Origin of the sequence: Kitasatospora sp. NPDC059722, assembly GCF_042733235.1 — a bacterium.
Taxonomy (GTDB): Bacteria; Actinomycetota; Actinomycetes; order Streptomycetales; family Streptomycetaceae; genus Kitasatospora.
On the sequence record NZ_JBHWGD010000003.1, the window covers coordinates 1 to 46,866 of the forward strand.

Below are 46,866 nucleotides of genomic sequence, written 5' to 3' on the forward strand. Positions count from 1 at the left end.
TGTGGGGGTGGGGGGGCGCGGCCGGGGGTGTGGGGGGGGGCTGGGGGGGGGGCGGGGGCGCGGCCCGGCGGGGGCCCCCGCGCGCCCCCCCGCCAGCAGCCCACGGGCCAGGGACCTAGGAGCCAAGGGCCAGAGGGCCAAGGCGAAGAGCAGGCCCTCTGAGGCATGGGCGTGGGCAGGCGGTGGGAGGGCGGGAGGGGTGGGGGTGGGGGGAGGGGCCCAGGAAGAACGCGATCCCCGAAGCCTCAAAACAGCTCAGCCCAGCCCAGCACAGTGCCCCGGCGCCGGGAGTCGGCGCCGGGGCACTGAGGGGAGCCGGGTGGCTCAGTTGTGGGCGTGGAGGTCGGCGTTGAGGCCGCCCCAGGAGCCGGAACGGGCGATGACCTCGACGGCGCCGCTCTGGGAGTTGCGGCGGAACAGGAGGTTGTCCTGGCCGGACAGCTCGACGGCCTTGGCGATCTTGCCGTCGGGCGTGGTGACCCGGGTCCCCGCGGTGACGTAGAGGCCGGCCTCGACGACGCAGTCGCTGCCGAGCGAGATGCCGATGCCGGCGTTGGCGCCGAGCAGGCAGCGCTCGCCGACCGAGACGACCTGCTTGCCGCCGCCGGACAGGGTGCCCATGATCGAGGCGCCGCCGCCGATGTCGCTGTGGTCGCCGACGACGACGCCCGCGCTGATCCGGCCCTCGACCATGGAGGTGCCGAGGGTGCCGGCGTTGAAGTTGACGAAGCCCTCGTGCATCACGGTGGTGCCCGCGGCGAGGTGCGCGCCGAGGCGCACGCGGTCGGCGTGGGCGATGCGCACGCCGGACGGGGCGACGTAGTCGGTCATCCGCGGGAACTTGTCGATCCCGTACACGGCGAGCTGGCCGCCCTGCGCGCGGACGGCGAGGCGGGCCGACTCGACCCGGTCGACCGGGACGGGGCCGATGCTGGTCCAGGCGACGTTGGCGAGCAGGCCGAAGATGCCGTCCAGGTTCTGGCCGTGCGGCTGGACGAGGCGGTGGCTGAGCAGGTGCAGGCGCAGGTACACGTCGTGCGTGTCGAGCGGCTTCTCGTCCAGAGAGGCGATGGTGGTGCGCACGGCGACCACCTCGACGCCGCGCCGGGTGTCGGCGCGCAGCGCCTCGGCGGCGCCGGTGCCGAGCTCGGCCTCGGCCTGCTCGGCGGTGAGCCGGACGGTCCCGGCGGGGCCGGGCTCGGTGGTCAGGACGGGGGCGGGGAACCAGGTGTCGAGGACGGTTCCGTCGGCGGCGATGGTGGCCAGACCGGCGGCGACGGCGCCGTTCGGGAGCGTGGTGGATTCAGCAGTCACACCGTGCACGTTAACCAATGCGGGGGCCGTGCGCCGAAAACGCCCACCGTCCGGACACGCCAGGAGCGGGGCGTCGCCGACCGGCCGTGGGCTGGGAAAACCCGGTGCCGAGGGGATCACCGCTCGGCAATACTCGGGCAGGTGTTCATGTCGATTTCCACCACCGGCAGCGCCGAGAGCCCGGCAACGGATCTCGGGTTCCTGCTGCACAAGCATCCCGGCAAGGTCCAGCGGTTCACGACGTCGCACGGCGAGGCCCACGTCTTCTACCCGGAGGCGGGGGACGAGCTCTGCACGGCGGTGCTGCTGCTGGACGTCGATCCGATCGCGCTGGTCCGCAAGGGCCGTGGCAAGGGCCGCGGCGGCTCGCCCGACTTCGCGCTCGCCCAGTACGTCAACGACCGGCCGTACGCCGCGTCCTCGCTGCTCGCGGTGGCGCTGCGGACGGTGTTCCGGTCGGCGATGAAGGGCGTGTGCCAGGCCCGTCCCGAGCTGCCCGAGCTGGCGCGTCCGCTGCGCATCGCGCTGCCCGCGGTGCCCGCGAACGGCGTGGGCGAGGGCGGCGGCCCGGAGATGGTGGCCCGGCTGTTCGAGCCGATGGGCTGGCGGGTCGAGGCGGAGGCGGTCCCGCTGGACGAGGCGTTCCCGGAGTGGGGCGAGTCGCGGTACGTGCGGATCGAACTGGCCGCGGAGTCCGTGCGCCTGTCCGACGCGCTCCATCAGCTGTACGTGCTGCTGCCGGTGCTGGACGGTGCCAAGCACTACTGGGTGGCCCCGGACGAGGTGGACAAGCTGCTGGCCGCGGGGGAGGGCTGGCTGGCCGATCACCCCGAGCGGGCCCTGATCACCCGGCGCTACCTGTCGCGGCGCTGGTCGCTGACCAGGGCGGCGATGGAGCGCCTGGAGCTGGCCCGTCTCGCGGAGGCGGACGACCGCGAGGTCGAGGAGATCGACAACGCGGTCGCCGACGAGCCCGACGAGACCGCCCAGGAGATCCCGGGCGCGCCCACCGGCACCGCGCCCGCATCCGGCAACCCCGGCAACCCCGGCAACCCCGGCAACCCCGGCAACCCCGGCAACCCCGGCAACCCCGAGAGCCCCGAAGCCCCGGCCACCCCCGGGAAGCAGCCGTCCCTCGCCGAGCAGCGCCGCGCCGCGATCCTGGCGGCCCTGCGCGAGACCGGTGCGACGAAGGTCGCCGACCTCGGCTGCGGCCAGGGCGAGCTGATCGGAGCGCTGCTGAAGGACGCCCGGTTCACCGGGATCCTCGGTGTGGACGTGTCCGTGCGGGCGCTGCGGGTGGCGGCCCGCAAGCTGCGCCTGGAGCGACTGCCGGAGCGGCAGGCGGCCCGGGTGACGCTGGCGCAGGGCGCGCTGACGTATACGGACGCGCGGCTGAAGGGCTTCGACGCGGCGGTGCTGTGCGAGGTGATCGAGCACCTGGACCTGCCCCGGCTGCCCGCGTTGGAGTCCGCGGTGTTCGGCTCGGCCCGTCCGGGCGCGGTCGTCGTGACCACGCCGAACGCGGAGTACAACGTGCGCTGGGAGAGCCTGCCGGCGGGCGCCGTCCGGCACGCGGACCACCGCTTCGAGTGGTCGCGGGCCGAGTTCCGGGCCTGGGCCGAGCGGGTGGCCTCGGCGTACGGCTACACCGTCGAGCTGCGCCCGGTCGGTCCGCAGGACCCGGAGGTCGGCCCGCCGACCCAGCTGGCCCTCTTCCGCACCGCCGCCAGCACCGACACCGGCACCGCCGCCGGCACCACCACCGACACCGCCGCCGGCACCACCGCCACCACCGCCGATACAGACACCACCACCGCCACCACCACCCCGACGCCCGAAGGAGGCGAACCCCGATGACCGACGAAGCAACCCCGGCCTCCGACGAGGCACGGACCCCCGAAGCACCGTCCGTCCCGGCCGCCCCCCGCCGCCTCCCCGTCACGGACGTCTCCCTCGTCGTCCTGATCGGCACGAGCGGCTCGGGCAAGTCCACCTTCGCCCGCCGCCACTTCCTGCCCACCCAGGTCGTCTCCTCCGACTTCTGCCGCGGCCTGGTCGCCGACGACGAGAACGACCAGTCGGCCTCCGCCGAGGCCTTCGACGTCCTGCACTACATCGTCGGCAAGCGCCTCGCCGCCGGCCGTCTGACGGTCGTGGACGCGACCAACGTCCAGCCCGAGGCGCGCCGCCAGCTGGTGAAGATCGCGCGCGACCACGACGTGCTGCCGATCGCGATCGTCCTGGACGTCCCGCCCGGTGTCTGCGCGGAGCGCAACCGCACCCGGCCGGACCGCCAGCTGCCGCCCCACGTCATCCCCCGCCAGAACCGCGAACTGCGGCGCTCCCTGCGCGGGTTGGAGCGCGAGGGCTTCCGCAAGGTGCACATCCTGCGCGGCGCGGCGGAGGTGGCGGCGGCCGGGATCGAGCTGGAGAAGCGCTACAACGACCTGCGCCACCTCACCGGCCCGTTCGACGTCGTCGGCGACATCCACGGCTGCCGATCCGAGCTGGAGACCCTGCTGACCCGCCTCGGCTACGTCCTCACCCGGGACGCCGAGGGGCGCCCGGTGGACGCCGCGCACCCGGACGGCCGCACCGCCGTCTTCGTCGGAGACCTGGTCGACCGCGGCCCGGACACCCCCGGCGTGCTGCGCCTGGTGATGGGCATGGTGGCGGCCGGCCACGCGCTGTGCGTGCCGGGCAACCACGAGAACAAGCTGGGCCGCGCGATGGACGGCAAGAAGGTCACCGTCTCGCACGGCCTCCAGGAGTCGCTGGACCAGCTGGCGGGCGAGAGCGAGGAGTTCAGGGCCGAGGTGCGCGCGTTCATGCGCGGCCTGGTCAGCCACTACCTGCTGGACGGCGGCGCGCTGGTGGTGTGCCACGCCGGTCTGCCGGAGAAGTACCACGGCCGGGCCTCCGGCCGGGTGCGCTCGCACGCGCTGTACGGGGAGACGACCGGCGAGACCGACGAGTACGGCCTGCCGGTGCGTTACCCGTGGGCGGAGGAGTACCGGGGCCGGGCGCTGGTGGTCTACGGCCACACGCCGGTGCCGACGGCGGGCTTCGTCAACAACACCATCTGCCTGGACACCGGCGCCGTGTTCGGCGGCAGCCTGACGGCGCTGCGCTACCCGGAGCGCGAGCTGGTGAGCGTGGCGGCCGAGCGCGAGTGGTACGCGCCGGTGCGTCCGATGATCACCGACGCGCCGGGCGCGCGGGAGGGCCGTCCGCTGGACCTCGCCGACGTGGCGGGCCGGCGGATCGTCGAGACCGGGCTGCACGGCCGGGTCGCCGTCCGGGAGGAGAACGCGGCGGCGGCGCTGGAGGTGATGAGCCGCTTCGCGCTGGATCCGCGGCTGCTCGCCTACCTGCCGCCGGCGATGGCCCCGACGACCACCTCCCGCCGGGACGGCTTCCTGGAGCACCCCGACGAGGCGTTCGCCGCCTTCCGGGCGGACGGCGTCCGGCAGGTCGTGTGCGAGGAGAAGCACATGGGCTCGCGCGCGGTGGTGCTGGTGGCCCGGGACGAGGCGGCGCTGGAGAAGCGCTTCGGCGTGGCCGGTCCCGGTGCGATCTGGACCAGGACGGGCCGCGCGTTCCTCAGCGACGACGCCCTGACGGCCGCGGTGCTGGGCCGGGTGCGGGCCGCCGCCGAGCGGGCCGGGCTGTTCGAGGAGCTGGGCACCGGCTGGCTGCTGCTCGACGCCGAGCTGATGCCGTGGTCCCTGAAGGCCGTCGAGCTGCTGCGCCGCCAGTACGCGGCGGTCGGCGCGGCGGCGGGCGCCGCGTTGCCGGTGGTGCTGTCGGCGCTGGAGCAGGCGGCCGGGCGCGGTCTGGACGTCGAGGGGCTGACGGCCAGGCAGCGGCAGCGTGCCGCCGACGCGGGGGCGTTCACCGAGGCGTACCGGCGCTACTGCTGGCCGACCGAGGGGCTGTCCGGCGTCCGGTTCGCGCCGTTCCAGGTGCTGGCCGCCGAGGGGGCGAACCTCGCGGTGCGCCCGCACGACGAGCACCTCGCCTGGATCGACCGCCTGGTGGACGCCGACGCCGCCGCGACCACGTCCGCGGGCGGTCCGGCCGCGCCCCTGCTCCACCGCACCGGCCGGCTCGTGGTGGACACCGCCGACGAGGCGTCCGTGGCCGCGGGCGTCGCGTGGTGGGAGGAGCTGACCGGGGCCGGCGGCGAGGGCATGGTGGTGAAGCCACTGGGCTCGCTGGTGCGCACGGAGCGCGCCGAGGGCCGTTCGGGCGGCCTGGTCCAGCCCGGCGTCAAGGTGCGCGGCCGCGAGTACCTGCGCATCATCTACGGCCCGGACTACACCGAGCACCTGGACCGGCTGCGCGAGCGCGCCCTCGGCCACAAGCGCTCGCTGGCGCTGCGCGAGTACGCGCTGGGCCTGGAGGCGCTGGACCGGCTGGCGGCGGGCGAGCCGCTGTGGCGGGTGCACGAGGCGGTGTTCGCGGTCCTGGCCCTGGAGTCCGAACCGGTCGACCCGCGCCTGTAGGAGCGCCGTGCCGGGTGGGGGCCGGGGCGAGACCCGGGGCAGGAGCCGGGGTGAGAATCGAGGGGGAGTCCGACCGGGCTCCCCCTCGGCCGTTCCGCTCGGCCGTTCCCCTCCCGTCCACCCCCGCTCTGCATATAAATTCAGAGCATCGTATACACTTGCCACTTTCCCGTCCGTCCCGTCACCCCAGGAGCCCGGCATGGCCTTCAACCTCCGGAACAGGCACTTCCTCAAGGAGCTCGACTTCACTCCCCAGGAGTTCCGCTTCCTGGTGGACCTCGCGGCCCGGCTCAAGGCGGCGAAGTACGCGGGCACGGAGCAGCCCCGGCTGCGCGGCAAGAACATCGCGCTGATCTTCGAGAAGACCTCCACCCGGACCCGCTGCGCCTTCGAGGTCGCCGCGCACGACCAGGGCGCGAGCACCACCTACCTGGACCCGTCCGGTTCGCAGATCGGCCACAAGGAGTCGATCAAGGACACCGCCCGGGTGCTGGGCCGGATGTTCGACGGCATCGAGTACCGCGGCCACGGCCAGGAGGTCGTCGAGGAGCTCGCCGCGCACGCGGGCGTGCCGGTCTGGAACGGCCTGACCGACGAGTGGCACCCGACCCAGATGCTGGCCGACGTGCTCACGATGACCGAGCACACGGCCAAGCCGCTCACCGGCATCGCCTTCGCCTACCTCGGCGACGCCCGCTCCAACATGGGCAACTCGCTGCTGGTCACCGGCGCCCTGCTCGGCATGGACGTCCGGATCGTCGCGCCGCGCGCGGTCTGGCCGGCCGAGGACGTCCGGAAGGCGGCGCACGCGCTCGCCGAGACCACCGGCGCCCGGATCACCCTCACCGAGGACGTGGCCGAGGGCGTGGCCGGCGCCGACTTCCTCTACACGGACGTCTGGGTCTCGATGGGCGAGCCCAAGGAGGTCTGGGCCGAGCGGATCGAGCTGCTCAAGCCGTACCAGGTGTCGATGGACACCGTCCGGGCCACCGGCAATCCGGACGTGAAGTTCCTGCACTGCCTGCCGGCCTTCCACGACCTCGGCACCGAGGTCGGGCGGCAGATGTACGAGGCCACCGGGATGACCGAGCTGGAGTGCACCGACGAGTTGTTCGAGTCGGCGCACTCCATCGTGTTCGACCAGGCGGAGAACCGGCTGCACACCATCAAGGCGGTCCTGGTCGCCACCCTCGGGTCCTGAGGAGGGCCGGACGGGCTACCGGTCCAGCTTGATGCAGCCCACCCGGTCGGCCGCCGCGTGCGGGCCGGCCGGGGTGCCCGCGTGCAGCACCAGCGAGCGGGCCTCGCCGGCCCGCGCCTGCCAGTCCACCGCGGCCGTGGCGGTGCCGTCGCCCCGGTCGTCGGTGCGCAGCACGAGCCGCAGCTCGTTGCGGTCGTTGGCGTAGGCCGGGTCGGTGGACGGCTGCACCGGGTCGACGACGTTCTGGTAGTGCGGCCCGGACGAGGTCGGCACGGTCCCGCAGGTGCCGGTGTGCAGGTGGACCGGGAACTCGTGGCCGGGCGCGAGTCCGGTGACGGCCAGGGTGAGCACCGTCCGCCCGGCCGTCGAGCGGTCGGTGACGACGGTGGCGTGCGAGCCGTACGGCACGAGGTCGTCGGCGTAGCTGATGGCGGCGGGCGGGACGAAGGCCGAGGCCGGGTCGAAGTCGGCCTCGATGACGGACACCGGTGCGACGGCGGGTGCGAGCAGCGCGAGCGGCAGCAGGGCGGAGGCGAACGGGAGGGGCATCGGCGGGCCTTCCACGGGCGGGGTGACGGTCGCCGTGCTCAACGCGCCCGGGCCGCCCGGGACACCGCCCCGGCAGGGCCGCCCGGGACACCCCCCGCCCGGAGGCGGCCCGGCTACTCCGGTGTGCGCCGGATGCCGCGGATCTCGCAGCGCGGCCCGCTGGCCCGCATGAGCCGCAGGTCCGCGGTGATCAGCGGCGCCCCGTACCGCTCGGCGACGGCGACGTACGCGGCGTCGTCCGGGGTGAGGTTGTCCTTGAGCTCCCAGATCCGGCCGAGCAGCGGCGCCACCTCGACCTTGCGAATCGCCACCGCGGCCAGTTCGCCGGTGAGTTCGGCGACCCGTCCGGCGGTGAGCTCCTTGGCCAGGTAGAGGCCGCGCAGCGACTGCATCACCTCGACGATGACGTGCTCCGGCGCCAACCACTCGCCGTCGGCCGCCAGTTCGGCCCGGGCCGCGGCACCGCGCGGCCCCTCGTCGGCCAGCGCGAGCACCAGCGCGGACGCGTCCACCACGATCATCAGCCGACCCCTGCCCGTCCCCGGCGTTCCCGCACGTCACCGACTCCCCGCCACCGTACCGGCCCGGCCCCCACCCGCCGGAACCGGGCCGTGGGGCCAGACCGTGGAACCGGGCCGCGGGGCCGGGCCGCCGGAACCGGGCCGTGGAACCGCGGTCAGCCGCCGAGGAACGGTGCGGCGAGCAGCCCCGCGAGCATGGAGGTGGCGTTGGCGGTGCCGGAGGCGATCCAGGGGAGCGGGTCGCGCGGGCGCAGGCCCGTGAGTGGGCGGAGGAGGAGGGCCTCGACGGCGCAGACCGCCGCCTCGCTGAGGCCGAAGGCCGTCCAGTACGCTGCGGCGGGCCCGCCGGTCCAGTGCCGGAGGGTCCACCAGAGCACGGGGTGCGTCGCCAGGTTGACCAGCACGGCGGCGGCCGCGGCCCGGCCCGGGCGGACGGGCCCGGCGAGGCTCAGGGCGGCGGTGTAGACGGGTGTCTCGGTCAGCAGCGTGAGGGCCAGGGCCACGGGGTAGCGCACGGCAGGGGATCGTGCCATGGGGAGGGGGAGCGTGGCGATCACGGGTGCGGGGGCGGCCCGCGGCGGGGCCTGGCCGGCGGCCGGGCCGGGGCTGCGGCTGGGCGCTGCGCCGCAGGCGGGTTTCGTGGTGGCGGGCGCGCTGGCGCTGGTGCTGGCGCTGCGGGCGCCGACCGGGCTGGCGGTGCTGGGGCTGGCGGCCTTCGGGCTGCTCCACAACGTGCTGGAACTGCGGTACGTGGCGGGCCGCTTCGCGGTGGTGCTGGCGGGTCCGCTGCTGCGGCTGCTGCTCGTCCTCGTCACCGGCATCGTCGTGTGCCGGCTGCTGCCGCCGTCCGCCTACTCCCGGTCGGCGGAGATCCTGCTGGCGTACGGGCTGCTGGTGGCGGCGAGTTGGTACGGGCTGCGCTCGCGTCCGGTGCTGCTGGCGGGGGCCGTGGCGGTGCTGGCGGCCGCCGCCGCCGGGTCGCTGTCGTTCCCGGCGTACCACTTCGTGGTGCTGGCGCACCTGCACAACGTGGTGCCGCTGCTGTTCCTGTGGGAGTGGTCGCGGCGGCTGGCGCGGGGGCGTGCGCTGTTCCTGGCGCTGCAGTTCACGTGGGTGCTGCTGGTGCCGGCCCTGCTGCTGAGCGGGCTGCTGGACGGCCTGCTGGCGGGCGCTACGGGCGCTACGGGCACGGCGGGCGGCTGGACGGCCCGCCTGGAGAGTTCCTACACGCCGCCCGCGTGGCTGGCCTCGCACCTCGGCCTGCGCTTCCTGGCGGTGTTCGCGTTCCTGCAGACGATGCACTACGTGGTGTGGGTGTGGTTCCTGCCGCGCTACGCGCCGGAGGCGGCCGAGGGTTTCGAGGCCCGGGTGCCGGCGCTGCGCGGTGCGCGCGCGTGGGCGCTGGGGGCTGCGGCGGGCGGGGTGCTGGCGGTGCTGTTCGCGGCCGACTACGCGCAGGGCCGCGCGCTGTACGCGGCGGTGGCGAGCTACCACGCCTACCTGGAGTTCCCGGTGCTGCTGATGCTGGTCCTGGGGGCCGCCCACGAGGGTGCCTCCGTGCGAATCGAGGAGAAGACATGACGAGGATGCTGGCCGATGTCGCCCCGGCGCCGGTGGCCGGAGGCGGGCTGCTGCTGGTCCTGCTGCTGCTCGGCGGGGTGGTGGCGGGGGCGGTGTGGCTGATCCGGCTGGAGCGCAAGCGGCGCGGCCCGGACGGTCGCTGAACTGGGCGGACGCCGACCCGGGCATGCCTGCGGTGGTGAACGCGGCGGCATGCACTATGGTTTATCTCGACATCGAGATAACTGCCCCTTACCATATATCTCGACATCAAGATACTTGCCGAGAGGCGCTCACCGGCGATGGCGGCAAGGTAAGCCTAAGTAAGGCTGACCTTACCATCGTGGTGGCCGGATATCGCGTGAAGCACCCAGAAGGAGTCAGTCGTGTCCGCGAACAGCTTCGACGCCCGCAGCTCGCTGCAGGTGGGCGACGAGTCGTACGAGATCTTCAAGCTCTCCGCCGTCGAGGGTTCCGAGCGGCTGCCCTACAGCCTCAAGGTGCTGCTGGAGAACCTGCTGCGCACCGAGGACGGCGCGAACATCACCGCCGCCCACATCGGCGCGCTCGGCAACTGGGACGCCACCGCCCAGCCGAGCCAGGAGATCCAGTTCACCCCGGCCCGCGTGATCATGCAGGACTTCACCGGCGTGCCGTGCGTGGTCGACCTCGCCACCATGCGCGAGGCCGTCAAGGAGCTGGGCGGCGACCCGGCCAAGATCAACCCGCTGGCCCCGGCCGAGCTGGTCATCGACCACTCGGTCATCGCCGACAAGTTCGGCACCCCGGACGCCTTCGTCCAGAACGTCGAGATCGAGTACGGCCGCAACAAGGAGCGCTACCAGTTCCTGCGCTGGGGCCAGACCGCGTTCGACGAGTTCAAGGTCGTCCCGCCGGGCACCGGCATCGTCCACCAGGTGAACATCGAGCACCTGGCCCGCACGGTCATGGTCCGTAACGGCCAGGCCTACCCGGACACCTGCGTCGGTACCGACTCGCACACCACCATGGTCAACGGCCTGGGCGTGCTGGGCTGGGGCGTCGGCGGCATCGAGGCCGAGGCCGCCATGCTGGGCCAGCCGGTCTCCATGCTGATCCCGCGCGTCGTCGGCTTCAAGCTGACCGGCCAGCTGCCGGCCGGCACCACCGCCACCGACCTGGTCCTCACCATCACCGAGATGCTGCGCAAGCACGGTGTGGTCGGCAAGTTCGTCGAGTTCTACGGCGACGGCATCGGCGCCATCCCGCTGGCCAACCGCGCCACCATCGGCAACATGTCGCCGGAGTTCGGCTCCACCTGCGCGATCTTCCCGATCGACGCGGAGACCATCAACTACCTGAAGCTCACCGGCCGCGACGAGCAGCAGCTCGCCCTGGTCGAGGCGTACGCCAAGGAGCAGGGCCTCTGGCACGACCCGTCGGTCGAGCCGGTCTACTCCGAGTACCTGGAGCTGGACGTCTCCACCGTCGTCCCGTCGATCTCCGGCCCGAAGCGCCCGCAGGACCGCGTGATCCTGGCCGAGGCCGCCGAGCGGTTCGCCGAGGCGCTGCCGGCCTACTCGGCCGAGGCCTCCAAGCCGACCACCGTCACCGCCCCCGACGGCTCGACGTACGAGATCGACAACGGCGCGGTCGTGATCGCCTCGATCACCTCCTGCACCAACACCTCCAACCCCTCCGTCATGCTGGGCGCCGCCCTGCTGGCGAAGAAGGCCGTGGAGAAGGGCCTGACGGTCAAGCCCTGGGTCAAGACCACCCTGGCGCCCGGCTCCAAGGTCGTCATGGACTACTACGAGAAGGCCGGCCTGCTCCCGTACATGGAGAAGCTGGGCTTCAACCTGGTGGGCTACGGCTGCGTCACCTGCATCGGCAACTCGGGCCCGCTGCCCGAGGAGGTCTCGGCCGCCGTCAACGAGTCCGACCTCGCCGTCGTCTCGGTGCTCTCCGGCAACCGCAACTTCGAGGGCCGGATCAACCCGGACGTCAAGATGAACTACCTGGCCTCCCCGCCGCTGGTGGTCGCCTACGCCCTCGCCGGCAACATGAACGTCGACATCACCAAGGACGCCCTGGGCCAGGACGCCGACGGCAACGACGTCTTCCTCGCCGACATCTGGCCGTCCGAGCAGGAGGTCGCCGCCACCGTCGCTGGCTCCATCGACCAGGACATGTTCGACAAGGGCTACCAGGACGTCTTCGCCGGCGACCACCGCTGGCAGTCGCTCCCGGTCCCGACCGGCAACACCTTCGAGTGGGACGCCGAGTCCACCTACGTCCGCAAGCCCCCGTACTTCGAGGGCATGGCCAAGACCCCGAGCCCGGTGACCGACATCGCCGGCGCCCGCGTCCTGGCCAAGCTGGGCGACTCGGTCACCACCGACCACATCTCCCCGGCCGGCAACATCAAGCCGGGCACCCCGGCGGCGCAGTACCTGACCGCCAACGGCGTCGAGAAGCGCGACTTCAACAGCTACGGCTCGCGCCGCGGCAACCACGAGGTCATGATCCGCGGCACCTTCGCCAACATCCGCCTGCGCAACCAGATCGCGCCGGGCACCGAGGGCGGCTACACCCGCGACTTCACCCAGGCCGACGGCCCGGTGTCGTTCATCTACGACGCCTCGCAGAACTACCAGGCCGCCGGCACCCCGCTGGTCGTCCTGGCCGGCAAGGAGTACGGCTCCGGCTCGTCCCGCGACTGGGCCGCCAAGGGCACCGCGCTCCTGGGCGTCAAGGCCGTCATCGCCGAGTCGTACGAGCGCATCCACCGCTCGAACCTGATCGGCATGGGCGTCCTGCCGCTGCAGTTCCCGGAGGGCCAGAACGCCGACTCCCTCGGCCTGACCGGCGAGGAGACCTTCTCCATCACCGGCGTGACCGAGCTCAACGACGGCACCACCCCGGCGACCGTCAAGGTCGTCGCCGGCGCCGTCGAGTTCGACGCGGTCGTCCGCATCGACACCCCCGGTGAGGCGGACTACTACCGCAACGGCGGCATCCTGCAGTACGTGCTGCGCTCGCTGATCGGCTGAGCACACCCGTAGCGCCCGAGCGGCCGGGTCGCATCCCCTCGGGGGTGCGGCCCGGCCGTCGTGGTAGTACCACGGAAGCATGGCGACGACACCGGACACCTGGGGGACGATCCACGCCGAGCGGCGCGCCCTGCTCGCCGACGTGCGGGACCTCACCCCGGAGCAGTGGGCGACCCCCTCGCTCTGCACCGGGCGGAGCGTGCAGGACACCCTCGCGCACATGGCGGCGACGGCCCGGATGACGCCGCCCGGCTTCTTCCTGAAGCTCGCCAGGGCGGGCTTCCGCTTCGAGGACATGGCCGCCCGCGAGATCGCCGAACTGACGAGCGGGACGCCCGCGGACACCCTCGCCGCCTTCCGGGCGCAGCTGGACTCGGTCGGCCACCCGCCGGGCCCGGTCGACAGCTGGCTGGGCGAGACGGTGGTGCACGCCGAGGACATCCGCCGCCCGCTCGGCCTCGCCCGGGTGTACCCGGTGGCGGCGCTGACCCGGCTGGCGGACTTCTACCGGGGCTCCAACCTGCTCATCGGCGGCAAGCGGAGGGTCGAGGGGCTGACCCTGCGGGCCACGGACGCGGACTGGACGGCGGGCAGCGGCCCCGAGGTGCGGGGCCCGGTGCTCGCGCTCCTGCTGGCGGTCACCGGGCGCAAGGTGGCGCACGCCGAGCTGGAGGGCGAGGGCCTGCCGCTGCTGGCCTCGCGCAACTGACGCTCCAGGCAGGGACGTTCACGCAAGCACGTTCACGCAAGCACGTTCACGCAGCGACGTTCACACAACGACGTTCACACAACGACGGAGGGGCCCGCCGTCCGTACGGCGGGCCCCTCGTCTTCCGTGAACGGTCAGGCCCGGTCGCAGGCCTGGGCGCGCAGGGCGCGGGCGAGGTCGTCCCGGCGCTCGATCACCAGGCGGCGCAGCGCGGGCGCCGCGTCGGGGTGGCCGTCCAGCCAGGCGTCGGCCTCGGCGAGGGTCGGCTCGCCGATCTGGGCGCTCGGGAAGAAGCCGCCGACGAAGCGCATCGCGATCTCGATGGTGCGCTCGGCCCAGATCTTCTCCAGGAGCTTGAAGTAGGGCGCCGCGTAGAGGGCGGTGAGATCGCGGTGGGCGGGCAGCGCGAAGCCGGCGATGTTGGCCTCGACCAGGGCGTTGGGCAGTTCGTCGGAGTCGACGACGGCCGACCAGGCGGCGGCCTTGGCCTCGGGGGTGGGGCGGGCGGCCATGCACTGGGTGTACTGGCGCTTGCCGCCGGCGGTGTTGTCGGCGGCGAGCTCCCCGGCGAGCTCGTCGTCGGAGGCCTGCCCGGCGGCGGCCAGGGCGAGCCACAGCGCCCAGCGCAGCTCCTGGTCGACGTCGAGGCCGTCGATCCGGGCGCTGCCGGCGAGCAGGCCGCGGACCAGGCCGAGGTGTTCGGCGCCGCCCGCGGTCTGGGCGAGGAAGCGGGCCCAGGCGAGCTGGTGGTCGCTGCCGGGGACGGCCCCGCGCAGTTCGCGCAGGGCGCCGTCGGCGAGCAGCCGGCCGCCCTCGGCGCGCCAGGCGGGGTCGGCGTAGAGGTCGACGGCGGTCTTGGCCTGGGTGTGCAGGGACTGCAGGACGCCGATGTTGCCCTCCTGGCCGGCGAAGCGCAGCACCAGGGCGACGTAGTCGCGGGCGGGCATGAGGCCGTCGCGGGTGAGGTTCCAGACGGCGGACCAGGCGAGGGCGCGGGCGAGGTCGTCGCCGATCTCGCCGAGGCCGGTGCGCAGGGTCTCCAGCGAGGCGTCGTCGAAGCGGATCTTGCAGTAGGTGAGGTCGTCGTCGTTGAGCAGGACGAGCGCCGGGCGGGGGCGGCCGGCGGCCTCGGCGACGACGGTGCGGGCGCCGGTGACGTCGAGCTCGATCCGGGCGGTGCGCACCAGCGTGCCGTCGGAGTCGTGGTCGTAGAGGCCGACGGCGATCCGGTGCGGGCGCAGCACGGCCCCGTCCTGGAGGACGGCGAGTTCGGTGATCCGGCCCTCGGCGTCGGCGGTGACCTGCGGGGTGAGCGAGTTGACGCCGGCGGTCTGCAGCCAGGCGGCGGCCCAGGACTTGAGGTCGCGGCCGCTGGTCTCCTCCAGGATGCCCAGCAGGTCGGCGAGTTCGGTGTTGCCGAAGGCGTGGCGCTTGAAGTAGCGGCGGGCGCCCTCGAAGAAGGCGTCCGAACCGGCGTACGCGACCAGCTGCTTGAGGACGGAGGCGCCCTTGGCGTAGGTGATGCCGTCGAAGTTGAGCTTGGCGGCTTCGAGGTCGCGGATGTCGGCGGTGATGGGGTGGGTGGTGGGCAACTGGTCCTGCCGGTAGGCCCAGGCCTTGCGCTGGTTGGCGAAGGTGACCCAGGCCGAGCTGTAGCGGGTGCGGGCGCCGATCAGCCCGTAGGAGCCCATGAAGTCGGCGAAGGACTCCTTGAGCCACAGGTCGTCCCACCAGCGCATGGTGACGAGGTCGCCGAACCACATGTGCGCCATCTCGTGCAGGATGACGTTGGCGCGGCCCTCGTAGGCGGCGTCGGTGACCTTCGAGCGGAAGACGAAGTCCTCCTTGAAGGTGACGCAGCCGGGGTTCTCCATGGCGCCGATGTTGTACTCGGGCACGAAGGCCTGGTCGTACTTGCCGAACGGGTACGGGTAGTCGAACTGCTCGTGGAAGAAGTCGAGTCCGAGCTTGGTGACGCCGAGGATCTCGTCCGCGTCGAAGTGGCGCGCGAGGGACTTGCGGCACATCGCGGAGAGCGGGATCTCCAGGGTGGTGCCGTCGGGCAGCTCGCGGCTGTAGTGGTCGCGGGCGATGTGGTAGGGGCCGGCGACGACGGCGGTGAGGTAGGTGGAGATCGGCTTGGTCGGCGCGAACTCCCAGGTGCGGGCGCCCTCTTCGGTGTCGACGCGCTCGTGGACGGCGTTGGACCACACGTCCCACGCGGCCGGGGCGGTCACGGTGAAGGTGAACGGGGCCTTCAGGTCGGGCTGTTCGAAGGTGGCGAAGACGCGTCGGGCGTCGGCCGGCTCGTAGTGGGTGTAGAGGTAGGTCTCGCCGTCGGCCGGGTCGACGAAGCGGTGCAGGCCCTCGCCGGTGCGGCTGTAGGCGCAGTCGGCGTCGATGGTGAGGACGTTGTCGGCGGCGAGGCCGTCGACGTGGACGCGGGCGCCGTCGAAGGCGGTGGCCGGGTCGATCGCGCGGCCGTTCAGGGTGATCGAGCGGACGGCGGGGGCGAGCAGGTCGAGGAAGGTGGCGGTGCCGGGCCGGGCGCAGCGGAAGGCGACCGTGGTGGTGGAGCGGAAGGTCGCGGCCGCGGGGTCGGGCGCGGAGGTCACGTCCAGCCGGACCCGGTAGCCGTCCACGGTCAGGATGCTGGCCCGCTGCTGGGCTTCGTCGCGGCTCAGGTTCTTGCCCGGCACGGCGGTACTCCTTTGTCCGGCTCGCACGGTGGTGCGTTCTGGTCTGTGCTCTCCTGCGCGGCTTCGGCGCATCAGGGGCATCCTTTCACGCCGTCGCGCGCCAGTACCATTGCACAGGCCGGTGGGCCGGGGCGGAATCAGCGGGGCCGGGCGGGTGTTGGCGCCTGGACGGGGGGAACGCCTTTCCGCCCGTGATTTCCCCGGACACCTCACGAAGGACGACCGCAGTGACGACTGCCGCCGAGCGCAAGACCGCCGACTTCTGGTTCGACCCGCTGTGCCCGTGGGCGTGGATGACGTCCCGCTGGCTGATCGAGGTGCAGCAGCTGCGTCCGGTGGACGTGAACTGGCACGTGATGAGCCTGTCGGTGCTCAACGAGGGCCGCGACCTGCCGCAGCAGTACCGCGACCTGATGGACAAGGGCTGGGGCCCGGTCCGGGTGTGCGTCGCGGCGGCGCAGCAGCACGGCGAGGAGGTGCTCGGCCGGCTCTACACCGAGCTCGGCCTGCGCCTGCACAACCGGGCGATGCCGCTGGAGCGGGCGACGGTCGAGGAGGCGCTGGTCGCGGCGGGCCTGCCGGTCGAGCTGGCCGACGCGGCCGACACCGACGCGTACGACGAGGCCCTGCGCGCCTCGCACAAGGAGGGCATCTCGCTGGTCGGCGAGGACGTCGGCACCCCGGTGATCGCCGTCGAGGGCGCGGACGGCGACCGGGTCGCGTTCTTCGGCCCGGTGGTCACCCCGACCCCGCGCGGCGAGGCGGCGGCCCGGCTGTGGGACGGCACCCTGCTGGTGGCCTCCACCCCGGGCTTCTACGAGATCAAGCGCACCCGGACGGCGGGCCCGTCCTTCGAGTGACGCCCGCGGCGGAACGCGGGAGGCCCGGCACCACCTGGTGCCGGGCCTCCTCCCGTGCCTCTTCCGTGCGTGCGCCGCTACCGCGCGGCCGCGTCCCTGCGCTGCTTGAGCAGCCCGGCGGCGGTCAGCAGGGCGACCAGCACCCCCGCCGCGTACAGCTGCTGGCGGTTGCCCTCGGTGGTGGTCATCAGCGCGAGGATGCCGGCCACGGCGGCCATGGCCACCCAGGTCAGGTACGGGTAGCCCCACATCTTCACGGTGAGCAGCTCGGGCGCCTCGCGCTCCAGCCGGCGGCGCATCCTCAGCTGGACGAGGCAGATGAACAGCCAGACCACGAGGATCGCGACGCCGGTGGTGTTCATCAGCCAGGTGAACACCGTCGCGGGCCAGAACTTGGCGGCCAGCACGGCGCCGAAGCCGAACAGGCAGGAGGCCAGCACCGCCCGGCGCGGCACGCCGCCGCTCACCCGGGCCAGCGCCTTGGGGCCCTGTCCGCGGCCGACCAGCGAGTACGCCATCCGGGAGGCGCCGTAGATGTTGGCGTTCATCGCGGACAGCAGCGCGATCAGCACCACCGCCTCCATGATCGTCCCGGCGCCGGGCACCCCGAGGTGGCGCAGCACGGTGACGTACGGGCCGTCCTGGACGACGGCCGGGTCCTTCCAGGAGACGAGGGTGACGACCAGGGCCATCGAGCCGATGTAGAAGATCGCGATCCGCCAGACCGCCGTCCGCACCGCGTTGGCGACGTTCTTCTTCGGGTCGTCGGACTCGGCGGCGGCGATGGTGACGGTCTCCAGGCCGCCGTAGGCGAACACCGAGGCGAGCAGACCGACGATCAGTCCGCTGACGCCGGTGGGCAGGAAGCCGCCCTGGCCGGTCAGGTTGGTGGCGCCGGGGGCGCCGGGGCCGAGGACGCCGGCCACGCCGAGGCCGCCGAGGACCAGGAACGCGACGATCGCGGCGACCTTGATCGTGGCGAACCAGAACTCGAACTCGCCGAAGTTCTTCACGGCGGTGAGGTTGCTGGCGCAGAAGAAGACCATGAACAGGCCGACCCAGACCCACGCCGAGACGCCGGGTATCCAGCCGTTGACGATCTTCCCGGCCGCGGTGGCCTCGGCGGCGACTCCGCAGCACAGCATGACCCAGTACATCCAGCCGGCGGTGATCCCGGCCCAGGGGCCGATCTCCTTCTCGGCGTGGACGGAGAACGAGCCGGAGGCCGGGCGGGCGGCGGACATCTCGCCGAGCATCCGCATGATCAGCATGACCAGCAGGCCGGAGAGCGTGAACGCGAGGATGATGGCGGGCCCGGCCGCCGCGATGCCCGCGCCGGAGCCGACGAAGAGGCCGGCGCCGATCACCCCGCCGAGCGCGATCATCGACAGGTGGCGCTGCTTCAGCCCGTGCGAGAGCTGCTGACCGGCGGCCGGGGGAGCGGTGTCGCTGCTCCCGGGCGCCGGGGGCGCGGAGGTGGGGGCCATGGAGGGGGATCCAGACTGTGCGGAATGCGGCATGAGTTGTCCAATATCCGGGGACACCCCTGTCCATGCCAAGGGCGGGCGAGCCGGGCCCACCATGCGGACCCCGCGGTGACGCCGGGTCGGCGGGTGCTCACGTTCCGTCGATCGGGCGGTTCCGACAAGGTCCTGCGGTGGGGGTTTGTCCGAAACCGTGAAGGTGGCGGAGTCGATCACCGCGTAGGTTCACAGGTGTTCACTCACCTGGACCCCACGAGGAGTTCCCCCATGGCCATTGCCGGCACGTCGATACCGACCCGCGCCGTCCTCGCCGACCTGCTGCCCGCCGCCACCACCCGTCTCGGCGCGCAGGCCCGCGACCTCGCCCTGGTCGCCGGCGGCGCCGCGCTGACCGGCGTCGCCGCCCAGCTCTCGGTCAACGTCCCGGGCTCGCCGGTGCCCGTCACCGGCCAGACCTTCGCCGCCCTGCTGGTCGGCACCGCGCTCGGCGCCCGCCGCGGCGTCGCCTCGCTCGCCCTCTACCTGCTGGCCGGCCTGGCGGGCCTGCCCTGGTTCGCCGAGGGCACCTCGGGCTGGGCGATGCCCTCGCTCGGCTACGTGCTCGGCTTCGTCCTCGCGGCCGGCCTGACCGGCGCCCTGGCCCGCCGCGGCGCCGACCGCAGCCCGGTCAACACCGCCGTGACGATGGTCCTCGGCACCCTCGCGATCTACGCGGTGGGCGTCCCGTACCTGGCCTTCTCGCTGCACGTGCCGCTCGCCCGGGCCGCCGAGCTCGGCCTCTACCCGTACCTGGTCGGCGACGCCCTCAAGGCCGCGTTCGCCGCCGGCGCCCTCCCGCTCGTCTGGCGCCTGGCCGGCAAGCGGTAGCCGGCGGCGGCGGGCCGACGCGGGCGCCCGGCGCCCCCTGCGGAGCCCGGGTGCCCGCGCATGCCACACTCATGGGCATGCGCGTGTACCTGGGCTCCGACCATGCCGGATACGAACTGAAGAACCACCTCGTGGAGTGGCTCAAGGAGGCCGGCCACGAGCCGGTCGACTGCGGGCCGCACATCTACGACGCCGAGGACGACTACCCGCCGTTCTGCCTGCGCGCCGCCGAGCGCACCGCCGCCGACGCCGACGCCCTCGGCATCGTGATCGGCGGCTCGGGCAACGGCGAGGCGATCGCCGCCAACAAGGTCAAGGGCGTGCGGGCCGCACTGGCCTGGAGCGTGCAGACCGCCGAGCTCGGCCGCCAGCACAACAACGCCAACGTGATCTCGGTCGGCGGCCGCATGCACACCGTCGAGGAGGCCACCAAGTTCGTCGAGGTCTTCCTCGGCACCCCTTACAGCGGCGAGGCCCGGCACACCCGCCGGATCGAGATGCTGAGCGAGTACGAGACCACCGGCGAGCTCCCGCCCGTCCCGGCCCACCACCCCCAGGGCTGAGACGCTCCGCCCGCCGAATTCCCCACCGACCCTCCAGCGGCCGGGCGCGGGGCCCCCCCCGGGCCGGCGCCGGCGGGCGCCGCCCCCCCCCCCCCCGGCGGGCCGGCCCGCCGTCGTCCGCGCCCCCGCGCCGCCTGTGGCATCGGCCACAGCCCGGCAGCGCGCGAAGACCCCCGCACGCGGGGCGCGTACGTCGTCCGCCTGGTTCGTACGCCCAACCGGCGCACGCCTCCTGACGCCGCGGCCACCACCGCACCGATCGGCCGAAACCCGCTGACGCGCCCGCACCTCGGCGCGACCGCCCCCGGCCGAGCCGTCGACGCCGGGCGGTGCCCGTGGATAAGGTCGGGCCCCATGGCTGGCAGACCGCCGGGCGCACCGCCCCAGACGACTGCGACGAGGCCCGGCGCCGTCCCGGCGTCCGACCCCGTGACGGCCCGGTTGCGCAGGAGGCTCCGCCGGGCCCGCCGAAGGCTGCGCACGGCCGGGGTCGACTACTTCCGCGGCGGCGCCGCCGACTGGCCGGTGCTCTGCGCGCTCGCGCTGCTCGTCCCGCTGCTGATCCTGCTCAACATCTGGATGCCCGCCTGGGCCCCGCCCACCGCCCTCGTCCTGCCGATCCTGGCCGGCGCCCTGCTGCTGCGCCCCGGCAGCCTCGTGGTGCTGTACGCGCTCGCCGCCCTCGGCCTGTCCGCCGAGTCCGTGATCCACACCGGCGAGCGGGTCGCCAGCCTGAACCCGGAGGCGTACGTCTACGGCGTCACCCCCGGCGCGGCCCTCGTGGTCGGCGCCGCCGGGGTCGGCGGCCTGCTGCTGGCCCAGTTCCGGGCCCGGGTCGGGGTGCCCTGGTGGGGCGGTTCGACGATGCTGTTCGACCTGCGCGAGCGGCTGCGGGTGCAGAGCCGCGTCCCGCGGCTGCCGGACGGCTGGCACGCCGACATGGCGCTGCGCCCGGCCGGCGGGCAGTCCTTCTCCGGGGACTTCGTGGTCGCCGCCCGCACCGGCCCGGGCCAGCGCGTGCTGGAGGTGGTCCTCGCGGACGTCTCCGGCAAGGGCATGGACGCCGGCTCGCGGGCGCTGCTGCTGTCCGGCGCCTTCGGCGGACTGGTGGGCTCGCTGCCCGCGCACGACTTCCTGCCCGCCGCCAACGGCTACCTGCTGCGCCAGTCCTGGGACGAGGGCTTCGCGACCGCCGTCCACCTGGTGCTCGACCTGGACACCGGCGAGTACGAACTGCTCTCCGCCGGGCACCTGCCGGGCATGCAGCGCCTGGCGGGCGCCGGGCGCTGGGAGGTCAAGGAGGCCACCGAGGGCCCGCTGCTCGGCATCTACGACGGCGCCAAGTTCGAGGGCGTGCGCGGACGCCTGAACCGCGGCGACGTCCTGCTGCTGTGCACCGACGGCATGGTCGAGGCGCCCGGCCGGGACCTCACCGAGGGCATGGACCGGCTGATGGGCGAGGCCGACCGGCTGGTGCCCGGCAGCGGCCCGGGCGCCGGGGCCGGCGCCGCCGCCGCGCTGATCGAGACGGTCGCCCGGGACATCAACGACGACCGCGCGGTGCTGCTGCTCTGGCGCGACTGACGCCCCGACCGGCCGACGGGCCGTCCGCGGCGCCCGCCGCCGGATCGGGCGGGGCCCCGCGCCGGCACATGCCGCAGGCAGGAGCTGTCAAGCCTGGGTGCCGATCTTCGGCCAAATCGGGCGCCCCGTCAGCGGAGTGGACCTGAGCCTTCCGTTCCCCGCCGCCGCGCGTTTCCCGGCCGCTCAGCGCGGCCCCGCCGACGATTCGTCAGAACGACTCGGCTATCGTCTCGGACGGCGGAAACTCGTCTCGCATCCCAGGATATCGGCGTTGGGCCGACTGTCAGACCTTTACGCAATCGGCACGGTCGACCACACTGAGTCCGGGCGGGACTGGTCAGGATTCGGGGGATGGGGGGCGTCACGTGCGGCACGGAAGAGCTTGTGCGATCGCTGAGTGCTCCCCGCCCGGCCGGGGTGTGCCGGACGGTCCGCGATTCCGCCTCGGGACCGTCGGACAGGCCGGGGTCCGGCTTCGCAGGTGCCGCCGGCCGGTGGCGCCACGCTATGAAACGAGGAAGTGAGTCCGGGTGGCACTCTCCGTCTCCGCGCTGGTCCTGTTCGCGATCCTGTGCATCATCTTCATCCGCAACAAGCAGCTGAAGATCCCGCACGCGATCATCGCCGCCCTGTTCGGCTTCATGCTCCACGAGACCACCGTCGCCGGTTCGATCAACTCCCTGCTGGCGAACCTGGCCCACAGCATCTCCGGCATCACCGGCGGCTGACGGGAGGGCCGGCGGCACCCGCGCGAGGGTCACCGGCCGGCCCGTCTGGCCTCCCGCCAGCGAGCGAACAGTCCCCGGGGGCGCACTGCCGCCGGGGCGGGCGTGCGCACCGGTGCGGGCGCCCCGGCACTTGCCGGCACCACCGCCGGCCCGACCGGGCGCACCGCCGTCAGCAGGACGAACAGCCGTGCCCAGCACAGGCGTTCGCCGCGCGGCCAGTCCAGCGCGCGCAGCGCCGCCGAAGCCGCCTCCGACACCTCGCCGTCGACCCGGACCTCGGCGACGTCGTCGCCCGCCTTCCCGCCCAGGAAGAGCTTCACCCCGACCGGCCCCGCCCCGGTCAGCCCCGGCCGCAGCGCCGGCGCCAGCGCGGGCAGCACCCGGTGCTCCGTGAGCCAGGCCGCCAGCCGCTCGTTGCCGAAGCCGAACACCGCCGCCGGCCCCTGCAGCGCGTGCCAGCCGGGCAGTTCGGCGTGGTCCGCGCGGTCGGCGTACACGCCCCGGCCGTCCGCCAGCTCGACCAGCACCGAGGCGGTGGTGGTCGCCCACATCTTCACCGCGTTGGCGAGCTTCTCCTCCTCGGTCTTGCCGAGGCCCGCCGAGCAGTCCCAGACCACGGGCGCGTCCGCCCGCCCCAGGTGCAGCACGAAGCCGAGGTCGACGTGACCGGCCCCGTCGCCGCCCGGGTGCTCGCGCACGGCCACCGCCGTCGTGCCCGGGCCGCGCACCACCTCGCCGTCGACGGTGAACACCTGCCCGAGCCCCGCCATCTCCCGCACGACGCAGCGCTGTATGACGGCAAGCCGCTCCTCGGGACGCACCGGAACTCCTCCACCTCGGGACCGCAGTGGTCTGCGTAGTGATCTGCGTGACGCGCGGTTCCGCGTGACGCTCCGGACACGCGATCGAACCGTGCTCGAACGCGCCGAGGCTATCGGCCCGACAGCCTGCCGGGAAACCGCCCGGACCACCCGGACCTCCGGTCGCGGAAATGTCTGCCATGCCCCACTTTGGGAGCGGAACCTGAAGGCCGCCAGCCCGGAGAACCGCATGCCCCGCACCGTCCCGACGCCCCCGCCGCCGCTGCTGCCCCTCCCGCCGTCGATCCTGAGGGGCGCCGACGGCTCCGGCCTGGTCGCCGAGGTCGAGGCCTACCTCGCCTCCCTGCCCGCCCCCGCCCGCACACCCGTCCCGTACGTCTGCCCGTACGGCACCGCCCCGCTCGCGTGGCACGCCGGCCACCCCGAGCCCCGGGCGACCCTGGTCGGCCGGGTGCTGCGCCGCCCCGTCCGTCCGGTGCCGGTCAGCGCCGCCGACCACCTGCGGCTCGCCTCGCGCTACATCGGCGCGTTCGGCTGGCTCCAGGGCGCGCTGTGGGACGCGGGCGGCCGGGTCTGCCTCCTCGGCGCGCAGGCCGCCGTCCTCGCGCACGGCTACGGCACCCCGCGCACCGTCCGTACGGCGCGCGTCCAGCTGATGGAGGTCCTGCACGCGACCGGCCGCCCGGCGCACTCCCCGGACGAGTACAACGACCGCCCGACCACCCGGGAGGCCGACGTCCACCTGTTGCTCGACCGCGCCGCGGCCCGCGCCGCCCGCCTGGGGCTCTGACCTGCGGACGGACCCGGGAACGCCGACGGCCCCGGTGCGAGGACGCACCGGGGCCGGGCCGTGGAGCGGGCGACGAGAATCGAACTCGCGTGACTAGTTTGGAAGACTAGGGCTCTACCATTGAGCTACGCCCGCGTGATCCCCCGGCACGCAGCCGGAAGTTCGGGGAACAGCGTACCTGGTCCGGTCGCTCCCGTGCACACCGCATTTCTGCGCGCCCCCCGGACGCGCTCCCGAAACCCCTTCCGGCGGCCCGAAATAAGTCGGCGAACCGCCGGGGCCCGGCGTGTACGCTTCCTCTCGGCACCACGGGGTGTGGCGCAGTTTGGTAGCGCGTCCGCTTTGGGAGCGGAAGGCCGTCGGTTCGAATCCGGTCACCCCGACGTGCGGCAGGGTCTCGCCCACCGGGCGGGGCCCTGTTCTGTTCCCCGGGTACGGTGACGTCTGGCGTCCGCCTTTCGTGGTACCGGTAGGATGGGGCGCTGGCGGTAGTCCCTGCGGCGAACACCCAGGTCAACCGCACGAGGGCGAGGAGTCACGCTCACCGTCCACCCCCCACGGGAGATGCAGCTCCAACCGCCCATCGCCCGTCTCGCCAGACCCACCCGTACCGGCCCCGGCCGGCGCGATCCGGGGCTGGGGAGGCAACCTGACCGCAAGCCCATAGGAGACCAAACCGTGAAGAGCGCCGTCGAGACTCTGAACCCGACCCGGGTTCGACTCACCGTCGAGGTGCCCTTCGAGGAGCTCAAGCCCAGCCTCGACGCGGCGTACAAGAAGATCAACCAGCAGGTCACGGTTCCGGGCTTCCGTAAGGGCAAGATCCCGGCTCGCGTCATCGACCAGCGTTTCGGCCGTGGCGCCGTGCTGGAGGAGGCCGTGAACGACGCCCTGCCGCGCTTCTACACGCAGGCCGTCGACGAGGGCAAGATCGAGGTCCTCGGCCAGCCCGACATCACCAACATCGAGGGTGTCGAGACGATCGCCGATGGCGGTGACCTGAAGTTCACCGCCGAGGTGGACGTCCGCCCGGAGATCACCCTGCCGGAGTTCTCCTCCATCGAGGTGACCGTCGACCCGATCGTCGTCGCCGACGAGGACATCGAGAAGTCCCTGGAGCAGCTGCGCGAGCGCTTCTCCTCGGTCAAGGACGTCGAGCGCGCCGCCGCCGCCGGTGACATCGTGGTCGTCGACCTCGTCGCCACGGTCGACGGCGAGGTGCCGGAGGACGGCACCGCCAACGGCGTGAGCTACGAGATCGGCTCCGGCCGCCTGATCGACGGCATCGACGACGCCGTCACCGGCCTGGAGGCCGGTGGCACCGCGACCTTCGAGACCGAGCTCAAGGGCGGCACCCAGGCGGGCAAGACCTCCGAGGTCACCGTCACCGTCACCGCCGTCCAGGAGAAGGAGCTGCCCGAGCTGGACGACGAGTTCGCCCAGCTGGCCAGCGAGTTCGACTCCCTGGAGGACCTGCGCGCCGACTCCCGCAAGCGCCTGGAGCGCATGAAGGAGTACGACCAGGCCACCCAGGCCCAGGAGAAGGTCCTCGACGCCCTGCTCGCGCTGGTCGACATCGAGTACCCGGAGAAGCTCCTCAAGGACGAGATCGAGACCCGCAAGCACAACCTGGAGCACCACCAGCTGGAGCCGATGGGCCTGACCATCGACGCCTACCTGGAGACCCAGGGCAAGACCCGCGAGGAGTGGGAGGCGGAGATCGAGGAGCAGGCGAAGAAGGGCATCAAGACCCAGTTCGTCCTGGACCAGATCGTCGCCAACGAGGAGCTGGGGGTCAACCAGGAGGAGCTCACCGAGCACCTCATCCGCCGCGCCGCCGGCTCCGGCCTGACCCCGGACCAGTTCGCCCAGCAGGTCGTCCAGGGCGGCCAGGTTCCGCTGCTGGTCGGCGAGGTCGCCCGCGGCAAGGCGCTGGCCACCGTGGTCGAGGCCGCCAAGGTCGTCGACACCGAGGGCAACGAGGTCAACTTCGACGACGAGGACGAGTCGGGCGAGACCGTCGAGGCCACCGAGGCCGCCGCCGAGGAGACCACCGAGGCCTGATGGCCGCGGTAGCCCCCTGAGGCACGCAGCGGGCCCGGACGCCGTCATGGCGTCCGGGCCCGTCGCCGTTCCCGGCGCGGGCACCCCAACCGGAGCAGTCCCGTCCGGCGCGCGTGACCCTGCGCTCACAGCGAACAGTTCTGCGTGGGGGATTCTGCGGCCCGGCCTGCGCGTTAGGGTCCTTGGACAGCAACAATCACGACGTGATACCCGGAAGCTGTGCGACACCGTGACGGCCGCCCGGCGACCGTCCAAATCGACTGAGCAGGTGGCTAAGTGACGTTCCCGCAGATGCAGATGGGCCCGATGGCGCCGCACGCCGCCTCTGGTGACGTGCTCGGCGGCCTGGGCGACCAGGTCTACAACCGGCTGCTCAACGAGCGGATCATCTTCCTCGGCCAGCAGGTCGACGACGACATCGCCAACAAGATCACCGCGCAGCTGCTCCTGCTGGCCGCGGACCCGGAAAAGGACATCTTCCTCTACATCAACTCCCCGGGCGGCTCGATCTCGGCCGGCATGGCGATCTACGACACCATGCAGTACATCAAGAACGACGTCGTCACCATCGCGATGGGCATGGCGGCCTCGATGGGCCAGTTCCTGCTGACGGCCGGCGCCAAGGGCAAGCGCTTCTCGCTGCCGAACGCCAACATCCTGATGCACCAGCCGTCGGCCGGCCTCGGCGGCTCCGCCACCGACATCCGCATCCAGGCCGAGCAGCTGCTGCGCACCAAGAAGCGGATGTCCGAGCTGATCGCCTTCCACAGCGGCCAGTCCTTCGAGCAGATCACCCGGGACTCCGATCGCGACCGCTGGTTCACGCCGGAGGAGGCCCTGGAGTACGGCCTGATCGACGCGATCATGCACAGCGCCGCGGACGTTCCCGGCGGCGGCGGCACGGGCGCCTGAGCCTCGGCCCGGCCCACGAGACCACAGCCCCAACGCCCCGGAGGACAAGAACCCCCATGAACATCCCCAGCCTGTCGGCCGCCCAGGCCCGCGTCGAGGACATGCGCGCCGAGGGCCGCTACATCGTCCCGCGCTTCGTCGAGCGCACCACGCAGGGCATCCGCGAGTACGACCCGTACGCCAAGCTGTTCGAGGAGCGCATCATCTTCCTCGGCTCGCAGGTCGACGACGTCTCGGCGAACGACATCATGGCGCAGCTGCTGTGCCTGGAGTCGATGGACCCGGACCGCGAGATCCAGATGTACATCAACTCGCCCGGCGGCTCGTTCACGGCTCTGACGGCCATCTACGACACCATGCAGTACGTCAAGCCGGACATCACCACGGTCTGCATGGGCCAGGCGGCCTCCGCCGCGGCCGTGCTGCTCGCGGCCGGCACCCCCGGCAAGCGCATGGCGCTGCCGAACGCCCGGATCCTGATCCACCAGCCGTACACCGAGACCGGCCGCGGCCAGGTGTCCGACCTGGAGATCCAGGCCAAGGAGATCTTCCGGATGCGCGAGCAGCTGGAGCAGATGCTCTCCAAGCACTCCAACAAGTCGGTGGAGCAGGTGCGCGAGGACATCGAGCGCGACAAGATCCTCACCGCCGAGGAGGCCGCCGAGTACGGCCTGATCGACCAGATCATCTCCACCCGCAAGACCTCGCTGACCTCCTGAGGTCGGCAGGGCGCCGGGGGGGGGGGGCCCGGGGGGGGGGGGCCCCCCCGCCCCGGACCCTTCGGCGGCCGCCGCGACGGCATCTGTTCGGTATCAATTCGCCCAGGGCGTAGGGCAGACCCGGCGAAGAGGACGGAATCAGGGGCCCGGCAGAGTACCGTCGGATAGCGAGACCGATCGCCGTCGGCGTTGACGGTCCACAGCACCAGGCCCCGGAACCCCCGCGGGGCCCCTGGCGAAGGGGAAGCACCTCGTGGCACGCATCGGAGACGGTGGCGACCTGCTCAAGTGCTCGTTCTGCGGCAAGTCGCAGAAGCAGGTGAAGAAGCTGATCGCCGGCCCAGGCGTGTACATCTGCGACGAGTGCATCGACCTGTGCAACGAGATCATCGAGGAGGAACTCGCCGAGACCTCCGAGGTGCGCTTCGAGGAACTCCCGAAGCCGCGCGAGATCTACGAGTTCCTGGACCAGTACGTGGTCGGCCAGGACCTCGCCAAGAAGGCGCTGTCGGTGGCCGTCTACAACCACTACAAGCGCGTCCAGGCGGGCGAGGCGGGCCGCAGCGGCGGCAACGGCCGCGACGACGCGATCGAGCTGGCCAAGTCCAACATCCTGCTGCTGGGCCCCACCGGCTCCGGCAAGACCCTGCTGGCGCAGACCCTGGCCCGGATGCTCAACGTGCCGTTCGCGATCGCGGACGCCACGGCGCTGACCGAGGCCGGGTACGTCGGCGAGGACGTCGAGAACATCCTGCTCAAGCTGATCCAGGCGGCCGACTACGACGTCAAGAAGGCCGAGACCGGGATCATCTACATCGACGAGATCGACAAGGTCGCGCGCAAGAGCGAGAACCCGTCGATCACCCGGGACGTCTCCGGCGAGGGCGTGCAGCAGGCGCTGCTGAAGATCCTGGAGGGCACCACCGCGTCGGTGCCGCCGCAGGGCGGGCGCAAGCACCCGCACCAGGAGTTCATCCAGATCGACACCACCAACGTGCTGTTCATCGTCGGCGGCGCGTTCGCCGGCCTGGAGCGGATCATCGAGGGCCGCGCGGGTGCCAAGGGCATCGGCTTCGGCGCGAACATCCGCTCCAAGCGGGAGTCGGACGCGAGCGACCACTTCCGTCAGGTGATGCCCGAGGACCTGGTGAAGTTCGGCATGATCCCGGAGTTCATCGGCCGTCTGCCGGTGATCACCAGCGTGCACAACCTGGACCGCGAGGCGCTCCTGCAGATCCTCACCGAGCCGAAGAACGCGTTGGTCAAGCAGTACCGCAAGCTCTTCGAACTGGACGGCGTGGAGCTGGAGTTCACGCGTGACGCGCTGGAGGCGATCGCCGACCAGGCGATCCTGCGCGGCACCGGCGCGCGCGGGCTGCGGGCCATCATGGAGGAGGTGCTGATGTCCGTGATGTACGAGGTCCCCTCGCGCCAGGACGTCGCCCGCGTGGTGGTCACCGGGGACGTGGTCTCCAAGCACGCGATCCCGACGCTCGTCCCGCGCGACATGATCAAGCGCGAGCGGCGCGAGAAGAGCGCCTGAGTCCTGAAGCCTTGAACGAGAGGGCCCCGCACCGTCGTGGTGCGGGGCCCTCTCGCGTGTTCCGTTCGCCCGGTGGGTGGCTCGTGGTTACTTCGGCACCTCGGCGACCGCGCGCAGGTCGCGGGTGTCGGCGGCGAGCTTGTCCACGTCCGGCTGGGTGCCGTCGTCGGCGCCCTTGAGCACCATCACGAGGCTGCTGCTGTCGGCCCAGGCGCACACGGCCATCTTGGTGTCGCCGTCCACGGACGTCCCGCACTCCATGGTGCCGCCCTTGGGGCCGGGGTCGACCGCGTGCCGGTCGCCGACCTGCCCGCCCGAGCCGGAGAAGCCCTGGAACATCTGGTCCAGCTCCTGCTTGGGCAGCAGGACCTTGCCGTACACGCCGACCGCGACCAGCTGCGGGTCGGAGTTCGCGTCCTGGTAGACCGCGGCGACGCCGGTGGGCTTCCAGTTGCCGTCACCGTTGCCGATCTTGGACGTGATCTCGTCCTGGATCTTCCGGGTCGTGGTCGGGTCGTCGTTGGCCTTGAGGTCCTTGAAGGCCGTCGGCATCACGATCTTCTGGGTGCCCGCGTTGCTCGTCACGTCGAAGACGAAGTACGCGAGCGCGCCGCCGCCGAGGAGCAGCACGCCGAAGACGCAGCCGAGGACGATCCACAGCGTCTTGTGCGACGTGCGGGGCGGGGGCGGCGGGTACATCCCGTACCCGGGGTAGCCGGCCTGGTCGGGCGCGGGGTAGCCGGGCGGCGGCGCCTGCGGCGGCACGGCGCCGTAGGGCTGGTCGGTGGGCGGTGGGGGAGCCCCGAAGGGCTGGCCGGCGGGCGGCGGCGGTGCCCCGTAGGGCTGGTTGGGGGGCGGCGGCGGTGCGCCGTACGGGCTCTGGTCGGTCACTTGGCCACCTTCATCGCGTCACGGATGGCGCGGGTCTTCTCCGCGGCCTGGGCCGGGGAGAGCGGGGTCGGGGCGGTGCCGGTGATGCTGACGTGGTTGAAGCTGACGTGGCCGTAGGTGGACTTGTCGGCCCACACGCAGACCACGGGTCCGGGCTTGCCGATGATGCTGGTGGCGCCGCAGGCGAGCTTCGCGGCGGAGCTCGTGCTGTCGTTCGCGGGGTAGTCCGTCATCGGCGTCGTCCAGGTGAGGCCGCCGCTGTCCTGCTTCGACTCCTGGATGATCTGGTCGGGGCTGTTCAGCTGCCCGTAGATGCCGATCACCGAGATCGTGTCGAGCGGGTCGGCGCCCTTGGTGTAGCTGGAGATCACGCCGATGAGGTTCGAGCCGTACTTCGTGGACTCGGGCTTGTTGGGGTCGGCCGGCTTCTCGTCGGACGACTTCTTGACGTAGCCGTCCGGCAGCGACTGCGGGGCGGAGAGCTTGTAGTTGCCGCCCGAGGAGTCCTTGCCGCCGAGGACCTTCCACGCGGCGAAGCCGCCGCCGCCGAGCACGAGCGCGCCGATCACGAGGCCGACCACCAGGCCGCCCTTGCCCTTCTTCGGCGGCGGCGGGTACCCCGGCTGGCCGTACGGGGCCTGCGGAGGCGCGCCGTAGGGCTGCTGGGGTGCGCCGTACTGCGGCTGGCCCTGCGGCGGATAGCCGTACTGGGGCTGCGGCGCGCCGTACGGCTGCTGCGGCGGCTGCGGCGCCCCGTACGGCGGCTGCGGCTGCTGCGGCGCCCCGTACGGCGGCTGCGGCTGCTGCGGCGCGCCGTACGGGGGCTGTCCCCCGTAGGGCTGCGGCTGTCCCTGCGGATACTGCTGACCCTGGCCGTACATCTGTCTGTGCTCCCCCGCCGCACCCGCGGCCTGTCTGGTGTGGAATTGTCCCGTGTACGTCCGGAAATCCAGACGATTGTCCGGGCACGGTACCGCACGCCGCCGACGGGGGAGCCGGTCGGGAGCGCGGTGTCCGCGGACCGAAAGCGGTTCGTAACCCGAGCCCGCCGTTACGTAAACTGTGCGTCGTGACCGACACGACGAACCAGCGCCCCGTGAGCACCACCGGGGACGATGCGGCAACCCTCCCGACGACCTACACCCCCGCGGACGTAGAGGGCGAGCTGTACGAGCGCTGGGTAGAGCGTGGCTACTTCACCGCGGACGCCAAGAGCGACAAACCCCCGTTCACCATCGTCATCCCGCCGCCGAACGTGACCGGCAGCCTGCACCTGGGCCACGCCTTCGAGCACACGCTGATCGACGCGCTGGTGCGCCGCAAGCGGATGCAGGGCTACGAGGCGCTCTGGCAGCCCGGTATGGACCACGCCGGCATCGCCACCCAGAACGTGGTCGAGCGCGAGCTCGCCAAGGAGGGCAAGTCCCGCCACGACCTGGGCCGCGAGGCCTTCGTCGAGCGCGTCTGGCAGTGGAAGGCGGAGTCCGGCGGCCAGATCTCCGGCCAGATGCGCCGCCTCGGCGACGGCGTGGACTGGTCGCGCGAGCGCTTCACCATGGACGAGGGCCTCTCCCAGGCCGTCCAGACCATCTTCAAGAAGCTCTTCGACGACGAGCTGATCTACCGCGCCGAGCGCATCATCAACTGGTGCCCGCGCTGCCTGACCGCCATCTCGGACATCGAGGTGGAGTACCAGGACGACGACGGCGAGCTGGTCTCGATCCGCTACGGCGAGGGTGAGAACTCCATCGTCGTCGCCACCACGCGCGCCGAGACGATGCTGGGCGACACCGCGGTCGCCGTCCACCCCGAGGACGAGCGCTACAAGCACCTGGTCGGCACCGAGATCGAGCTGCCGCTCACCGGCCGCCGCATCCCGATCGTCGCCGACGCCCACGTCGACCCGGAGTTCGGCACCGGCGCCGTCAAGGTGACGCCCGCGCACGACCCGAACGACTTCGAGATCGGCCAGCGCCACGGCCTGCCGAACATCGCCGTGATGGACGAGCACGCCGTCATCACCGTGCACGGCCCCTTCCTCGGCCTGGACCGCCTGGAGGCCCGCTCGGCGATCGTCGCCGCGCTGCGCGCCGAGGGCCGGATCGTCGCCGAGAAGCGCCCGTACGTCCACTCGGTCGGCCACTGCTCGCGCTGCAAGACCACCATCGAGCCGCGGCTGTCGATGCAGTGGTGGGTCAAGGTCGGCCCGCTGGCGAAGGCCGCCGGCGACGCGGTCCGCGACGGCAAGGTCAAGATCCACCCGCAGGAGATGGAGAAGCGCTACTTCGACTGGGTCGACAACCTGCACGACTGGTGCATCTCGCGCCAGCTGTGGTGGGGTCACCGCATCCCGGTCTGGTACGGCCCGAACGGCGAGGTCGTCTGCGTCGGACCGGACGAGCAGCCGCCCGCCGGCGAGGGCTGGCACCAGGACACCGACGTCCTGGACACCTGGTTCTCCTCCGGCCTGTGGCCGTTCTCCACGCTCGGCTGGCCCGAGCAGACCGAGAGCCTCGCGAAGTTCTACCCGAACTCCGTCCTGGTGACCGGCTACGACATCCTCTTCTTCTGGGTCGCCCGGATGATGATGTTCGGCCTCTACGCGATGGACGGCACCCCGCCGTTCCACACCATCGCGCTGCACGGCATGGTCCGTGACCAGAACGGCAAGAAGATGTCGAAGTCCTTCGGCAACGTGGTCAACCCGCTGGACTGGATGGACAAGTACGGCTCCGACGCGCTGCGCTTCACGCTCGCGCGCGGTGCCAACCCCGGCGTCGACGTGCCGATCGGCGAGGACTGGGTCCAGGCGTCCCGCAACTTCGCCAACAAGATCTGGAACGCCACCCGCTTCGCGCTGATGAACGGCGCCACCGTCGAGGGCCCGCTGCCCGCGCCGGAGGAGCTGACCGCGAGCGACCGCTGGATCCTGTCGCGCCTCAACAGCACCGTCGCCGAGGTGGACGGCCTGTACGACGACTACCAGTTCTCCAAGCTCTCCGAGGGCCTGTACCACTTCGCCTGGGACGAGGTCTTCGACTGGTACGTCGAGCTCTCCAAGACCACCCTGGCCAAGGGCGGCCCGCAGGCCGACGCCGCGCGCCGGGTGCTCGGCGAGGTCCTGGACGTCACGCTGCGCCTGCTGCACCCGATCGTGCCCTTCGTCACCGAGACGCTGTGGACCACGCTCACCGGCGCCGAGTCGGTCGTCATCGCCGACTGGCCGAAGGACAGCGGCTTCCGTGACGCCGCGGCCGAGGCGGAGATCGCCACGCTGCAGCAGGTCGTCACCGAGGTCCGCCGGTTCCGCACCGACCAGGGCCTCAAGCCGGGCCAGCGCGTCCCGGCCACCCTGGAGCTGGACGGCACCGCGCTGGCCGCCCACGAGGACGCGATCCGCTCGCTGCTGCGGCTGACCGCCCCCGAGGAGGGCTTCGCGGCCACCGCCTCGCTGCCGGTCGCCGGCGCCACCGTGGCGCTGGACCTCTCCGGCACCATCGACGTCGCGGCGGAGCGCAAGCGCCTCGCCAAGGACCTCGCGGCGGCCGAGAAGGAGAAGGCCCAGACCACCGGCAAGCTCGGCAACGAGGCGTTCCTCGCCAAGGCGCCGGACGACGTGGTCGCCAAGATCCGGATCCGCCTGGAGGCCGCCGAGGCCGACATCGCCCGGATCACCGCCCAGCTCGCGGCGCTGCCGCAGGGCTGAGCCGCCCCACCGGTCCACGAGGGGCCGTATTCCGCGCCGAGCGGAGTACGGCCCCTCGGCCGTTTACGCCGAATAGCCCAGCGCCATTGCTCCCTTCCGGCGAATATTCATCCTGGACCGGGTAAGGTCCTATTCCGCTCGAATTCATTCCGGTCTTGCCAGCGCGGGTTCTCGGAAGTTTGCAGGTCGGATGTGTACGGTGTGCTCTGAGTTTGCGCGGTGCGCACCAGCGGGTTTCTGCCGGGCGTTTCGCTGAGCCAACGGACGGGAGGGCATGGCGTGGTGGTGACCGAAGAGTTGGTCGACGAACTTCCTGCCGAGGCGGTCGAGGAGGCCAAGGCCAGGGCGGCGACGCTGCTGCTCGCGTTCCGGCACGGCAACCAGCTCGCCTTCGACCACGAGCTCGACGTGCTGCTCGCCGAGCACGCCGAGCGCGAGGTGACGACCCTGCTGGCCTGGATCGCCGCGGAGGCGGTCCGCAAGGCCTACGCCCCCGCGGTCGGCGACAAGGTGCTGCGCGCGATGGCCAGGCGCGCCCCGGTCGACGCCGGCGCGGTCTGCGTGGACGAGGAGACCGCCGACGCCGCCCGGCTGATCGAGGCCGTGGCCGTCGGGGACGTGGCGGAGGTCCGCGGCCTGGTCGCCGCGAACGCCGACACCACCTTCCTGCTCGGCGGCCTGCTGCAGGGTGTCGCGATGATGCTGCCGTTCCTGCCCGACGGCGAACTCGGCGAGATCACCGCCGAGTTGCGCCGTCGCCACGGCGGCGGTGCGGCGCACGTGCCGGAGGCCCGGGCCGGGGTCTGAGCCGGGGTCCGAACCGGAGTCCGAACCCGGCCCGGGTCTCCGGGCCGGGCTCACGGCATGGCGTGCAGGTGCGCGCCGATGGTGCCGGCGACCGGACTGCCCGCCGAGGCGTCCCAGTTGGTCGACCAGGTCATCGCCCCGCCGATCCCCGGCCAGGTGGTGCCGGGCCGGTAGCTGCCGCAGTCGGTGCCGGCGGCGAGGCAGTCCAGCGCGGCGTTCACGACGCCCGCGCTCACGTACCCGCCGCCCGCGGCGCTGGTCGAGGCCGGCACCCCGAGCCCGACCTGGTCGGGCCGCAGCCCGCCCTGGAGCTGGATGCAGGCGAGCGCGGTCAGGAAGTTCTCGGTCCCCTGCGCGTACACGTTGCCGTCGCAGCCGTTCATCGCGCCGGAGTTGTAGTACTGCATGTTGACGATGGTGAGGACGTCCTTCACGTTCAGCGCCAGCTTGAAGTACTCCATGCCGGTCGACTGCATGTCGATGGTCTGCGGCGCCATGGTCAGGACGAACCCGCTGCCGGCCTTGGCCGCGACCGCGTGCAACGCCTGGCCCAGGTACGTCGCGTTGACGCCGTTCTCCAGGTCGATGTCGATCCCGTCGAAGCCGTAGGTTCGCATCAGCGACCAGGCGGAGTCCGCGAAGTTCGCCGCCGACGCCGGGTCGGCCACCGACACGGTGCCGTTCTGTCCGCCGACCGAGAGCACGACCCGCTTGCCGGCCGCCCGCTTGGCCGCGATGTCGGCCTTGAACTGTGCGTCGGTGTAGCCGCCGAGGCGCGAGGACAGGGCCGGGTCGAGGGTGAAGCTCAGCGCGCCCGGCGTGGCGGTGGCATCGGCGAAGGCGACCGCGATGATGTCGTACGCGGCCGGGACGTCGCCGATGCGCTGGACGGCGGCGCCGTTGTCGAAGTTCTGCCAGTAGCCGGTGAGCACGTGCTTGGGCAGGCCCGGCGGCTTCGTCGGGGTGCCGGTCGGGCTGCCGGTCGCGGTCGCCGTGGCGGTCGGGCTGCCCGTCGCGGTCGGGCTCGGGGACGAGGGGGACGTCGGGCTCTGCGACGGTTGCGGGCCGCCGGGGCCCACCAGCGAGACGTCGTCGGCCAGGAACGCCGCCTGCCCGTACCAGCCGTGCAGGTAGACGGTGACGCTCGTGGTGGCCGGGCCGGTGGTGAAACCGGTGCTGAGCTGCGCCCAGCCCGCCGACGTCGTCCAGGTGCTGGGGTCGGTGCCACCGGTGCCGCGGGCGCCGAGGTAGACGTACGAGCCCTGCACCCAGGAGCTCAGCGTGTACGCCGACGAGGGCTTCACGGCGACGGTCTGCGTGCACTCGCCGGTGTCGCCCGCGCCCGGGGTGGACCGCAGCGCGTACGAGCCGGAGTGGACGGTCGCGCTCTGGACGGTGCCGCCGGTGCAGGACCAGCCGGTGAGGGCGCCGGCTTCGAAGCCGCCGTTGGTGATCAGGTCGACGTCCGCGGCACGGGCGCCGGTGCCGGTGACGAGGACGAGTCCGCTCAGGCCCAGCGCGATCGCGCCGGCCCCGGCGAGCAGGGTGCGGACGGCGCGCGGGCGCCGCCGGTGTCGGGCAGGTGGCATGACTCCATCTCCTGTGGGGGAGGCCCGGCGGCGTGCTGTGGGGGCGGCGCCGTCCGGGGTGTCGATGGTGCGCGTGCGGGAGCTACCGACAACTCAAGTCCCGCTAGGGAAACGGGACTTGCCTCACAAGGTGGAGTAGACCAATCCGGCTGTCAAGCCGACTGGCGATCAGGACTACGCCGCCCGCAGGCCGGCGCCGGCCTCGGACCGGGCGGACTCGGCGATCCGGGCGGTGAGTTCGGCGATGCGCGCCGAGGCGAGGCCGTCGCCGTACGGGCTCGGGGTGGCCGCGAGCCGGGCCAGCCGCTCGGGGGTGTCGGACAGCCAGGCGTGTGCCAGCTCGCCCAGCTCCTCGCCGGGCCGCACCAGCGCGGCGAAGCCGGCGTCCACGGCCTCCGGGCGCTCGGTGGAGCGGCGCACCACCAGCAGCGGGCGGCCGAGCACGGTGCACTCCTCCTGCACGCCGCCGGAGTCGGAGACCAGCAGCGCGGCGTGGCTCGCGAGGCCGAGGAAGTCGGCGTACCCGACCGGTCCGGTGACGGCGATCCGCTCCAGCAGCCCGTCCAGCCCGAAGCGTTCGACGGCGGCCCGGGTGCGCGGGTGCATCGGGAACAGCACCGGCGTGCCGGCCCGCGCGATGCGGTCCAGCTCGGCGAGGACGGCGCCGAGCGCCTCGGCGGTGTCGGTGTTCTCCGGGCGGTGCACGGTCGCGAGGACGTAGCCGTCGGGGCGCAGCCCGTGCGCGGCGAGCAGGGCGGCGCGCGCCTCCTGGTCCGGCAGCTGGCGGCGGACGACCTCGACGACGGTGTTGCCGGTGAGCGCGATCCGCCGCTCGTCGAGCGACTCGGCGCGCAGGTTGGCGACGTTGTCGGGGGTGGCGGCGCACAGCAGGTCGGCGACGTGGTCGACCATGACGCGGTTGTGCTCCTCGGGCATCGCCCGGTCGAAGCTGCGCAGCCCGGCCTCGACGTGGACCAGCGGGATCTCCCGGGCGTTGGCGGCCAGCGCGCCGGCGAGGGTGGCGTTGGTGTCGCCCTGGACGACGACGGCCACCGGGCGGTCCTCGGCGAAGGCGGCGTCGAGCTGGCCGAGGGACTGGGCGATCTGCCCGGCCCGCGGCCGGCCGCCGACGCCGGTGAGCAGCTCCGGCCGGGGCAGGTCCAGATCGCGCAGGAAGCGGCCGGACATGGCCTCGTCCCAGTGCTGGCCGGTGTGCACCAGACGGGTGGCGTCGCCGAGTTCGTGGATCAGCGGGGCGAGCTTGACGAGCTCGGGGCGGGTGCCGAGGACGACGGCGACGCTGGACGGGGGCAGGCAGGTGCTCATGGGAGGAGGCTCCGTGGGTATCTGTCGGGGCTCAGGATTCGAGGGCGGTGGGGGCGCCGACGGCGACCTTCTCGGCGTTGCGCCGGGTCTTGGCCCAGCCGTTGCGGCCGAGCAGCATCCGCACGGCCGCCCGGGTGGCGACGACGAACAGGTGGTAGGCGTAGATCCACACCAGGACGCCCCAGAGCAGCCCGGTCAGGCGGCGGCGGTCGGGGTGGACGAGGGTGCGGTAGGCGAAGCCCCAGAACACCATCGGCAGCGTGGCGACGACGAAGGCGACGGCCATGTACGGCCCGAACCGCAGCTGGAAGTCGGCGGTCTCGGCGGGGAAGAGCACCAGCCCGGCCGCGGTGATCACGATCGACAGCGGGGTGAGCAGCACGAGCAGCACGCAGACCACCGGCTGCAGGAAGGTGTACAGCACCTCGGCCTTGCCCGGCCACGTGTAGTGCGGGGAGCGCAGCACCCGGCCGGTGTAGCGCAGGCACTGCATGTTGCCCTGGGCCCAGCGGGTGCGCTGGGTGAGGAAGCGGCGCGGCGAGACCAGGGCCTCCTGGGAGACCTGGACCTCGGTGACGTGGGTCAGGCGCCAGCCGGCCAGGCGCAGGTCGAGGCCGGACTCGTAGTCCTCCAGCAGGGCGCGCTCGGGCCAGGGCCGCCCGGCCCGGCCCTCCTCGGCGGTGAGCGAGTCGAGGGCGGTGAGGCGCACGAACTGGCCGTTGCCACCGAGGCCGACGCTGCCGGTGCGCCGGCGCAGCAGCTGCATGCCGGCGTTGTTGGCCTGGAACTCGACGTCCTGCATCCGCACGAGCGCGCGGGCGAACGCGTTGGCGGTGCGGCCGCGGCCGGGCAGCGGGAGCTCGTCGTCGGCGTTGCGCATGCGCACGCCGATCTGGACGGCGCCGGTGTCGGGGCGGCCGAGCGCCTTGTCGCTGCACACCTGCGCGAGGGTGCCGGCGCCGAGCTGTCCGTCGGCGTCGACGACGCCGATGACGACGCGGGAGCGGTCGGTGTCCTCGGGCAGCCGGGCGGAGATCTCGCGGTAGGCGGCGTTGAGGGCGGCGCCCTTGCCGATCCGCGCGTGCGGGCGGCGGCGCTGGACGAGGTGGACGCGGTCGTCGTGGGCCGCGGCGGCGAGGACGAGTTCGCGGGTGGCGTCCTCGCTGTCGTCGTCGATGACCCACAGGTGGGCCTCGGGCGCGGAGGCGCGCAGGCCGGCCAGGGTCTGGGAGACCACGGCCTCCTCGTCGCGGCAGGGGATGACCAGGTGCCACTGGAAGGCGGCGGGGTCGCCGGGTTCGGCGGCGAGGTTGCGCTTGAAGGCGTGGCGGGAGCCGGCCCAGTAGACCAGGAAGCGGCCGAACACCAGGACCATGTAGGCGACGAGCAGCAGTGAGATCAGCCCGGCGAGCCGGACGATCGTGTCCTGCCGGAGGACGATCCAGTCGTGCAGGACGTCGGGCATGGCGTGGCACTCCCAGTGATCAAAGGCTATTGGCTCCTCAGGGATGCGAATCGATGCTTCATTGCGGTTCAAACTCGCTAAATCGATAGTAAAGGGAGTGAACTGGGAATCGGGGGTCAAGACCGGGCAAAGTGGTCGTTCTCACCCCGGACCTCACCCTGTGAGGACGGGCCGCCGACCCTCCGTAGACTGTGGTCGTGAGCGACAAGGCCGACCCGAACCCGTACACCCTCCGCCCCGCCGACGGCGGCACCGGCGACGCCCTGCGCGACGTCGAGGTCGAGCTGTCCAAGCGCTGGCCGGAGAACAAGCTGGAGCCCTCGCTCGACCGGATCGAGGCGCTGATGGACATCCTGGGCCAGCCCCAGCGGTCCTTCCCCTCCATCCACATCACCGGCACCAACGGCAAGACCTCCACCGCCCGGATGATCGAGCAGTTGCTCAACGCCTTCGAGCTGCGCACGGGCCGCTACACCAGCCCGCACGTGGAGAGCGTCACCGAGCGCATCAGCCTGGACGGCGCCCCGATCGCCCCCGAGCGCTTCGTCGAGGTCTACCGCGACATCGCGCCCTACGTGGAGATGGTCGACGCGCAGCAGCCGGTGCCGATGTCCTTCTTCGAGGTGCTGACCGGCATGGCCTACGCCGCCTTCGCCGACGCCCCGGTGGACGTCGCCGTGGTCGAGGTCGGCATGGGCGGCTCCTGGGACGCCACCAACGTCATCGACGCCGCCGTCGCGGTGATCACCCCGATCGGGCTGGACCACACCGACAAGCTCGGCGACACCACCGGCGAGATCGCGGTCGAGAAGTCCGGGATCGTCAAGTCCGGCGCCGTCGCCGTGGTCGCCCAGCAGCCGCTGGACGCCGCCCAGGTCATCCTGCGCCGGGCCGTCGAGGTGGACGCCACGGTCGCCCGCGAGGGCATGGAGTTCGGCGTGATCCGCCGTGAACTCGCCGTCGGCGGCCAGCTGGTGACGCTGCGCGGACTCGGCGGCGAGGAGTACGAGGACGTCTTCATCCCGCTGCACGGCGAGTACCAGGCGCACAACGCGGCGCTGGCGCTGGCCGCGGTCGAGGCCTTCTTCGGCGTCGGCGGCGCCCGCGGCGGGCAGCTCGACGTGGACAAGATCCGCCAGGCCTTCTCCGGCGTCTCCTCGCCGGGCCGCCTGGAGATCGTCCGCCGCAGCCCCACGATCATCCTGGACGCCGCGCACAACCCGCACGGCGCCCGCGCCACCGTCGCCGCGATCACCGAGTCCTTCGGCTTCAACCGCCTGGTCGGCGTGATCGGCACGTCGGGCGACAAGGACGTGGCCGGCGTGCTGGAGGCCTTCGAGCCGATCCTCGCCGAGGTCGTCATCACCCAGAACTCCACCCACCGCGCGATGGACGTCGACGCGCTCGCGGCGCTCGCCGTCGAGGTCTTCGGCGAGGACCGCGTCCAGGTCGAGCCCCGCCTCGACGACGCGATCGCCGCCGCCGTCACCCTCGCCGAGGAGGAGGGCGACCTCGGCGGCGCCGGGGTCCTGGTCACCGGTTCGGTCATCACGGTGGGCGAGGCCCGCCTGCTGCTCGGGAGGAAGTGAAGATGAGGACGCTCTGCTCCTCGACGCTGATCGGCGAGGCGCTGCTGGCGATGTTCGCCGGGCTGGTCGCGATGCGGCTGTCCAGTGTGTCGACCGCTGCGGTGTGGATCGTCACCGGGATCGCCATGGCGCTGTGCATCGCGCTGTGCGGCATGATCAACCGGCCCGGCGCCGTGCAGATCGGCTGGGCGCTGCAGATCGGCCTGATCGCCAGCGGCTTCATCCTGCCGACGATGTTCGGCCTCGGCGTGGTCTTCGCCGCCCTGTGGTGGTGCTCGGTGCACTACGGCCGCAAGGTGGACGAGTTCAAGGCCGCCCGCGCCGCCGCCGAGACTCAGGCTGCCTGACGCGTTGGCCCGGCGTTCGCCGGGGTGATCCGATGATCAACAGTGCCCCGCCGATCAGCGTGGCGTCGGCCCCGCGATCGCGGGGATGTCTGGACCGGTCGCGCGGGCGGTCTGTTCACGCAAGGTAACCTCTGCCGTACCCGCATACCGCATGCCGAACCGATTCCCCAGGAGACGCACCGTGTCCCAGCGCACTCTCGTCCTGCTCAAGCCCGACGCCGTCCGCCGCGGCCTGGCGGGCGAGATCATCAGCCGCATCGAGCGCAAGGCCGGCTGGCAGCTCGCCGCCGTCGAGCTGCGCACCTTCGACCGGGCGACGCTGGAGCAGCACTACGCGGAGCACGTCGGCCGCCCGTTCTACGAGCCGCTGCTGGAGTTCATGACCTCCGGTCCGTCGATCGCCCTGATCGTCGAGGGCGAGGACGTCGTCCCGGGCATCCGCATGCTGGCCGGCGCCACCAACCCGCTGGAGGCCGGCGCGGGCACCATCCGCGGCGACTACGCGACGATCACCCGCGAGAACCTGATCCACGCCTCCGACTCGCCCGAGTCCGCGGAGCGCGAGATCAAGATCTTCTTCCCGGCGCACGCCTGAGCCGGCCCGGGCGACACACCCGGAGGACTTAGGGACTGCCCCGGTCGGGACCATTGGCCCGGCCGGGGCATTCTTATCGGGAAATAGGGAACTGGGGGTGCCGACACGGCGTCCCAATCCTCGGAGAAGCGATCACGCTCCGGACAATGGACGGTATGCCCCACGTCGACGTCCGTACCGCGAGGCGTGACTACGATGGACGCGACTCAAGGGCCCGGTAAGGCAGCTCAGCTGGTCTCCGCCCAAGCGTGGGCGCACGCAGTCGTCCACCCCTCATGAACTCCGAGCCCGGGAAGGCACCTACACCCCATGGCGAGCAACCTGTCGTTCATCGGCCGCGACTTGGCGATCGACCTCGGAACTGCCAACACGCTGGTGTACGTCAGGGGCAAGGGGATCGTGCTCAACGAGCCGTCCGTCGTCGCGGTGAACACCAACACCGGCGGCATCCTCGCGGTCGGCGCCGAGGCCAAGAAGATGATCGGCCGCACCCCGGGCAACATCGTCGCCATCCGCCCGCTCAAGGACGGCGTGATCGCCGACTTCGAGATCACCGAGCGGATGCTGCGCTACTTCATCCTCAAGATCCACCGCCGCCGCTACCTCGCCCGCCCCCGCGTCGTCGTCTGCGTGCCCTCCGGCATCACCGGCGTCGAGCGCCGTGCCGTCATCGAGGCCTCCTCCCAGGCCGGCGCGCGCCAGGTGCACATCATCGAGGAGCCCATGGCCGCCGCCATCGGCGCCGGACTGCCCGTCCACGAGGCCACCGGCAACATGGTCGTCGACATCGGCGGCGGCACCACCGAGGTCGCCGTCATCTCCCTCGGCGGCATCGTCACCGCCCAGTCCATCCGGGTCGCCGGCGACGAACTCGACAACGCGATCGTCCAGCACATCAAGAAGGAGTACTCGCTGCTCCTCGGCGAGCGCAGTGCCGAACAGATCAAGATGAGCATCGGCAGCGCCTACGGCCTGGAGGGCGAGAAGGACGAGCACGCCGAGATCCGCGGCCGCGACCTCGTCAGCGGCCTGCCCAAGACCGTCGTCATCTCCGCCGCCGAGGTCCGCGAGGCCATCGACGAGCCGGTCAACTCGATCATCGACGCGGTCAAGACCACCCTCGACCAGTGCCCGCCCGAGCTCGCCGGCGACGTCATGGACCGCGGCATCGTGCTCACCGGCGGCGGCGCCCTGCTGCGCGGCCTCGACGAGCGGCTGCGCCGCGAGACCGGCATGCCGATCCACATCGCCGAGAACCCGCTCGACTCGGTCGCGCTCGGCTCCGGCAAGTGCGTCGAGGAGTTCGAGGCGCTCCAGCAGGTACTCGACGCCCAGCCGCGCCGTTAGCACCGACGACACACCCGACACTCAACTGAACGGGCCGCCGCCGCCAGGGCCCCACAGCCCCGGCGGCCGGCCAGGTACGAAGGGGCAGTACCAGCACCGTGAGGGACACACGAGAGAGCCGGCTGCTGCTCATCCTGCTGGTGGCCGTCGCCTTCGCGCTCATCACCGTGGACATCAAGGGCGGTGAGAGCTCCCCGCTCGGCGGTGCCAGGCGCGCCGCCGCCGGAGTCCTCGGCCCGGTCGAGCGCGGCGCATCCACCCTCGTCGACCCGGTCGCCAACACCGTCCGGGCCTTCCGTGACGCCGCCACCAACAGCGGCCGCACCGACCAGCTCGCCCGCGAGAACACCGAACTGCGGCAGAAGCTCGCCTCCTCCGACATGGCCGCCGGCCGCACCAAGCAGCTCGACGACCTGCTGCGCACCGCCGGCGCCGGCGGATACACCGTCAAGGCCGCCCAGGTCATCGCGATCGGCCCGGCCCAGGGCTTCTCCTGGACCATCACCATCGACGCCGGCAGCGACGACGGCCTCACCCGCGACATGACCGTCATCAACGGCCAGGGCCTGGTCGGCCGGATCACCACCGTCGCCCCCACCACCGCGACCGTCCTGCTCGCCTCCGACCCCGGCTTCACCGCCGGCGCCCGGCTGGAGGGCAGCGGGGAGATCGGCTTCGCCTCCGGCGGCGGCGACAGCCCGATGAAGGTCTCCCTGCTCAACGGGAAGGCGCAGGTCAAGGCCGGCGACCGGCTGGTCACCTTCGGCTCGCAGAGCGGCCGCCCGTTCGTGCCCGGCGTCCCGGTCGGCAAGGTCGTCGAGGTCCAGGCCAACGCCGGCCAGCTGACCAAGACCGTCCTGGTCGAGCCGTTCGTCCAGTTCACCCGGCTGGACCTGGTCGGCGTCGTCGTCGTGCCGCCGCGCACCGACCCGCGCGACGGCGTGCTGCCGCCCGCGCCGGCAGCCGGCCAGAGCCAGGCCCCGGCCGCCCCCGCCGCACCGGCGGCGCCCGCCACCACGGCTCCCGCCGCACCGCCCGCCAAGCCCACTGGGGGGAACTGAGCCATGCGCCTCGCCCGCATCCCCGTCTCCGCCGTCCTGATCCTGTTCGGCCTGATCCTCCAGGTCAGCGTCTTCGGACGGCTCCAGCTCCCCGGGGCCACCCCGGACATACTGCTGCTCGTCGTCGTCGGCCTCGCCATGGTCTACGGGCCCTCCGGCGGCTGCGTCGTCGGCTTCTGCGCCGGACTGCTCGCCGACCTCGCGCCGCCCTCCGACCACGCGATCGGCCGCTACGCGCTCGTGCTCTGCCTGATGGGCTACGCCGCCGGACTGCTGCGCCCGGAGCACGGCCGCCAGCGGTCCGTCTCCAGCGCGCTGCTGGTCGTCGCGGCCGCGGCCGTCGCCTCCACCCTGCTGTACGCGATGGTCGGCGCGCTGGTCGGCGACACCGCGGCCCGGCACGTCGGGCTCGGCGGCCTGGTGATCAGCGCCCTCCTGTACGACCTGCTGCTGGCACCGTTCGTCGTGCCGCTGGTGATGCTGCTCGGCCGCCGCTTCGGCCGCGACCCGGTGACCGCCGCCAGCGACGACGACGAGGGCGGCCCCGGCCTGGGCACGCTGGCCCGCTACCGCACCACCCGTGAGGTCTCGTCGGGCCCCGGCTACCGGAAGCGGCGCGTGCCCGGCTTCGCCCGGCGCCCGTAGCCCCGCCCCGCGGCCCCCGACCTCCCGACCCTCCCGCACCCTGGAGCGCACGAGACGTGAGCAACATCCCCGAGACCGGCCGAACCCGGCGGGTGACGATCCGTCTGGTGGTGCTGCAGATCCTGGTGCTGTCACTGCTCGCCACCCTCGGCGGGCGGCTGTGGTACCTGCAGATCCGCAACGCCAGCGTCTACACCGCCAAGGCGACCGGCAACCACATCCGCGAAGTGGTCGAGCCCGCCGTGCGCGGCGAGATCCTGGACGCCTCCGGGCGGATCCTGGCCGGCAACGAGACCCGCCTGGTGGTCTCCGTCAGCCGCACCTCGCTGCTCCAGCAGAAGGACGGCGGCAAGGCGGTGCTCGCCCGGCTCGCCGACGTGCTCGGCATGCCGGCCAAGGACGTGCAGGAGAAGGTCCGGCTCTGCGACGCCAAGACGCCGCAGCCCTGCTGGAACGGCTCGCCCTACCAGCCGATCCCGGTCACCAAGGAGGCGACCACCCAGCAGGCGATGCAGATAATGGAGCGCCGCGAGGACTTCCCCGGGATCACCGCGCAGCCCACCGCCGTCCGCCGCTACACCGGCGCCGAGGGCGCCAACATGGCCCAGGTGCTCGGCTACCTCTCGCCCGTCACCGACGACGAGGTCAGCAAGACCGCCGCCAAGACCGGCCTGGACCGCTACCTGCCGGCCGACCAGATCGGCCGGGCCGGCCTGGAGTCGGTCTACGACCGCGACCTGCGCGGCACCGCCGGCATCACCAAGCTGGAGGTGGACAACCTCGGCCGGGTGATCGGCACCGCCGGCACGGTGGCCCCGCAGACCGGCGACAACCTGGTCACCAGCATCGACGCCCGGGTGCAGAAGGTCGTCGAGGACAACCTGGCGCAGGCCATGAACGACGCCAGGAACACCTTCGACAAGGTCACCAACCGCAACTACGAGGCCGACTCCGGCGCCGCCGTCGTGATGGACGTGCACACCGGCCGGATCGTCGCCATGGCGAGCGCCCCGACCTACGACCCCAACCTCTGGGTGGGCGGCATCAGCGGCAAGGACTACCAGTCGCTGACCAGCAAGGACTCCAACTTCCCGCTGCTGAACCGGGCCATACAGGGTCAGTCCGCCCCCGGCTCGACCTTCAAGGTCGTCTCCACCACCGCCGCGGTGCAGGCCGGCTACTCGCTCGACGGCCGGTACGACTGCCCGAAGGCCATGACCATCGGCGGCCGCGAGTTCAAGAACTTCGAGAGCGAGAACTTCGGCGCGATCTCCCTGGAGAAGGCGCTGGAGGTCTCCTGCGACACCGTCTTCTACGGCCTGGCGTACGACCAGTGGATGAAGGACGGCGGCATCAAGCCGAAGAAGGACCCGGGCGACTGGTTCTTCAAGACCGCCCACGAGTTCGGCCTCGGCGCCAAGACCGGCATCGACCTGCCGGCCGAGGTCCCCGGCCGGGTGCCGGACCGGCAGTGGAAGCAGTCCTTCTACGACAACAACAAGGACGCCTGGTGCGCGCAGGCGCAGAAGGGCGGCAACAGCTTCTCCGACCAGATCGCCCGGGAGAACTGCGTCGACGGCTACCAGATGCGCGCCGGTGACGCCGTCAACTTCGCGATCGGCCAGGGCGACACCCTCGTCACCCCGGTCCAGATGGCCCGGATCTACTCGGCGCTGGCCAACGGCGGCACCTTCTACCGGCCGACCATCGCCAAGGCGGTGATAAGCCCGGGCGGGGACCTCGTCCGCGAGATCGCCCCGCACGAGGACGCCAAGTTCCCCGGCGACCAGAAGCTCCTCAGCTACATCGACCAGGCCACCGCGGGCGTCATCACCAGTGGCACCGCGGCCTGGAAGTTCGCCGGCGCCGGCTGGCCGCAGGGCAAGATCGAGCTGCACGCCAAGACCGGCACCGCCGAGGTCGAGGGCAAGCAGACCACCTCGTGGCTCACCACGTACAGCAAGGACTACGCGGTCGTCATGACCATCAGCCAGGGCGGCACCGGCTCCGGCGGTTCCGGTGACGCGATCCGCCGGATCTACCAGGCGCTGTACGGCGTGGACGACAAGGGCAACGTCGACAACGGCAAGGCCCTGCTGCCGGCACCGCAGGCCGAGCTGCCGAAGTTCAACCCGGACGGCACCGCGATCATCAAGCCGGCCGCGTACACCGTCGAGGACCCGTCCGGCCTCGCCGACCCGGGCGTGACCGGCGGCTCCCCGCGGGTCTTCCTCGACCCGGCGCCGCCGGCCGGCCCGACGGCGCCCCTGCTCGCCGCGGCCGGCGCCGCGCTCGAACCGCAGCGCGGCGCGGGAAGGGGACGCGCATGACCTCGTACGGTTCCTACCGGCAGGGGGGGGGGGGGGCCCCCCGCCCCCCCGGGGGGCCCCCCCCCCCCCCCGGCGGGCCCCCGGGGGGGGGGGGGGTTTAAAAAAAAAACAGCCCCCCGCACAAGGACAGGAGGATA

The 46,866-nt window shown here is 72.4% G+C and carries 38 protein-coding genes and 2 tRNA genes; 27 read left to right on the forward strand and 13 right to left on the reverse strand.

Annotation, left to right across the window (positions count from 1 at the left end; translation table 11 throughout):
* Positions 1 to 324 precede the first annotated feature (324 nt).
* Positions 325 to 1,314 (reverse strand): 2,3,4,5-tetrahydropyridine-2,6-dicarboxylate N-succinyltransferase, encoded by a 990-nt coding sequence (gene dapD / locus ACFV4F_RS02375; RefSeq protein WP_380444504.1) that lies wholly within the window; start codon positions 1,312 to 1,314, stop codon positions 325 to 327.
* A 141-nt stretch (positions 1,315 to 1,455) separates the two neighbouring features.
* On the opposite strand from dapD, the gene ACFV4F_RS02380 reads away from it, so the two are divergent.
* The 3 genes from ACFV4F_RS02380 to argF all read left to right on the forward strand — a co-directional run bounded on the left by ACFV4F_RS02380 (position 1,456) and on the right by argF (position 7,026).
* On the forward strand, positions 1,456 to 3,174 hold the full coding sequence (locus ACFV4F_RS02380) for a 3' terminal RNA ribose 2'-O-methyltransferase Hen1 (protein WP_380500156.1): 1,719 nt from the start codon (positions 1,456 to 1,458) through the stop codon (positions 3,172 to 3,174).
* A complete protein-coding gene (locus tag ACFV4F_RS02385) occupies positions 3,171 to 5,825 on the forward strand; it encodes a polynucleotide kinase-phosphatase (protein WP_380500157.1) in 2,655 nt (884 codons plus the stop codon). Before ACFV4F_RS02380 ends, ACFV4F_RS02385 begins: the two co-directional genes overlap by 4 nt.
* 199 nt (positions 5,826 to 6,024) lie before the next feature.
* Entirely contained in the window at positions 6,025 to 7,026 is a 1,002-nt protein-coding gene (argF, locus tag ACFV4F_RS02390) for an ornithine carbamoyltransferase (protein ID WP_380444507.1), read from the forward strand.
* A gap of 15 nt (positions 7,027 to 7,041) precedes the next feature.
* Here the strand turns inward: argF and ACFV4F_RS02395 are convergent, their stop codons facing one another.
* From ACFV4F_RS02395 to ACFV4F_RS02405, 3 genes are all read right to left on the reverse strand, one after another.
* Complete coding sequence (locus ACFV4F_RS02395; protein WP_380444508.1) at positions 7,042 to 7,575, reverse strand: superoxide dismutase family protein; 534 nt, start codon at positions 7,573 to 7,575, stop codon at positions 7,042 to 7,044.
* Positions 7,576 to 7,688: 113 nt separating this feature from the next.
* Entirely contained in the window at positions 7,689 to 8,096 is a 408-nt protein-coding gene (locus ACFV4F_RS02400) for a type II toxin-antitoxin system VapC family toxin (protein WP_380444509.1), read from the reverse strand.
* Between the two features lie 155 nt (positions 8,097 to 8,251).
* Positions 8,252 to 8,611: a hypothetical protein gene (locus ACFV4F_RS02405; protein WP_380444510.1), complete on the reverse strand. Its 360-nt coding sequence runs from the start codon at positions 8,609 to 8,611 to the stop codon at positions 8,252 to 8,254.
* 31 nt (positions 8,612 to 8,642) lie between these two features.
* Here ACFV4F_RS02405 and ACFV4F_RS02410 point away from each other — a divergent pair, with 31 nt between their 5' ends.
* The 4 genes from ACFV4F_RS02410 (at position 8,643) to ACFV4F_RS02425 (ending at position 13,397) form a co-directional block, all read left to right on the forward strand.
* Entirely contained in the window at positions 8,643 to 9,677 is a 1,035-nt protein-coding gene (locus ACFV4F_RS02410) for a hypothetical protein (RefSeq protein WP_380500158.1), read from the forward strand.
* Complete coding sequence (locus tag ACFV4F_RS02415) at positions 9,674 to 9,820, forward strand: hypothetical protein (protein ID WP_380444512.1); 147 nt, start codon at positions 9,674 to 9,676, stop codon at positions 9,818 to 9,820. Before ACFV4F_RS02410 ends, ACFV4F_RS02415 begins: the two co-directional genes overlap by 4 nt.
* Positions 9,821 to 10,042: 222 nt before the next feature.
* The gene (gene acnA, locus ACFV4F_RS02420; RefSeq protein ID WP_380444513.1) at positions 10,043 to 12,688 is read left to right on the forward strand and encodes an aconitate hydratase AcnA; all 2,646 of its coding nucleotides are present in this window, start codon (positions 10,043 to 10,045) and stop codon (positions 12,686 to 12,688) included.
* A 79-nt stretch (positions 12,689 to 12,767) separates the two neighbouring features.
* Complete coding sequence (locus tag ACFV4F_RS02425; RefSeq protein ID WP_380500160.1) at positions 12,768 to 13,397, forward strand: maleylpyruvate isomerase family mycothiol-dependent enzyme; 630 nt, start codon at positions 12,768 to 12,770, stop codon at positions 13,395 to 13,397.
* Between the two features lie 134 nt (positions 13,398 to 13,531).
* Here ACFV4F_RS02425 and pepN read toward each other — a convergent pair whose 3' ends face one another.
* Positions 13,532 to 16,096, reverse strand: a complete 2,565-nt coding sequence (gene pepN, locus ACFV4F_RS02430; RefSeq protein WP_380500161.1) for an aminopeptidase N — start codon at positions 16,094 to 16,096, stop codon at positions 13,532 to 13,534.
* Positions 16,097 to 16,323: 227 nt separating this feature from the next.
* Between pepN and ACFV4F_RS02435 the strand changes: the two genes are divergently transcribed.
* Positions 16,324 to 16,956, forward strand: a complete 633-nt coding sequence (locus ACFV4F_RS02435; RefSeq protein WP_380444516.1) for a disulfide bond formation protein DsbA — start codon at positions 16,324 to 16,326, stop codon at positions 16,954 to 16,956.
* Positions 16,957 to 17,033: 77 nt separating this feature from the next.
* On the opposite strand, the gene ACFV4F_RS02440 is transcribed toward ACFV4F_RS02435, so the two are convergent.
* Positions 17,034 to 18,443, reverse strand: a complete 1,410-nt coding sequence (locus tag ACFV4F_RS02440; protein WP_380500162.1) for an amino acid permease — start codon at positions 18,441 to 18,443, stop codon at positions 17,034 to 17,036.
* A 264-nt stretch (positions 18,444 to 18,707) separates the two neighbouring features.
* Between ACFV4F_RS02440 and ACFV4F_RS02445 the strand changes: the two genes are divergently transcribed.
* The 4 genes from ACFV4F_RS02445 to ACFV4F_RS02460 all read left to right on the forward strand — a co-directional run bounded on the left by ACFV4F_RS02445 (position 18,708) and on the right by ACFV4F_RS02460 (position 22,182).
* Complete coding sequence (locus ACFV4F_RS02445; protein WP_380444518.1) at positions 18,708 to 19,307, forward strand: biotin transporter BioY; 600 nt, start codon at positions 18,708 to 18,710, stop codon at positions 19,305 to 19,307.
* Positions 19,308 to 19,384: 77 nt separating this feature from the next.
* Positions 19,385 to 19,870, forward strand: coding sequence for a ribose-5-phosphate isomerase (locus ACFV4F_RS02450; protein ID WP_380500163.1), 486 nt, complete (start codon positions 19,385 to 19,387; stop codon positions 19,868 to 19,870).
* Between the two features lie 441 nt (positions 19,871 to 20,311).
* The gene (locus tag ACFV4F_RS02455; protein ID WP_380446134.1) at positions 20,312 to 21,454 is read left to right on the forward strand and encodes a PP2C family protein-serine/threonine phosphatase; all 1,143 of its coding nucleotides are present in this window, start codon (positions 20,312 to 20,314) and stop codon (positions 21,452 to 21,454) included.
* Between the two features lie 530 nt (positions 21,455 to 21,984).
* A complete protein-coding gene (locus ACFV4F_RS02460; RefSeq protein WP_363648347.1) occupies positions 21,985 to 22,182 on the forward strand; it encodes a hypothetical protein in 198 nt (65 codons plus the stop codon).
* Between the two features lie 29 nt (positions 22,183 to 22,211).
* Here ACFV4F_RS02460 and ACFV4F_RS02465 read toward each other — a convergent pair whose 3' ends face one another.
* Entirely contained in the window at positions 22,212 to 23,003 is a 792-nt protein-coding gene (locus tag ACFV4F_RS02465; protein WP_380446133.1) for a DUF6348 family protein, read from the reverse strand.
* A 229-nt stretch (positions 23,004 to 23,232) separates the two neighbouring features.
* Here ACFV4F_RS02465 and ACFV4F_RS02470 point away from each other — a divergent pair, with 229 nt between their 5' ends.
* Positions 23,233 to 23,793 (forward strand): hypothetical protein, encoded by a 561-nt coding sequence (locus ACFV4F_RS02470; RefSeq protein ID WP_380500164.1) that lies wholly within the window; start codon positions 23,233 to 23,235, stop codon positions 23,791 to 23,793.
* A gap of 61 nt (positions 23,794 to 23,854) precedes the next feature.
* Here ACFV4F_RS02470 and ACFV4F_RS02475 read toward each other — a convergent pair.
* Positions 23,855 to 23,928, reverse strand: a tRNA-Gly gene (locus ACFV4F_RS02475).
* Positions 23,929 to 24,102: 174 nt separating this feature from the next.
* Between ACFV4F_RS02475 and ACFV4F_RS02480 the strand changes: the two genes are divergently transcribed.
* From ACFV4F_RS02480 to clpX, 5 genes are all read left to right on the forward strand, one after another.
* Positions 24,103 to 24,176, forward strand: a tRNA-Pro gene (locus ACFV4F_RS02480).
* Between the two features lie 295 nt (positions 24,177 to 24,471).
* Positions 24,472 to 25,857, forward strand: coding sequence for a trigger factor (tig, locus tag ACFV4F_RS02485; RefSeq protein ID WP_380497743.1), 1,386 nt, complete (start codon positions 24,472 to 24,474; stop codon positions 25,855 to 25,857).
* Positions 25,858 to 26,154: 297 nt separating this feature from the next.
* On the forward strand, positions 26,155 to 26,769 hold the full coding sequence (locus tag ACFV4F_RS02490) for an ATP-dependent Clp protease proteolytic subunit (protein WP_329931219.1): 615 nt from the start codon (positions 26,155 to 26,157) through the stop codon (positions 26,767 to 26,769).
* Positions 26,770 to 26,825: 56 nt separating this feature from the next.
* Positions 26,826 to 27,488 (forward strand): ATP-dependent Clp protease proteolytic subunit, encoded by a 663-nt coding sequence (locus ACFV4F_RS02495; protein WP_380446130.1) that lies wholly within the window; start codon positions 26,826 to 26,828, stop codon positions 27,486 to 27,488.
* Positions 27,489 to 27,741: 253 nt separating this feature from the next.
* The gene (gene clpX / locus ACFV4F_RS02500) at positions 27,742 to 29,031 is read left to right on the forward strand and encodes an ATP-dependent Clp protease ATP-binding subunit ClpX (RefSeq protein WP_329931163.1); all 1,290 of its coding nucleotides are present in this window, start codon (positions 27,742 to 27,744) and stop codon (positions 29,029 to 29,031) included.
* Between the two features lie 87 nt (positions 29,032 to 29,118).
* On the opposite strand, the gene ACFV4F_RS02505 is transcribed toward clpX, so the two are convergent.
* Together ACFV4F_RS02505 and ACFV4F_RS02510 are read right to left on the reverse strand one after the other, a co-directional pair.
* Positions 29,119 to 29,922, reverse strand: coding sequence for a hypothetical protein (locus ACFV4F_RS02505; RefSeq protein ID WP_380446129.1), 804 nt, complete (start codon positions 29,920 to 29,922; stop codon positions 29,119 to 29,121).
* A complete protein-coding gene (locus tag ACFV4F_RS02510; protein ID WP_380500165.1) occupies positions 29,919 to 30,803 on the reverse strand; it encodes a hypothetical protein in 885 nt (294 codons plus the stop codon). The genes ACFV4F_RS02505 and ACFV4F_RS02510 overlap by 4 nt, the downstream gene beginning before the upstream one ends.
* A gap of 188 nt (positions 30,804 to 30,991) precedes the next feature.
* Between ACFV4F_RS02510 and ACFV4F_RS02515 the strand changes: the two genes are divergently transcribed.
* Positions 30,992 to 33,628, forward strand: a complete 2,637-nt coding sequence (locus tag ACFV4F_RS02515) for a valine--tRNA ligase (protein WP_380500166.1) — start codon at positions 30,992 to 30,994, stop codon at positions 33,626 to 33,628.
* 279 nt (positions 33,629 to 33,907) lie between these two features.
* Positions 33,908 to 34,435 (forward strand): hypothetical protein, encoded by a 528-nt coding sequence (locus ACFV4F_RS02520; protein WP_380446126.1) that lies wholly within the window; start codon positions 33,908 to 33,910, stop codon positions 34,433 to 34,435.
* A 50-nt stretch (positions 34,436 to 34,485) separates the two neighbouring features.
* Here ACFV4F_RS02520 and ACFV4F_RS02525 read toward each other — a convergent pair whose 3' ends face one another.
* From ACFV4F_RS02525 to ACFV4F_RS02535, 3 genes are all read right to left on the reverse strand, one after another.
* Positions 34,486 to 36,024, reverse strand: a complete 1,539-nt coding sequence (locus ACFV4F_RS02525; protein ID WP_380500167.1) for a chitinase — start codon at positions 36,022 to 36,024, stop codon at positions 34,486 to 34,488.
* A gap of 174 nt (positions 36,025 to 36,198) precedes the next feature.
* Complete coding sequence (gene wecB / locus ACFV4F_RS02530; RefSeq protein WP_380446124.1) at positions 36,199 to 37,350, reverse strand: non-hydrolyzing UDP-N-acetylglucosamine 2-epimerase; 1,152 nt, start codon at positions 37,348 to 37,350, stop codon at positions 36,199 to 36,201.
* Between the two features lie 31 nt (positions 37,351 to 37,381).
* Complete coding sequence (locus ACFV4F_RS02535; RefSeq protein ID WP_380500168.1) at positions 37,382 to 38,815, reverse strand: glycosyltransferase; 1,434 nt, start codon at positions 38,813 to 38,815, stop codon at positions 37,382 to 37,384.
* A 197-nt stretch (positions 38,816 to 39,012) separates the two neighbouring features.
* Between ACFV4F_RS02535 and ACFV4F_RS02540 the strand changes: the two genes are divergently transcribed.
* The 7 genes from ACFV4F_RS02540 to mrdA all read left to right on the forward strand — a co-directional run bounded on the left by ACFV4F_RS02540 (position 39,013) and on the right by mrdA (position 46,729).
* Positions 39,013 to 40,404: a bifunctional folylpolyglutamate synthase/dihydrofolate synthase gene (locus ACFV4F_RS02540; RefSeq protein ID WP_380446122.1), complete on the forward strand. Its 1,392-nt coding sequence runs from the start codon at positions 39,013 to 39,015 to the stop codon at positions 40,402 to 40,404.
* Positions 40,405 to 40,406: 2 nt separating this feature from the next.
* Positions 40,407 to 40,751, forward strand: a complete 345-nt coding sequence (locus ACFV4F_RS02545; protein WP_380500169.1) for a DUF4233 domain-containing protein — start codon at positions 40,407 to 40,409, stop codon at positions 40,749 to 40,751.
* Between the two features lie 181 nt (positions 40,752 to 40,932).
* Positions 40,933 to 41,346 (forward strand): nucleoside-diphosphate kinase, encoded by a 414-nt coding sequence (gene ndk / locus ACFV4F_RS02550; RefSeq protein WP_329931154.1) that lies wholly within the window; start codon positions 40,933 to 40,935, stop codon positions 41,344 to 41,346.
* Between the two features lie 321 nt (positions 41,347 to 41,667).
* Positions 41,668 to 42,693, forward strand: coding sequence for a rod shape-determining protein (locus ACFV4F_RS02555; protein ID WP_329931217.1), 1,026 nt, complete (start codon positions 41,668 to 41,670; stop codon positions 42,691 to 42,693).
* A gap of 98 nt (positions 42,694 to 42,791) precedes the next feature.
* Entirely contained in the window at positions 42,792 to 43,754 is a 963-nt protein-coding gene (gene mreC, locus ACFV4F_RS02560; RefSeq protein WP_380446120.1) for a rod shape-determining protein MreC, read from the forward strand.
* 3 nt (positions 43,755 to 43,757) lie between these two features.
* Positions 43,758 to 44,399 (forward strand): rod shape-determining protein MreD, encoded by a 642-nt coding sequence (mreD, locus tag ACFV4F_RS02565; protein ID WP_380446119.1) that lies wholly within the window; start codon positions 43,758 to 43,760, stop codon positions 44,397 to 44,399.
* Between the two features lie 56 nt (positions 44,400 to 44,455).
* The gene (gene mrdA, locus ACFV4F_RS02570; protein ID WP_380497734.1) at positions 44,456 to 46,729 is read left to right on the forward strand and encodes a penicillin-binding protein 2; all 2,274 of its coding nucleotides are present in this window, start codon (positions 44,456 to 44,458) and stop codon (positions 46,727 to 46,729) included.
* The last annotated feature ends 137 nt before the right edge of the window (positions 46,730 to 46,866 follow it).

What these genes read in the sequence shown, in the direction of transcription:
- ACFV4F_RS02385 (WP_380500157.1), top strand. Translation starts at nt 3,171, where the DNA reads ATGACCGACGAAGCAACCCCGGCCTCCGACGAGGCACGGACCCCCGAA.
- argF (WP_380444507.1), top strand. Translation starts at nt 6,025, where the DNA reads ATGGCCTTCAACCTCCGGAACAGGCACTTCCTCAAGGAGCTCGACTTC.
- ACFV4F_RS02395 (WP_380444508.1), bottom strand. Translation starts at nt 7,575, where the DNA reads ATGCCCCTCCCGTTCGCCTCCGCCCTGCTGCCGCTCGCGCTGCTCGCA.
- ACFV4F_RS02400 (WP_380444509.1), bottom strand. Translation starts at nt 8,096, where the DNA reads ATGATCGTGGTGGACGCGTCCGCGCTGGTGCTCGCGCTGGCCGACGAG.
- ACFV4F_RS02415 (WP_380444512.1), top strand. Translation starts at nt 9,674, where the DNA reads ATGACGAGGATGCTGGCCGATGTCGCCCCGGCGCCGGTGGCCGGAGGC.
- ACFV4F_RS02425 (WP_380500160.1), top strand. Translation starts at nt 12,768, where the DNA reads ATGGCGACGACACCGGACACCTGGGGGACGATCCACGCCGAGCGGCGC.
- ACFV4F_RS02440 (WP_380500162.1), bottom strand. Translation starts at nt 18,443, where the DNA reads ATGGCCCCCACCTCCGCGCCCCCGGCGCCCGGGAGCAGCGACACCGCT.
- ACFV4F_RS02445 (WP_380444518.1), top strand. Translation starts at nt 18,708, where the DNA reads ATGGCCATTGCCGGCACGTCGATACCGACCCGCGCCGTCCTCGCCGAC.
- ACFV4F_RS02450 (WP_380500163.1), top strand. Translation starts at nt 19,385, where the DNA reads ATGCGCGTGTACCTGGGCTCCGACCATGCCGGATACGAACTGAAGAAC.
- ACFV4F_RS02470 (WP_380500164.1), top strand. Translation starts at nt 23,233, where the DNA reads ATGCCCCGCACCGTCCCGACGCCCCCGCCGCCGCTGCTGCCCCTCCCG.
- ACFV4F_RS02490 (WP_329931219.1), top strand. Translation starts at nt 26,155, where the DNA reads ATGGGCCCGATGGCGCCGCACGCCGCCTCTGGTGACGTGCTCGGCGGC.
- ACFV4F_RS02495 (WP_380446130.1), top strand. Translation starts at nt 26,826, where the DNA reads ATGAACATCCCCAGCCTGTCGGCCGCCCAGGCCCGCGTCGAGGACATG.
- ACFV4F_RS02510 (WP_380500165.1), bottom strand. Translation starts at nt 30,803, where the DNA reads ATGTACGGCCAGGGTCAGCAGTATCCGCAGGGACAGCCGCAGCCCTAC.
- ACFV4F_RS02525 (WP_380500167.1), bottom strand. Translation starts at nt 36,024, where the DNA reads ATGCCACCTGCCCGACACCGGCGGCGCCCGCGCGCCGTCCGCACCCTG.
- wecB (WP_380446124.1), bottom strand. Translation starts at nt 37,350, where the DNA reads ATGAGCACCTGCCTGCCCCCGTCCAGCGTCGCCGTCGTCCTCGGCACC.
- ACFV4F_RS02535 (WP_380500168.1), bottom strand. Translation starts at nt 38,815, where the DNA reads ATGCCCGACGTCCTGCACGACTGGATCGTCCTCCGGCAGGACACGATC.
- ACFV4F_RS02545 (WP_380500169.1), top strand. Translation starts at nt 40,407, where the DNA reads ATGAGGACGCTCTGCTCCTCGACGCTGATCGGCGAGGCGCTGCTGGCG.
- mreD (WP_380446119.1), top strand. Translation starts at nt 43,758, where the DNA reads ATGCGCCTCGCCCGCATCCCCGTCTCCGCCGTCCTGATCCTGTTCGGC.